At 64.5% G+C, this 56,566-nt stretch carries 54 protein-coding genes, 1 tRNA gene and 2 other RNA genes (2 of these 57 running past the window's edge); 18 read left to right on the forward strand and 39 right to left on the reverse strand.

Annotation, left to right across the window (positions count from 1 at the left end):
• The 4 genes from SCLO_RS06320 to ssrA all read right to left on the reverse strand — a co-directional run.
• A protein-coding gene (locus tag SCLO_RS06320) for a TonB-dependent receptor domain-containing protein (protein ID WP_066515605.1) crosses the window boundary here: on the reverse strand, positions 1-2,637 show its 5' portion. It extends 54 nt beyond the left edge of the window; 2,637 of the gene's 2,691 nt are visible here — the first part of the coding sequence; its start codon is at positions 2,635-2,637; its stop codon lies off the left edge, out of view.
• A gap of 89 nt (positions 2,638-2,726) precedes the next feature.
• A complete protein-coding gene (locus SCLO_RS06325; protein WP_066515602.1) occupies positions 2,727-4,328 on the reverse strand; it encodes a hypothetical protein in 1,602 nt (533 codons plus the stop codon).
• A 409-nt stretch (positions 4,329-4,737) separates the two neighbouring features.
• Positions 4,738-5,121, reverse strand: coding sequence for a hypothetical protein (locus SCLO_RS06330; protein ID WP_066515599.1), 384 nt, complete (start codon positions 5,119-5,121; stop codon positions 4,738-4,740).
• Between the two features lie 296 nt (positions 5,122-5,417).
• Positions 5,418-5,761, reverse strand: a transfer-messenger RNA (tmRNA) gene (gene ssrA / locus SCLO_RS06335).
• A gap of 25 nt (positions 5,762-5,786) precedes the next feature.
• On the opposite strand from ssrA, the gene SCLO_RS06340 reads away from it, so the two are divergent.
• The 6 genes from SCLO_RS06340 to SCLO_RS06365 all read left to right on the forward strand — a co-directional run bounded on the left by SCLO_RS06340 (position 5,787) and on the right by SCLO_RS06365 (position 10,771).
• Positions 5,787-6,551, forward strand: a complete 765-nt coding sequence (locus tag SCLO_RS06340; protein ID WP_066515593.1) for an NRDE family protein — start codon at positions 5,787-5,789, stop codon at positions 6,549-6,551.
• A 105-nt stretch (positions 6,552-6,656) separates the two neighbouring features.
• Positions 6,657-7,247 (forward strand): anthranilate synthase component II, encoded by a 591-nt coding sequence (locus SCLO_RS06345; protein ID WP_066515589.1) that lies wholly within the window; start codon positions 6,657-6,659, stop codon positions 7,245-7,247.
• Between the two features lie 92 nt (positions 7,248-7,339).
• Positions 7,340-8,332 (forward strand): anthranilate phosphoribosyltransferase, encoded by a 993-nt coding sequence (gene trpD, locus SCLO_RS06350; RefSeq protein ID WP_066515587.1) that lies wholly within the window; start codon positions 7,340-7,342, stop codon positions 8,330-8,332.
• Positions 8,329-9,120: an indole-3-glycerol phosphate synthase TrpC gene (gene trpC, locus SCLO_RS06355; RefSeq protein ID WP_066515585.1), complete on the forward strand. Its 792-nt coding sequence runs from the start codon at positions 8,329-8,331 to the stop codon at positions 9,118-9,120. Before trpD ends, trpC begins: the two co-directional genes overlap by 4 nt.
• Positions 9,117-9,590: a cyclic pyranopterin monophosphate synthase MoaC gene (moaC, locus tag SCLO_RS06360; protein ID WP_066515584.1), complete on the forward strand. Its 474-nt coding sequence runs from the start codon at positions 9,117-9,119 to the stop codon at positions 9,588-9,590. Before trpC ends, moaC begins: the two co-directional genes overlap by 4 nt.
• The gene (locus SCLO_RS06365; RefSeq protein WP_066515583.1) at positions 9,587-10,771 is read left to right on the forward strand and encodes a molybdopterin molybdotransferase MoeA; all 1,185 of its coding nucleotides are present in this window, start codon (positions 9,587-9,589) and stop codon (positions 10,769-10,771) included. The genes moaC and SCLO_RS06365 overlap by 4 nt, the downstream gene beginning before the upstream one ends.
• A 45-nt stretch (positions 10,772-10,816) precedes the next feature.
• On the opposite strand, the gene SCLO_RS23275 is transcribed toward SCLO_RS06365, so the two are convergent.
• Complete coding sequence (locus SCLO_RS23275) at positions 10,817-10,954, reverse strand: hypothetical protein (protein WP_169800546.1); 138 nt, start codon at positions 10,952-10,954, stop codon at positions 10,817-10,819.
• Positions 10,955-11,106: 152 nt separating this feature from the next.
• On the opposite strand from SCLO_RS23275, the gene lexA reads away from it, so the two are divergent.
• On the forward strand, positions 11,107-11,778 hold the full coding sequence (gene lexA / locus SCLO_RS06370) for a transcriptional repressor LexA (protein WP_066515581.1): 672 nt from the start codon (positions 11,107-11,109) through the stop codon (positions 11,776-11,778).
• On the opposite strand, the gene SCLO_RS06375 is transcribed toward lexA, so the two are convergent.
• On the reverse strand, positions 11,775-13,868 hold the full coding sequence (locus SCLO_RS06375; protein WP_066515579.1) for a ComEC/Rec2 family competence protein: 2,094 nt from the start codon (positions 13,866-13,868) through the stop codon (positions 11,775-11,777). The genes lexA and SCLO_RS06375 overlap by 4 nt on opposite strands.
• Before the next feature lie 141 nt (positions 13,869-14,009).
• On the opposite strand from SCLO_RS06375, the gene gltX reads away from it, so the two are divergent.
• Positions 14,010-15,431, forward strand: coding sequence for a glutamate--tRNA ligase (gene gltX, locus SCLO_RS06380; protein WP_066515577.1), 1,422 nt, complete (start codon positions 14,010-14,012; stop codon positions 15,429-15,431).
• 18 nt (positions 15,432-15,449) lie between these two features.
• Positions 15,450-16,736, forward strand: coding sequence for a citrate synthase (locus SCLO_RS06385; RefSeq protein ID WP_066515576.1), 1,287 nt, complete (start codon positions 15,450-15,452; stop codon positions 16,734-16,736).
• A gap of 227 nt (positions 16,737-16,963) precedes the next feature.
• On the opposite strand, the gene SCLO_RS06390 is transcribed toward SCLO_RS06385, so the two are convergent.
• The 4 genes from SCLO_RS06390 to SCLO_RS06405 form a co-directional block, all read right to left on the reverse strand.
• Positions 16,964-18,385: a sensor histidine kinase gene (locus SCLO_RS06390; RefSeq protein ID WP_066515575.1), complete on the reverse strand. Its 1,422-nt coding sequence runs from the start codon at positions 18,383-18,385 to the stop codon at positions 16,964-16,966.
• Entirely contained in the window at positions 18,382-19,467 is a 1,086-nt protein-coding gene (locus SCLO_RS06395) for a hypothetical protein (RefSeq protein WP_066515574.1), read from the reverse strand. The genes SCLO_RS06390 and SCLO_RS06395 overlap by 4 nt, the downstream gene beginning before the upstream one ends.
• Before the next feature lie 58 nt (positions 19,468-19,525).
• Complete coding sequence (locus SCLO_RS06400; RefSeq protein ID WP_066515572.1) at positions 19,526-20,695, reverse strand: hypothetical protein; 1,170 nt, start codon at positions 20,693-20,695, stop codon at positions 19,526-19,528.
• Between the two features lie 85 nt (positions 20,696-20,780).
• Complete coding sequence (locus SCLO_RS06405; RefSeq protein ID WP_066515570.1) at positions 20,781-21,083, reverse strand: hypothetical protein; 303 nt, start codon at positions 21,081-21,083, stop codon at positions 20,781-20,783.
• A 79-nt stretch (positions 21,084-21,162) separates the two neighbouring features.
• Here SCLO_RS06405 and SCLO_RS06410 point away from each other — a divergent pair, with 79 nt between their 5' ends.
• Positions 21,163-23,835: a hypothetical protein gene (locus SCLO_RS06410; protein ID WP_066515569.1), complete on the forward strand. Its 2,673-nt coding sequence runs from the start codon at positions 21,163-21,165 to the stop codon at positions 23,833-23,835.
• Between the two features lie 41 nt (positions 23,836-23,876).
• Here SCLO_RS06410 and SCLO_RS06415 read toward each other — a convergent pair whose 3' ends face one another.
• The 23 genes from SCLO_RS06415 to thiE form a co-directional block, all read right to left on the reverse strand.
• Positions 23,877-24,146 (reverse strand): DUF1467 family protein, encoded by a 270-nt coding sequence (locus SCLO_RS06415; protein ID WP_066515568.1) that lies wholly within the window; start codon positions 24,144-24,146, stop codon positions 23,877-23,879.
• A gap of 11 nt (positions 24,147-24,157) precedes the next feature.
• Positions 24,158-25,795 (reverse strand): ribonuclease J, encoded by a 1,638-nt coding sequence (locus SCLO_RS06420; RefSeq protein WP_066515567.1) that lies wholly within the window; start codon positions 25,793-25,795, stop codon positions 24,158-24,160.
• Positions 25,795-26,574: a type III pantothenate kinase gene (locus tag SCLO_RS06425; RefSeq protein WP_066515563.1), complete on the reverse strand. Its 780-nt coding sequence runs from the start codon at positions 26,572-26,574 to the stop codon at positions 25,795-25,797. The genes SCLO_RS06420 and SCLO_RS06425 overlap by 1 nt, the downstream gene beginning before the upstream one ends.
• Positions 26,575-26,589: 15 nt before the next feature.
• Positions 26,590-27,249 (reverse strand): biotin--[acetyl-CoA-carboxylase] ligase, encoded by a 660-nt coding sequence (locus tag SCLO_RS06430; RefSeq protein ID WP_066515558.1) that lies wholly within the window; start codon positions 27,247-27,249, stop codon positions 26,590-26,592.
• Positions 27,250-27,293: 44 nt separating this feature from the next.
• On the reverse strand, positions 27,294-28,730 hold the full coding sequence (gene nuoN / locus SCLO_RS06435; protein WP_066515555.1) for an NADH-quinone oxidoreductase subunit NuoN: 1,437 nt from the start codon (positions 28,728-28,730) through the stop codon (positions 27,294-27,296).
• Positions 28,730-30,283 (reverse strand): NADH-quinone oxidoreductase subunit M, encoded by a 1,554-nt coding sequence (locus tag SCLO_RS06440; RefSeq protein WP_066515553.1) that lies wholly within the window; start codon positions 30,281-30,283, stop codon positions 28,730-28,732. The genes nuoN and SCLO_RS06440 overlap by 1 nt, the downstream gene beginning before the upstream one ends.
• Positions 30,283-32,346, reverse strand: a complete 2,064-nt coding sequence (gene nuoL / locus SCLO_RS06445) for an NADH-quinone oxidoreductase subunit L (RefSeq protein WP_066515548.1) — start codon at positions 32,344-32,346, stop codon at positions 30,283-30,285. Before nuoL ends, SCLO_RS06440 begins: the two co-directional genes overlap by 1 nt.
• Positions 32,347-32,355: 9 nt before the next feature.
• Complete coding sequence (gene nuoK, locus SCLO_RS06450) at positions 32,356-32,640, reverse strand: NADH-quinone oxidoreductase subunit NuoK (protein ID WP_019053664.1); 285 nt, start codon at positions 32,638-32,640, stop codon at positions 32,356-32,358.
• A gap of 17 nt (positions 32,641-32,657) precedes the next feature.
• Positions 32,658-33,269: an NADH-quinone oxidoreductase subunit J gene (locus SCLO_RS06455; RefSeq protein WP_066515546.1), complete on the reverse strand. Its 612-nt coding sequence runs from the start codon at positions 33,267-33,269 to the stop codon at positions 32,658-32,660.
• A gap of 30 nt (positions 33,270-33,299) precedes the next feature.
• Positions 33,300-33,785 carry an NADH-quinone oxidoreductase subunit NuoI gene (nuoI, locus tag SCLO_RS06460; protein WP_066515544.1) on the reverse strand — a complete coding sequence of 162 codons (486 nt, stop codon included), beginning with the start codon at positions 33,783-33,785 and terminating at the stop codon, positions 33,300-33,302.
• Positions 33,782-34,831 (reverse strand): NADH-quinone oxidoreductase subunit NuoH, encoded by a 1,050-nt coding sequence (gene nuoH / locus SCLO_RS06465; protein WP_066515540.1) that lies wholly within the window; start codon positions 34,829-34,831, stop codon positions 33,782-33,784. The genes nuoI and nuoH overlap by 4 nt, the downstream gene beginning before the upstream one ends.
• The gene (gene nuoG / locus SCLO_RS06470; protein ID WP_066515538.1) at positions 34,828-36,834 is read right to left on the reverse strand and encodes an NADH-quinone oxidoreductase subunit NuoG; all 2,007 of its coding nucleotides are present in this window, start codon (positions 36,832-36,834) and stop codon (positions 34,828-34,830) included. Before nuoG ends, nuoH begins: the two co-directional genes overlap by 4 nt.
• Positions 36,835-36,836: 2 nt before the next feature.
• Positions 36,837-38,153, reverse strand: coding sequence for an NADH-quinone oxidoreductase subunit NuoF (nuoF, locus tag SCLO_RS06475; RefSeq protein WP_066515535.1), 1,317 nt, complete (start codon positions 38,151-38,153; stop codon positions 36,837-36,839).
• Complete coding sequence (gene nuoE / locus SCLO_RS06480; RefSeq protein WP_066515534.1) at positions 38,150-38,818, reverse strand: NADH-quinone oxidoreductase subunit NuoE; 669 nt, start codon at positions 38,816-38,818, stop codon at positions 38,150-38,152. The genes nuoF and nuoE overlap by 4 nt, the downstream gene beginning before the upstream one ends.
• Positions 38,818-40,056: an NADH-quinone oxidoreductase subunit D gene (locus SCLO_RS06485; protein WP_407695326.1), complete on the reverse strand. Its 1,239-nt coding sequence runs from the start codon at positions 40,054-40,056 to the stop codon at positions 38,818-38,820. Before SCLO_RS06485 ends, nuoE begins: the two co-directional genes overlap by 1 nt.
• On the reverse strand, positions 40,053-40,889 hold the full coding sequence (locus SCLO_RS06490) for an NADH-quinone oxidoreductase subunit C (RefSeq protein WP_066515715.1): 837 nt from the start codon (positions 40,887-40,889) through the stop codon (positions 40,053-40,055). The genes SCLO_RS06485 and SCLO_RS06490 overlap by 4 nt, the downstream gene beginning before the upstream one ends.
• Before the next feature lie 2 nt (positions 40,890-40,891).
• The gene (locus tag SCLO_RS06495) at positions 40,892-41,446 is read right to left on the reverse strand and encodes a NuoB/complex I 20 kDa subunit family protein (RefSeq protein WP_407695315.1); all 555 of its coding nucleotides are present in this window, start codon (positions 41,444-41,446) and stop codon (positions 40,892-40,894) included.
• Complete coding sequence (locus SCLO_RS06500) at positions 41,437-41,811, reverse strand: NADH-quinone oxidoreductase subunit A (protein ID WP_066515530.1); 375 nt, start codon at positions 41,809-41,811, stop codon at positions 41,437-41,439. The genes SCLO_RS06495 and SCLO_RS06500 overlap by 10 nt, the downstream gene beginning before the upstream one ends.
• 128 nt (positions 41,812-41,939) lie before the next feature.
• On the reverse strand, positions 41,940-42,755 hold the full coding sequence (locus tag SCLO_RS06505; protein WP_066515528.1) for an inositol monophosphatase family protein: 816 nt from the start codon (positions 42,753-42,755) through the stop codon (positions 41,940-41,942).
• Between the two features lie 128 nt (positions 42,756-42,883).
• Positions 42,884-43,447, reverse strand: a complete 564-nt coding sequence (efp, locus tag SCLO_RS06510; RefSeq protein WP_066515524.1) for an elongation factor P — start codon at positions 43,445-43,447, stop codon at positions 42,884-42,886.
• A 101-nt stretch (positions 43,448-43,548) separates the two neighbouring features.
• A complete protein-coding gene (locus SCLO_RS06515) occupies positions 43,549-44,127 on the reverse strand; it encodes a M23 family metallopeptidase (protein ID WP_066515521.1) in 579 nt (192 codons plus the stop codon).
• The gene (locus tag SCLO_RS06520) at positions 44,124-45,200 is read right to left on the reverse strand and encodes a L,D-transpeptidase family protein (protein WP_066515518.1); all 1,077 of its coding nucleotides are present in this window, start codon (positions 45,198-45,200) and stop codon (positions 44,124-44,126) included. The genes SCLO_RS06515 and SCLO_RS06520 overlap by 4 nt, the downstream gene beginning before the upstream one ends.
• A 51-nt stretch (positions 45,201-45,251) precedes the next feature.
• Entirely contained in the window at positions 45,252-45,947 is a 696-nt protein-coding gene (gene thiE, locus SCLO_RS06525) for a thiamine phosphate synthase (protein WP_066515515.1), read from the reverse strand.
• Positions 45,948-46,019: 72 nt separating this feature from the next.
• Between thiE and SCLO_RS06530 the strand changes: the two genes are divergently transcribed.
• Complete coding sequence (locus SCLO_RS06530; protein ID WP_066515513.1) at positions 46,020-46,751, forward strand: DUF72 domain-containing protein; 732 nt, start codon at positions 46,020-46,022, stop codon at positions 46,749-46,751.
• Positions 46,752-46,778: 27 nt separating this feature from the next.
• Here the strand turns inward: SCLO_RS06530 and SCLO_RS06535 are convergent, their stop codons facing one another.
• The 4 genes from SCLO_RS06535 to tkt form a co-directional block, all read right to left on the reverse strand.
• Positions 46,779-47,684, reverse strand: a complete 906-nt coding sequence (locus SCLO_RS06535; protein ID WP_066515512.1) for a fructose bisphosphate aldolase — start codon at positions 47,682-47,684, stop codon at positions 46,779-46,781.
• Between the two features lie 94 nt (positions 47,685-47,778).
• A complete protein-coding gene (locus tag SCLO_RS06540) occupies positions 47,779-48,951 on the reverse strand; it encodes a phosphoglycerate kinase (RefSeq protein ID WP_066515711.1) in 1,173 nt (390 codons plus the stop codon).
• 89 nt (positions 48,952-49,040) lie between these two features.
• Positions 49,041-50,051: a type I glyceraldehyde-3-phosphate dehydrogenase gene (gap, locus tag SCLO_RS06545; protein ID WP_066515511.1), complete on the reverse strand. Its 1,011-nt coding sequence runs from the start codon at positions 50,049-50,051 to the stop codon at positions 49,041-49,043.
• A gap of 37 nt (positions 50,052-50,088) precedes the next feature.
• Positions 50,089-52,047, reverse strand: a complete 1,959-nt coding sequence (gene tkt / locus SCLO_RS06550; RefSeq protein WP_066515510.1) for a transketolase — start codon at positions 52,045-52,047, stop codon at positions 50,089-50,091.
• 173 nt (positions 52,048-52,220) lie between these two features.
• On the opposite strand from tkt, the gene SCLO_RS06555 reads away from it, so the two are divergent.
• The 6 genes from SCLO_RS06555 to aqpZ all read left to right on the forward strand — a co-directional run bounded on the left by SCLO_RS06555 (position 52,221) and on the right by aqpZ (position 54,753).
• The gene (locus SCLO_RS06555; RefSeq protein WP_231923366.1) at positions 52,221-52,415 is read left to right on the forward strand and encodes a hypothetical protein; all 195 of its coding nucleotides are present in this window, start codon (positions 52,221-52,223) and stop codon (positions 52,413-52,415) included.
• Complete coding sequence (locus tag SCLO_RS06560; RefSeq protein WP_066515508.1) at positions 52,408-52,743, forward strand: cell division protein ZapA; 336 nt, start codon at positions 52,408-52,410, stop codon at positions 52,741-52,743. The genes SCLO_RS06555 and SCLO_RS06560 overlap by 8 nt, the downstream gene beginning before the upstream one ends.
• Before the next feature lie 12 nt (positions 52,744-52,755).
• A non-coding RNA gene (gene ssrS, locus SCLO_RS24505) (6S RNA) lies at positions 52,756-52,912 on the forward strand.
• A 42-nt stretch (positions 52,913-52,954) separates the two neighbouring features.
• Positions 52,955-53,545: a 5-formyltetrahydrofolate cyclo-ligase gene (locus SCLO_RS06565; protein ID WP_066515505.1), complete on the forward strand. Its 591-nt coding sequence runs from the start codon at positions 52,955-52,957 to the stop codon at positions 53,543-53,545.
• Positions 53,542-53,769, forward strand: coding sequence for a DUF2842 domain-containing protein (locus tag SCLO_RS06570; protein WP_255210217.1), 228 nt, complete (start codon positions 53,542-53,544; stop codon positions 53,767-53,769). Before SCLO_RS06565 ends, SCLO_RS06570 begins: the two co-directional genes overlap by 4 nt.
• Positions 53,770-54,024: 255 nt before the next feature.
• The gene (aqpZ, locus tag SCLO_RS06575) at positions 54,025-54,753 is read left to right on the forward strand and encodes an aquaporin Z (RefSeq protein ID WP_066515706.1); all 729 of its coding nucleotides are present in this window, start codon (positions 54,025-54,027) and stop codon (positions 54,751-54,753) included.
• 98 nt (positions 54,754-54,851) lie between these two features.
• Here the strand turns inward: aqpZ and SCLO_RS06580 are convergent.
• Positions 54,852-54,928: transfer RNA gene (locus tag SCLO_RS06580), tRNA-Asp, on the reverse strand.
• Positions 54,929-54,969: 41 nt separating this feature from the next.
• Entirely contained in the window at positions 54,970-56,124 is a 1,155-nt protein-coding gene (locus SCLO_RS06585; protein ID WP_066515502.1) for an AI-2E family transporter, read from the reverse strand.
• 172 nt (positions 56,125-56,296) lie between these two features.
• On the opposite strand from SCLO_RS06585, the gene SCLO_RS06590 reads away from it, so the two are divergent.
• Positions 56,297-56,566 carry the 5' portion of a hypothetical protein gene (locus tag SCLO_RS06590; protein WP_066515705.1) on the forward strand. It continues 198 nt past the right edge of the window, so the window shows 270 of its 468 coding nt (coding positions 1-270); its start codon is at positions 56,297-56,299; its stop codon lies off the right edge, out of view.

A 56,566-nucleotide genomic window follows, 5' to 3' on the forward strand; every position in this document is an offset into this window, starting at 1 on the left:
ATAGAACACCTTGTTGCCGCCCAGTTGCTGGACTTCCTGATATTTCCGGCCGGTGATGTTGCGCGCCTCAAGCTTGAACTCGCTGTTGATCGCGTTGAACAGCTTCACGCCCTGCCGCGCCACGAAATCGAGAGTGAGACCCGGCTTTTCCTTGATGTCGGGTTGCAGGTTCGGACCGCGACTGGTGACACGCGGGCTGGCATAGGTCAGCATCAGCGTCTGCTGCGACAGCCTGTCCGTATCCTCCAGCCCCAGTTGCAGGTTCACCAGATGATCCGACTGTCCCGTCATCGGCGCGCCGTCCCGGAAATAATCCGACGCGGCGGGCAACGGCCCGGTCGTATAGCTATAGGGGATGGTCGTGTCGTCCGCGCCCACCTTCAGCTTCGACTGGGTATAGGTGTAGTTGCCGATCAGCACGACGCGGCGGCTCTGGAAGAAGGGCGAATCCCATCCGTCGAGCGGCAGATATTTCTGCGCTTCCACCTCGGCGCCGTAGAGCGTCGCTTCCGGCGCATTGGCGAAGCTGGTCGTGACGTCATATTTGTCGTTGATCGTGGTGTAGGTTTCGATCGGATTGTCGATCTTCTTGTAGAAAGCCGCCACCGTCAGCCGCTCGTCACGCCCCATATACCATTCGGCGCGAATGTCGGCGTTCCACAACTCGCTGTCCCGCAGGAACGGGTTGCCGCGATAGAAGCGGTTGGCGTCCGTATCAACGAAGGGCTGCGCGATCAGCTCGCGGAACTGCGGCCGGGCGATGGTCTTGGAACCGCTGAGACGGAATTGCAGGCCCTCTCCCGCCTCGAACGTGATGGTGGCAGCGGGCAGCCAATAGCTTTTGTTGATGCGGTTCACCGGCTCGGAGCCGGTATTGTAGACATCCACGCCGGTGACCGACTGCTTGCCCTTTTCATAGCGGGCACCTGCGTCGATCGACAGGCCCGGCAGGATTTCCGCCCGCACCTGACCATAGCCCGCATGAACCGTAAGCGCGGCGTCATAGACCGGATAATTGCCGGAAAAGTCCAGCAGTGTCAGGTCATAAAGCTGGATCGTCGCATCCGACAGCAGATAGTCGGGCCTCAATTGCTGCACCGGGATCGGCAGGTTGGTCGCGTCGAAATGCAGTTCATAGCGCGAAGAGGTGCGCTTCGTATCGCTGAAGGCATAGCCGGCGGTCAGCGTCAGCGCGGGCGAAACCTTGTAGCTGAGGTCCGCGCCTGCCGACCATAGGTCTTCGTTCAGGTCGCTGAAGGTGATCGACGCATCGCCACGCTGCCGGTTGAGCGCATTGACGAAGCGGTTGCCCACCGGATCGACGGATAGGTCGCGATTGGTCCGCACATAGACGAACTCACGCTCATAGGGCGCTTCCCGCTGCGAATTGGCATAGCCGCCGCGCAGGTCGAGGCTGAGGGCATCGCCCAGCTTGAACTCGCCGACAAGCTGCGTGTCGATCAACTGCCGCTCATACCAGGCCGTGTTCTGTTGCATATAGTCCGCACCCGCGATCGCGCCATCATTCTGGCCGACCGACAGGGCCCCGCGCTTGAGCGTGTCGCGGATATAGAGGTTGGTCCAGCGGATCTTCTGCTCGCCCAGTTCCAGCCCGACGCCCAGCAGGCCGTTCAGCGTCACCTCATTGTCGGTGGTGATCTGCTGATAATTCTTGCCCGCAGGCTGCGTCAGGTCGATGGAAGCCTGCTGCAAAGCGTCGCGCGTCCGCCATTTGTTGCTGTAGGAAAGCGTGGCGATGACGCCCAGCCGCCCGTCGCTGCCTACATCGACGGCCGTGCCGCCGTTGATCGACCCGGAGAAGTTGAACGGCAGGCTGTTCGTCCGCTGCAAGACCGACGTCTTGGCATTCAGGAACTGCATGGAAATGGCCTGGAGGTCGCCGCGTTCCATGTCCGCGAAGGGCACGCCGCCCTTGAACGCCTGCTTGAGCAGCGGCGGCACGTCGCGCGAACTGTCGTCGAAGCCGGTCCAGTCCGACTTCGCGCCATAATAGGTATAGCCCATCTGGCCGGACGTTTCGGTATTGGCGGAGCTGCCCACGCCGATTTCCAGATAGCTTTCGCTCGGGATCGCCTTGGTCGTCAGGTTGATGACGCCGCCGCCGAACTCGCCCGGGAAGTTGGGAGAGAAGCTCTTCTGCACCAGGGTCGAGGCAATGACACTGGTCGGGAAAATGTCGAGAGGAACCACGCGCTTGAGCGGTTCCGGGCTGGGCAGCGGGGAACCGTTCAGCAGCGCCAGCGAATAACGGTCGCCAAGGCCGCGCACATAGACATAGCCGCCAGACACGACCGAAAGACCGGTGACGCGCTGGAGCGATCCGGCGATGTCGCCTTCGCCCGTGCGCTTGATGTCGGCAGCCGACAGCACGTTCACCACCTGCGGCGCGGCTTGCGAAATATTGCTGGTGCGACGGCCGGTGACGATGATGTCCGATCCGGGAATGGACACATCCACCCGGCCCTCCCCGGCGTCGGAGCGTTCGCGAGCGGTGGGCGTGCCCGGCCCGGCGCTGGGCGGAGCATCGGGCGCTGAACCGGTCTGGGCCATCGCCATCGGGGTGGCCAGCGCGGTGGAAATCAGGAGCAGGCGGGCCAGAGTGAGCGGCTTCGACATGCGTTTATCCCCCTTTGGGAAAAATCTCTGCAAAGAGGGCGGGGAAGCGCCTGAACGCGCTCCCCCGCCCCTGTTGTTGCGTGGTCGGATCAGGTGGTCGGGATGGCGGTGCAGGCACCGCTGGTCGAACCGAAGTTCGCGCTGACCGAGTTACAGGTCCAGCCCGCATACCAGGTATCGTTGCTGTCCTTGACCGCGCCGATATAGTTGGTGGTGGTGAAGTTGGAGTCGATCGTCTTGGGATCGATCGCCTTCACGGCGGTTTCGGTCGCGCCGTTGATGAACAGGTTCGTCAGCGATGGCGTATAGCTGAAGCTGCTGTTCGCGCCCGCCGTGAAGATCGACTGGACCAAAGCGTCAGTGACGCCCGTGCCCGTGCCCTTGAACGGCGTCGAGTTGCACTGCATCACGACCGACAGGTAACGCGGCTTGCCTGCATCCTCCAGCGCGCTGTCAGCATCGCGAACCGCCGCTGCGCCGTTGATGCGCAGGCAGCTCTGGTTCGGGCTGACGATGATGCCGTTGATCAGCGCCAGGTCGGCGCCGCCGCGCAGCAGCATCGATGCACCGTCATCGCCGGTATTCGACCGCTGGATGTGGGTGAAGTTGGCGACCTTCAGATATTGGCGGGGCAGCGCATCCTCGCTGGCGTTGCTAGCAGTGGTCGAACCGTTGGAATCGGTTTCGAGGAAGGTGTCGCCGATATTGGCGTCGGCCCGCTGGGCGGAGATGATGAACTGCGCCGTGCCGCGGAAGCCGACGTCGGTGTCCAGATTGTCATCCTCATTGCCGGTGAAGACCAGATATTTGAGGTGCGCCGACCCGCCGAAGATTTCGATTCCGTCGTCGGAACTGTTGTGGACCTGGATATGGTCGAGCTGCGTGCCGGTGCCGATACCCGATGGCGTCAGGCCCTGCAATTCCTTGCCGTCCGAAAGGACGAAGCCGGAATAGCGAATCTGGACATAGCTCATATGTCCGGAATTGTCGGCATCGTTTGCGCCGCCATAGATGGCGCCGCTGGTGCCTTCTGTGTCGCGCTCGCAGGCCACCGTGCCGGGAGCCGCGCCGCCTGCGCCGCAATCGGTGATCTTGGCGCGGCCGAGCAGAACGATGCCGCCCCACTGGCCAGAGGATTGATCCGTCGCGTTGCCCAGCACATTTTCACGGCTCGTGAAGACGATGGGCTGCGTCGCCGTCCCGACCGCGTTGATGCGGTTGCCGCGATTGACCGCCAGGAAGGCGTTGCCGGTGTTGGCGAAGACGACCACGCCCGGATCAATCGAGAGTGTCACGTCCAGATTTTTGCTCGAAGCGCCCTGATCGGTGCCGACATCGACACGACCGGGCAGCGAGTAGATCACGCCGGCAACCTTGGGAATGGTGACGGATGAGCGGAAGCGCGTGGGGAAGGAGCAATTAAGCCACGTGTTCCCGTTCTTGTCGGAAATCTGGCCGGTCTTGGTGAACTGGTCCGAGCCGGTCAGCGTCGGGCAGTCCGAAGCGGGCGTCACGCCGGTCGGCGTGGGTGTGGGCGTCGGAGTCGGCGTGGGGGTCGGCGTCGGCGTGGGAGTCGGGATGATGATCCCGCCCTCGCCCGGCGAGGCGATATCGTCAGCGCCGCAGGCGGCCAGCGCCGTGCACGCGCAGGTCGCCATCAGGATGGTGTGGATACGGTTGATCTTGGCCATGTCGTCTCCGCTCCGGCGTCTGCCGGTTTATGTTGCAATGCGGAGCGCAGGGGATTTTCGACTCGGACAACGCCCCCTGTCGCCCTCGAAGCCGGCAGCTAGGCGCGTCGAATGACAGGAGCATTTTGATTTGGTGACGGAATGGAGACTTTTAAATGACAGTTTGATGAATCGGACGGTGCCGAGGCGGACACGGAGGTCACGCTTTACGAGCGCGTTCAGGCGATCGATATAAATGCCCGTTCGCCCCAGTACGGAATGACAAGAGACAGGGGACGCTCACGATTCGCCCCCGCGATCATGCCCGTGGGGCGCATCGGTTCCATAGGATGAATGCCATGACCACCACATGAAAATGGGAGCCGCCCCGAGGAAACGACTCCCATTTTCCAGCATCCTTTGGCCGAGCTCAGCGCATGGCGTAGTTCGTCGCCAGCTTGCCCATGGCCCGGCGCGCGATGTCGCGGGAGGATTCCTCCTTGCCGTTCGCCAGGACCAGCAGCGTTTCGGGCGCGAAGCGCGCAGCCTTATAGGCGTCGCGCGCATCGGCCATGCGGCCCAGGCCGGCATAGGCATTACCCAGGTTGATGAGCCGTGCAGGATCGTTCGCGCCGTCAGGCACCGGAGACTTCAATTTGTTCGCGGCCTTGCCGAAATCCCCCGACATCAAAGCGTTGGCAGCCAATCCGCCATCGGGCACACCCACGACCAACACCTCATCAGGTGCCGCGAGCGCAATCCCCGGCGCCGTGGCGGCCAGCGCGAGTCCGATTACCGCAGCGACCTTCAGCATCTCAATTTCTCCTAAAAAAACTTTCTACAATAGCCGTAATTATTTCACCTTCATGACATTCCGGCAATAGCTGCCGGGAAGCAGAAAAAGCATTTTTATTTCTTTTATTACAGTATGTTAAAATATTTTCTTCAATGTGTCATAAAACTGTAATTGGATAAGATCCCCGTCCCGACCCGATTCGAATCGGAATAGAAACGCGCGAAGCCGCGCCCGGACGGACGCCCGGCGGAAACGATGTGAGGACAAGAGGGATGGTCCGGAGGGTTCTGTTGCCCGGCCCCTCCGGCGGCCGCTGAATTCCCTTCTGTTGCCCGGTGGGTTCAACCGCGTTCTTTTTGGGTAATGTCAGGCCGTGAGGCCATCAATTACGCAGCAAGAGCAAGAGCCTCGTTATCGTTGGCACTTGTGAGTTTTGAACCTTTTTACGGCGTACTCAGGCCGGGTGAAGGCACCGCTTTTCAACACACGTCGATCCTAGTTCGGCCCCGTCAGACATCCCGGACAAGCGGGATATGTGGTGGAGCCGCCGGGTACCGCCCCCGGGTCCGCTGTGCCTATTGCACGACACGATTTATCACCATAGCCGGGCGAACCCGGCATGACCTATATGGAGAGGCTCGGCCGGTTTATCAAGCGGGCGTAGCGGCGGGAGACGAAGCAGCATGTGCATCATGGCAATGGCGTGGCACGCGCATCCGCGCTGGCGGTTGCTGCTGATCGGCAACCGGGACGAACTGCACGCCCGCCCCGCCGCGCCGCTGGACCGATGGAAGGTGCCGCCCCACCTGATCGCCGGCCGCGATCTGCAATCGGGCGGCACATGGCTGGGCGTATCGGAAGAGGGGCGCTGCGCCATCGTCACCAATCGAGGTCTCGGCCGGCCCGACCCCAGCAAGGCGTCACGCGGAGAACTGGTGACGGACCTGCTGCGCGGAAGCGGGCGCCATGCCGACATCGAAACCGCTGCGCCCGACGCATTCAATCCGTTCAACCTCATCCTGATCGAGCATGACAAGGCGCATTTCCTCACCAACCGTCCCCATCCCATTCGCACGACGCTGACACACGGCATTTACGGCCTGTCCAACGGCGCGCTGGATGATCCGTGGCCCAAGACGCTGGCGCTCAAGGCCGCGCTTCTCGACTGGATGGCGGCCGAAGCCGACGATCCCGCCGCCTTGCTGGATGCGTTACGGCAGGAAATCCTGCCCGACGCGGGGATCGCGCCGGAAATCCCGGCCGACGCACCCGGGGAAGCAGCGATATCGCCCATCTTCATCCGCAACCCCATTTACGGAACGCGATGCAGCACTGTCGTCGCGATCGACAGGCAGGGCCGGGGAAGCATCGTCGAACGCCGTTTCGATGCGGACGGGGCATCGACGGGGGAAAGCCGCTTCGCCTTCACATGGCGCGTCCCTGCCTGACGTCGACGCCCTCGCGATGCGGTGACGCCGGCGCTTCAGAAAATCTATCATGGACGACGGCCCGTCCTTCCCCCGGCGGGCGTCCCGCGCTAAAGCCCTTGTCCCATGATCCTCGTCATCGACAATTATGACAGCTTCACCTGGAATCTGGTCCATTACCTCATGGAACTGGGCGCGGAGGTGGAGGTCGTCCGCAACGACGCCATTTCGGCGGGACAGGCGCTTTCGACCGGAGCGCGCGCCTTCCTGTTATCGCCCGGCCCCTGCACGCCCAATGAAGCGGGGGTGAGCCTCGATCTCGTCGCCGCCTGCGCCGATGCGGGCGCGCCTTTGCTGGGCGTTTGCCTCGGTCATCAGGCGATCGGCCAGCATTTCGGCGGCAAGGTGGTGCGCGGCGGACTGATGCATGGCAAGACCTCGCCTGTCCGTCATGACGGTACGGGATTGTTCGCGGGCATCCCCTCGCCCTTTACCGCGACCCGTTATCATTCGCTGATCGTGGAGGACATCCCCGACAGCCTCATCGTCAACGCGACGAGCGAGGACGGCTCGGTCATGGCCTTCCGCCATGCCACACTGCCCATCCATTCGGTCCAGTTCCATCCGGAAAGCATCGCCACCGAATATGGGCATGAGATGCTGGCGAACTTCCTGCGGATCGCCGGACTGCCGGTGAAGGAACGCGAGAAGGCCTGACCCCGAACAGCCGGAGCCCTTCGGCCGTCATACGACATTAACCCGCAACATGCCCTCGACTCGCGCCCCATCGGGCGATTAAGGCAGCGGCGATGATGCACCTGCCCGATCCCACGACACCCCTTGATGCGCAAGAGGCCGCGCGCGCCTTCGCGCTGTTGCTCGACGCCGATCTGCCTGAAGCGGAGATCGCCTCCTTCCTCATTCGCATGGCCGAACGCGGGGAGACCGCCACGGAGATCGCCGCGGCCGCCCGCGCGATGCGCGCACGAATGATTTCCATCGAAGCGCCCGCTGGCGCCGTCGACGTTTGCGGCACGGGGGGCGACGGGCACCACACCCTCAATGTGTCCACCGCCGTCAGCCTCGTCGTCGCGGCGGCGGGCGTCCCCGTCGCGAAGCATGGCAACCGCGCCGCCTCTTCCAAGGCGGGGGCCGCCGACACGCTCGAAGCGCTCGGTCTCGACCTCGATCGGATCGCCGAGAGCGCGGAGGCGACACTGGCGGACCTCGGCATCTGCTTCCTCTTCGCGCAGAAGCATCACCCGGTCCTCAAGCGCCTGGGTCCCATTCGCAAGTCCATCGGCCGCCGCACCATCTTCAACCTGATGGGACCATTGGCAAATCCCGCCAATGTCCGCCGTCAACTGGTCGGCATCGCGCGCCCCGCCTATGTCCCCATCTACGCCGAAGCCTTGGCGCAGCTCGGCGTCGACCGCGCCATGATCGTATCGGGCGACGAGGGACTGGACGAGCTTTCGCTTGCCGGAGGGAATGACGTGGCCGAAGTCACCGGCAACGGCATCGTCGCCATGCGCCGCCTGTCCGCCGCCGATGCGGGCCTGCCCAGTCATCCCGTCGACGCGATCCGGGGCGGCTCGCCCGAACATAATGCCGCCGCCCTGCGCGCGCTGCTTCAGGGCGAAACGGGTGCCTATCGGGACGCGGTGCTGCTGAACGCCGCCGCCGCCCTTGTCGTGGCGGGAGCCGCCGACGATGTGAGGGAGGGGGTGGAGGAAGCCGCCGAAACGATCGACCGGGGCCTTGCCAACGCGCTCCTCAATTGCTGGATAGCCTATCGATGACCAACAAGCTGATCGAGATCTGCGAGACGAAGCGGCAGGAAGTCGCCGCCCGCAAGGCCGCGACGACCGTCGCCTCGCTCCATGCCCGCGCCGCCGAGCAGACGCCGCCGCGCGGCTTCCGCAAGGCGCTGGACGACGCGGCCCGCTCCGGCTTCGGCCTGATCGCGGAGATCAAGAAGGCGAGCCCCTCCAAGGGCCTGATCCGCGCCGATTTCGATCCGCCCGCCCATGCGCAGGCTTATGCGGCGGGTGGTGCGGCCTGCCTCTCCGTCCTGACCGACGCACCCTATTTCCAGGGCCATGAAGACTATTTGATGGCCGCGCGATCGGCCTGCGCGCTGCCGGTCCTGCGCAAGGATTTCATGGTCGATCCGTGGCAGGTGCTCGAAAGCCGCTCCATCGGCGCGGACGCCATCCTCATCATCGCCGCCGCCCTCGACGATCATCAGATGGCGGAGATCGAGGATGCCGCCCTCGGCCTCGGCATGGACGCCCTGATCGAGGTCCACGACGCCCATGAACTCGAACGCGCGATGAAACTCCGCTCCCGGCTCATCGGCGTCAACAATCGCGACCTTCGCGACTTCACCGTGGATTTCGCCCGCACCTATGAACTGGTGGACAAGGCGCCGGACGATTGCACTTTCGTCGCGGAAAGCGGCCTTGGCAGCCATGCGGACCTCCTTGCCATGGCGGAACATGGCGTGCGCTGCTTCCTTGTCGGGGAATCGCTGATGCGGCAGGCCGATGTGGAAGCGGCCACGCACGACCTGCTGTTCGGCCGATGACCGGCGGCCTTACCCATCTGGACGCGCATGGCTCCGCGCGCATGGTCGACGTGTCAGGCAAGGCCGTCACCGCCCGCGAAGCCGTCGCCACCGGCCGCATCACCATGAGCCGCGAAGCCGCCGCCGCAATCGCCGCTGGAACCGTGAAGAAGGGCGATGTCCTCGCCGTCGCCCGCGTCGCCGGGATCATGGCGGCCAAGCGGACATCCGATCTCATCCCGCTTTGCCACCCCCTGCCGCTCAGTTCCGTGACGGTCGACCTCGCCCCCGATGAGGAAGGCGTCACCGTCACGGTCACCGCCTGCACCGCCGGCCAGACCGGTGTGGAAATGGAGGCCCTGACCGGGGTTTCCGCCGCGCTGCTCACCATCTACGACATGGCGAAGGCGATCGATAAGGCGATGGTCATCGGCCATGTTCGCCTGCTCGCCAAAACAGGCGGCAAGTCGGGCGACTGGCGCGCTCCATGAGCCTCCTGCCCGTCCCGGAGGCGCAGGCACGGCTGCTCGCCCTTGCCGGGCCGCTTTCGGTGGAGGAAATCGCGGCCGCTGCCTGCGCCGGGCGCTGGCTTGCGCTGAATGTGACGTCCCGCCGCGATCAGCCCTGGGCGGACCTGTCCTCGATGGACGGCTATGCGGTACGCGCCGCCGAATGGCCCGGACCCTGGCGCGTGACCGATATCAGCAGCGCGGGCGGCGCCCTGCCTGCCCCGCTTGCCAGGGGGACCGCCTGTCGCATCTTCACCGGCGCGCCGGTGCCCGTCGGGGCCGACGCCATCCTCATTCAGGAGCATGCCGCGCTGACCGGGGATACCCTGCGCGGCGAGGACAAGCCGCTGACACAGGGCCAGCATGTCCGTCCCGCAGCATCGGATTTTCGCGCTGGCGAAACATTGCTGGCCGCCGGCTCGCAATTGAACGCCGCCAGGATCGCCCTCGCCGTCCTGGCCGGCCATGGGGTCCTGCCGGTCAGGAGGCGCCCGATCGTCGCCCTGCTTTCGACGGGCAATGAGCTTGTCGCCCCTGGCGCGCCCACGCCTCCGGGCCGCTTGCCTTCCTCCAACGCGCCTATGCTCGCGGCGATGCTCGCCGCCGTGCCTTGCGACATCATCGACCTGGGCATCGTGCCCGACGATCTGCCGGCCCTGACGCAGGCATTCATCAAGGCGGGCGAAGCTGACATCATCGTGTCGACGGGCGGGGCCTCGGTCGGCGATCACGATCTGGTGCGCGCGGCCTTCACCGAAGCGGGCGGTTCGCTGGATTTCTGGAAGATCCGGATGCGGCCCGGCAAGCCGCTGATGGCAGGAAAGCTCGGTGATTCAGTCTTTCTCGGTCTTCCGGGCAATCCGGTTTCGGCCCATGTCACCGCCATGCTTTTCCTGTTGCCGTTGGTCCGTCATATGGGCGGCGCGGCTTCTCCTCTTCCCGCGATCACCAATGCCCAGCTCGCTATTCCCCTGCCCGGCACGGGAGAACGGGACGATTATCTGCGCGCCTTTCACGGGGAGGATGGAATCGTTTCCGTCACGTCGCAGGACAGCGCGGCCGTGGCGGCGATGGCGCAAGCCGATTGCCTGATATGGCGCCCCGCGCATTCCGGTGCGGCGGGCGCAGGCGACATCGTCAAGATCCTGCCCTTTCCCCTATAGAAAAAGGGGCCGCGCAGCGACCCCCTTTCCCGTCTTCGGCTTGCTTCAGCGCTGCTGCTTGCCAGGATTGGAATCCTTGCGGCGTTCCTCACCCATCTGGCCCTGCTTGTTTTCCTGCTGCTGCTGGCGGCCGTCCTGCTGGTCGCGGCGCTGTTGCTTGTCCTGATCGTTCTGGTTGGGCATGTCACTCTCCTCGCCTCTTCACTTGAGAGGCAGGGCTTCAACGACCCGCATCGCCCGCCGTTCCACTCCATTGCGACCAACGGTTAGACGCTTGACTTACCCCTTTCCGTTTCCTATGCGTTCTCCATCCGTTCCACAGAAGGATCGCAGGCATGTTGACGCCCAAACAGCAACAGTTGCTCAGCTTCATCCAGACCCGCCTGGAAGGGCGGGGCGTATCCCCTTCTTTCGAGGAAATGAAGGATGCGCTCGACCTGCGATCCAAATCGGGTATCCACCGCCTGATCAACGCGCTGGAGGAACGCGGCTTCATCCGGCGCCTGCCGAACCGCGCGCGCGCGCTGGAAGTGTTGAAGCTGCCCGAAGCCATGCACCGTTTGCCCAAGGACGCCCCCACCGCCAAGCCGCGAGCGCCTGCCAGCCTGCCCATCGCCGCCAACGACATCGTTGAAATCCCGTTGCATGGCAGGATCGCGGCGGGCGTCCCCATCGAAGCGCTGGAGGGGCATAACATGCTGTCCGTTCCGGCGGCGTTGCTGGGCGCAGGCGATCATTATGCGCTGGAAGTGGCGGGCGATTCCATGGTCGACGCAGGGATTCTGGACGGCGATTTCGCGCTGATCCAGAAAACGGATGTGGCGCGGGAGGGACAGATCGTGGTCGCCCTCATCGACGATAGCGAAGCCACGCTCAAATATTTCCGGCGAGACGGCCAGAGAGTGAGGCTGGACCCCGCCAACAGCGCCTATGAGCCGCAATTATATGATCCCCATCAGGTCCGCATCCAGGGCAAGCTGGCAGGATTGCTGCGCCGATATAATTAAGGCGCGGCATCCGAACCGGAAGCCTTGGATGGGGCGTGGCCACCCCGGCCGGGTCCGGTTCGACGCGGCATCCATGGATGAGCGTCATCCGGGCGATGGACGGTCCGGACCGTGCCCTTCTCCAGATTGATGGAGAGCCCACCTGTCATCGCCAGCAGGGGCCGATCCGCTTTCAGCCATGCCGGCTGACACCATCGCGGCAAGCGGCGATCGCTGATCACGATGTCGGCCCATCGGCAGTCGCGCCTGAAAGCGCCCCTCTCGACCAGCATGTCGCTACGGGTCACGAGCAACCGCCAGCGACGGCCTCCCCGGTCCAGTTGAACGGAGCAAAGATCGTCCGAGCAACGCGCCTGCGGCAAGTCCGCCAGCGCTTCCAGCACGCCGCCATATCCCGCGCTTTCGGCCATCGCGTCGCGCACATAATCGCCGGCCCGATCCCGCAGCAGGGCCATGCCTTGATCCGTGCGCAAGGCGACGTGGCGGCCATCTCCCGTGACCAATATATCGGGTGCGGGATTGAGAAGGATGGCGACGAACCCGATCGTCGCCGGGACAAGTCCCAGCCAGCGCCATCCACTCCGCCAGAGCAGGCACCACAACCCGCCCATCACCATCATCCCGAAGATCCAGCCCGGCAGCGCGGGTCCCAAAGCCACCGCCATCGGACTTGAACCGACGCCATGGGCAATGAACAGCAACAGGTCCAACGCCTTCCCGGTCGCCCACCATGCCGGTGCCCCCAGGCCCGCCAGATCGAGCAGCAGCGCCAGCGCTTCCAACGGCATGACCACGAAGGTAGTCAGCGGGATCGCGATGATATTGGCGAATGCGCCCAACATGCCCGCCTTGTGGAAATGGAAGAAAGCGATCGGCGCCAGCACCAGTTCGACCGCGAAGCCCGTGAGCAGCAGGACGGTCACGGCCCGCCCGGTCTTTCGCCACGGATTTTCATCGCGCGCCGCGGCGAAAGCGCGAAAGCGCGGATGCTCGGACAGGGCGATGATCGCGACCACCGCGGCGAAGCTCATCTGGAAACTCGGCCCGATCAAGGCTTCGGGCCACAGGCACAGGACGATCAACGCCCCCGTCGCCACCAGACGCAATGTGATCGCGTCCCGCCCCAATGCCAGCCCGCCCAGCACCAGCAACGCGGCGACGCAGGACCGCACGGTGGGAACTTCCGCTCCGGTCAGCAGCGTATAGCCGATCCCCGCCAATGCGCCGCCTCCCGCGGCAATCAGCATCAAGGGCCAGTCCAGCGCCGCCCGGCGACTGAGCGCCATCACCCGCATGAGCAGGAAGATGACCGCGCCGATCAGGGCTGTGACATGCAGCCCGCTGATGGAAAGCAGGTGAGCGAGGCCGCTCCGCCGCATGGCTTCCGCGTCGTCTTCGGTGATGGCGCCCTGGTCCCCGGTGGCGAGCGCCGCTGCAATGCCGCCCGCCGACCCCTCCAGCCGGGCCAATATATGCGCGAACAGCCGATTGCGCAGATCGGGTCCAGCGGTCGCGGGCCTGATCACGGCGATGGGCGGCAAGGCGCGCCCCGTCGCGCCTATCCCCATGAAATAGGCCCGCGCCGCAAAGTCATAGCCGCCCGGCAGGCTGGGCGGCGCCGGCGGCATCAGCCGCGCCCGGAACCGCACGATCGCGCCCCGTCCGATAGCGGGGGACATGTCCGGTTGGCGCAGGTTCACGCGGAGCATGGGCGGCAGTTCCGGTGCATCCATCGGTCGCACGAGCAGCCGAACCATGGCCTTGGAGGGAACGGGATTGACCGCCCGGACCTCGCCCGTGACGATCGCGAAGGTGGCCCGCTGCAAGGGCGGCGTTCCCACCAGCACGGCCTTGCCCCAGATGAGCAGGCAGCCAAGGCAGGCCAATATCCCTGCCGAAACCGCGATTTTCCTCCCCCGCCCGCCAGCCGGCAGAAGGGCGGCTCCACAGGCCAGCGCCAAGGCGGCACAGCAGAAACCAAGCCACGCCCAACGATGGGGGAGGACGAACCAGGCCGCGATCCCGATTCCCAGTCCCACCGGAACCCAGAGCGGTATCCGCTCCCTTTCGTGTTCCAGCCATTGTTCCATGGCTGCGGGAAAGGCCTGACGCCACGCCTTCGCCTTCCCCCGAACGGAAGTTTGTGGAGACTCAAAAGCCATGCTAGGGGGCGTCGCGTTCATGAATGGGCAAGGTGAATGTCGGGGAATATGACGGTGAGTGCAACGGGAATGAACAAGCAGGTGGTGACCCGTTTCGCCCCATCCCCCACCGGCTTTCTGCACATAGGCGGCGCGCGCACGGCGCTGTTCAACTGGCTGTTCGCGCGGCACCATGGCGGCAGGTTCCTGCTCCGCATCGAGGACACGGACCGCGCCCGGTCGACGGAAGCAGCGGTGGCCGCGATTTTCGACGGGCTGGAATGGCTGGGCCTCGGCGGGGACGAGCCTGCGGTCTTCCAGTTCGAACGCTCCGCCCGACACGCGGAAGTCGCCAATCAGATGCTGGCGAACGGCCATGCTTATCGCTGCTATGCCACGCCGGAGGAATTGGCGGAACTGCGCGAACGGCAGCGCGCCGAACGACAGCCCATGCGCTATGACGGCCGCTGGCGGGATCGCGACCCGTCCGAAGCGCCCGAAGGCGCGCCCTTCGTCATCCGCCTGAAAGCGCCGCAGACCGGCGAAAGCGTGATCGAGGACGCCGTCCAGGGCCGCGTCGTGGTCCAGAATGCGGAGCTGGACGACATGATCCTGCTCCGTTCCGACGGCACGCCCACCTATATGCTGGCGGTCGTCGTGGACGATCATGACATGGGCGTCACGCATGTCATTCGCGGCGACGATCACCTGAACAATGCCTTCCGGCAGTTGGGCATCATCAAGGCGATGGGCTGGGAAGAGCCGGTGTACGGCCACATTCCCCTGATCCACGGGTCGGATGGGGCCAAACTCTCCAAGCGTCACGGCGCGCTGGGCGTCGATGCCTATCGCGACGAGATGGGGATGCTGCCCGAAGCGGTGCTCAACTATCTGCTGCGGCTGGGCTGGGGCCATGGCGACGAGGAGATCATCTCCGTCGAACGGGCCATCAAACTGTTCGACATTTCCGGCGTGGGCCGCTCCCCTTCGCGCTTCGACATCAAGAAGCTGGAAAATCTGAACGGCCATTATCTGCGCGAAGCCGACGATGCCCGGCTGGCGGCTCTCGTTACTCCCCGCGTAGCGGCCCGGCTGGGCAAGCCCCTGCCCGCCGACGCGGACTCCCTGTTGACGCAGGCCATGCCTTCGCTGAAACCGCGCGCGAAGACACTTAACGAAATTGCGGAGGGTGCGGAATTTCTGTTCAAAAGTTGCCCGCTGGATTTTGACGAGAAGGCATCCGCTCTGCTAGACGACTCCGCGCGCGCGTTGCTGGCGAGCACAGCCGATGCTCTGTCGACCGTTCCAGGCTGGACGGTCGAAGCAATCGAAGAAGTCATACGCCGCGTGGCAGAGGATGCGGGTTTAGCTCTCGGCAAGGTAGCGCAGCCATTAAGGGCCGCGCTCACCGGCCGGACGGTTTCGCCCGGAATTTTCGATGTCCTTTTCCTTCTGGGAAAAGAAGAAAGCTTGGGTCGGCTGACCGATGCAGGACACGCATCGGCCGGCTGATAGTTGAGGAGAACGTGAATGTCGGATAAAAATGCCACTTTGACCATCGACGGGGAGACGAAGGACTACGCCATTCTGGATGGCACCGTCGGCCCGCAGGTCATCGACGTGCGCAAGCTCTACGCCAATACCGGCATGTTCACCTACGATCCCGGCTTCACCTCGACCGCGAGTTGCGAATCGGGCCTGACCTATATCGACGGCGACGAAGGCGTGCTGCTCCACCGCGGCTACCCCATCGGCCAGCTTGCCGAACAGTCCAGCTTCATGGAAGTCAGCTATCTGCTGTTGAACGGCGAACTGCCGACGCAGGCGCAACTGGACGAATTCACCAACACCATCACGCGCCACACGATGCTGCATGAGCAGCTTTCGACTTTCTTCCGCGGTTTCCGGCGCGACGCGCACCCGATGGCGATCATGTGCGGCGTTGTCGGCGCCTTGTCGGCCTTTTACCATGACTCGACCGACATCAACGATCCGGTGCAGCGCAAGATCGCCAGCCACCGCCTGATCGCCAAGATGCCGACCATCGCGGCGATGGCCTATAAATATTCGGCGGGCCAGCCCTTCGTCTATCCGCGCAACGATCTGAGCTACACCGCCAATTTCCTGCGCATGACCTTCTCGGTCCCGGCGGAAGAATATATCCCCGATCCGGTCATCGTCGACGCGATGGACAAGATCTTCATTCTCCACGCCGATCATGAGCAGAATGCGTCGACCTCGACTGTGCGCCTGGCCGGTTCGTCGGGGGCCAATCCCTTCGCCTGCATCGCGGCGGGCATCGCCTGCCTGTGGGGCCCGGCGCATGGCGGCGCGAACGAGGCGGCGCTCAACATGCTGCGCGAGATCGGCACCGTCGACCGCATCCCTGAATATATCGCCCGCGCCAAGAACAAGGACGACCCGTTCCGCCTGATGGGCTTTGGCCATCGCGTCTACAAGAATTACGATCCGCGCGCGACCGTCATGCAGAAGACCGCGAAGGACGTTCTGGACAAGCTGGGCGTCGACGATCCGATCTTCGACGTGGCCAAGGAACTGGAACAGATCGCGCTCAACGATCCTTATTTCATCGAAAAGAAGCTTTACCCCAATGTGGACTTCTATTCGGGCGTGATCCTGTCGGCGATCGGCTTCCCGACCGAGATGTTCACCGTGCTGTTCGCTCTCGCCCGCACCGTGGGCTGGGTCGCGCAGTGGAACGAAATGATCTCCGACCCCGCGCAGAAGATCGGTCGCCCGCGCCAGCTCTACACCGGCCCGACTCAGCGCGACTACGTCCCGGTCGGCAAGCGCTGATCGAAGGCGGGAGCGAAGAAAGGCGGCGCCCCGTTTGGGCGCCGTTTTTTTTGCGGCGGACTCGCGGAAGCGGTCGCTTATCCAAGGGGCATATCGAAAGGTCGATGCAGCGCGAACCCTTCGATACGGCGCTCAGGCAAACTCCGCCCTGCTCGGCGCGCGAGGATGGGACGGGAACGCAGACAGTCTGCCATTCGCCCGACCGGATCACCCCTTTTCGCAGTCCATCAATCCAAAAGCTGATCGCTCACCAGACCAATCTGTCCGCTTGTCTCGTCCGCCGGCAATGTCAGGATGAAACAGGCCCCCTGTCCCGCATCGCCTTCGATACGAATGTCGCCTCCCATGGCACGGGCGAGCTTACGCGAAATATAGAGGCCAAGGCCACTGCCGCCCTGATCGTCGCGGCCCAGACGTTCGAATTTCTCGAAGATGCGTTCGCGGTCCTCCGGCAAGACACCGGAACCTTCATCCGTAACCGCAATGCGCGGCCGGCCATCTTCCAGTCCGATCTCCAGCCGCACCTCCGATCCTTCCGGGCCATAGCGGATGGCGTTGCCGATCAGGTTGACCAATATCTGCAACACGCGCCGGAACTCGCCCCGCGCGGGCACCGCCTCTCCCGTTTCCGGGGGCAGGACATTGATCTGCCTGTCCAGCGCCTTCACGCCCAGCAGGCCAGCAGCGCGGCGGCCGATATCCGCCAGATCGACCGACTCCGAAGCGACCGTGAAATCGGGCCGGTCTATCGCCTGCAAATCCGCCAGATCGTCCACCAGAGCCATCAGATGCCGGCCCGCCGATGCGATGTCGAGCGCATAGCCCATATAATCGGAACGCAGAGGCCCTTCCAACTGGGCGCTGATGGTATCCGCATTGGCGATGATCCGGCCCAGAGGCTGACGAAGCGAGCGATCGAGCCGCTTGCCAAAAGCGAGGGAATCGACTGCGGCGGGCGGCGCGATCTCCGGAACCGGAACCGCCAGATCGAGCGCAAAGGCCTTGCCACGATAGCCCAATAGCTGCCCGGCCAGGTCGAACAGCGGAAAACCGGAAAGGTGGAACCGCCTAGCCGGATCGCTGGTCAGGCAAGCCAATTGATCGCGAAACGCCCGGCGCTGCGTGAAGCCGCGCAGGATCGCCATGTCGCCGTCCTCATCGGCCTGCAACTGGAAATAGCTGGAAAAGGGACTTCCCGGCACGGGCGGCTGCATGGGCAGGACGCCGTCCGGATCGCCCCCCTCCAACACCATCTGAAACCGCAATTGCGTGTCCACCTGCCAGCTCCAGCCGTCCGACACGGCGGCAAGATCGGCTTCCAGCGGACCGCTTTGATTGTTGCGCACCGTGGAAATGGATCGCTCCTGCCAGTCGATCACAGACAGATGAACCGCCTTCCCCTCCGGCCTCGCCCGCACCCACATGTCGATATCGCATCTCTCCGACGCCGCCGCCACCGGGCGCGACACGATGATGCCCAAACGGGCCGCCAGCCGCGCGACGGCAGCCAGTTGAGGGATGGCAAGCCGTTCCCCCAGATCCGCCCCTGCCTCACGCTGGAGCGCCAGCAGCGGTTCGTCGGCGCTCAGCAACAGGCCGTCGGCCGATATCGACGCCTCGACAATGGCGGGAAGCGTCGGCATGGTCATCCCGCCGTAACCCGGCGCAGATGATCGAGCTTGGCGCGAAAGGCGGCGGGCGTCCGGAGCGCGCTGACGGTCGCATCGGCCTGCAACGCCGGAAGCGATTGATAATGCTCCGCCTGCACGACGATCACCGCGTCGGAAAGCGATGGCCGAACCGGACGCAGCGCCAGCAGGAGATGGACATGATCCGAATCCGATCCGCCCAGCGCCCGGCTCAGGGCCGCGACCTGCTCCAGCGGGGCGAACAGCAATATGTCGGCAACCTGCGCGCTCTCCATCCGCAACCGCCGTGCCGCCAGCGCGGTGAAGAGCAGGAAGCGGCGCTGCGTCAGGACGGAAGCCAGCAATTCCGGCGCATCGGCGCGCTCGCCCAATTGCCGCACGACCACCTCGGCGATGGACAGGGGGTTGGCCGCTTCGTCATGACGCCGCAGCAGCGCTTCTCCGGCCCGCTCGAACGCGGCCATCACGGCGTCGTCCGTACCTGAAGCGCGCTGAACGACCGCCGCCAGGCAGGCCGCCGCCGTCCAGACCAGCTCGGCGAAATATTCCGCCGGCACGTCCGGCCGCAAAGGCTGATCCTCTCCCCCCGCCATCAGCCATCGCCCCTCCGCCAGCGCAAGGGCCGAAAGCGCATCGCCGATCGTCGGATCGTCGGCGGGCAGCGCCGAATCGGCCTCCTCCGCCACAACGCTTTCGCTATCGGGACAGCCGGCCTGCCGCAGCAGCAGGCTGATGCCCGCGCGCATCTGCATATGGGCCAGTAGAGGTGGCCCCAACATGGTGGGCTGCGCGCGCACGGTCGGCCAGCAAAGCGGATCGGGCCATGCATCCAGAGCCTCCGCAATGGCGGCTTCATCCTGCAAGGCGGTGCGAAAAGCGATCTCTATCGCGGTCAGGCAGCCGCCCAGATGCCGCCGCGTCTCCGCGATCAGCGCATCGTTGCGCTCCCGCCCGTCCAGGGGAAAGAGAAACGCCAGATCAATGGCGTGACCGATCGGCACGGCGGACAGCCCGGCCATGACCCGCGTCATCGGCCAGCAGTCCGCCAGGATCGATCCAGCAAGGGTCGGATAGGCGCTCATGCCGATACCCTAATCACACGTCGTTAAAATGCACTAAACCTTGCCGGGAAAATATCTGTCAGCCACGCTTCAGCAGGATGATCGCGCCCATCGAACCGATCGCGCAGATCATCGCTATATCCAGCATCCACGACATTCCTTCCCCCAACAGCATGGCCAGCAGGAGCAACAGCAACGCGGTGCCCGGCGTGAAAATCATCCATGCCCGCGCCCCTCCCGTCCGGCGCCATCTGTCGGCCAGCAGCAGGATCGCCAGCATCAGCGCCAGATATGTGGCTGTTATGGAACCGCTCGCAATCGCCAGTCCCAGCAGGGCGAAGAAAGGCGTGATGAAGGCGATCCAGCCCGACGGCGGGGTGCGCAAGGCGAGTTCATCCAGACGGTCGCTGACCTCCGAAAGCAGCAATGCGAACAGCAGCAGGCAAAAGCCGATGATCGGCCAGTCCAGTTCGATGGGCACCAGCGCGATCGCCCCGATCATCATGGAGGCGATTCGCACCTGCAAGGCGGGCACCTGGCTGCGCATCAGGGCCGGTCCCAGAAGGCGGGCGACCGGGCCGAAGAGATAATGTTCGACCCCGCCCCGCGTCCGGCCCGACCGCGATGTCATCGACAGGACGGATTGCGCCACCAGATCGGCCTGCGGCTGCCCTTCGACCAGCGCAACACGCCCTTCCAGCAGATCGTCCTGCGGAACGGTGGTCCGGCGGACGCCCTGCTGGACTGCCCCGCGCACCAGCGTCAGGGCCAGGTCCCAGTCGCCGATCATATCCAGCGTGCCGAACAAAAGATCGGGACTGACGCGCGCCAGCCCGGCCCAGCGTTGTCCCGCGTCGATCCGTTCGAACGGCGCGCTCGCGCGGCTGTCGTCCGTGACCAGCAAGGCATCGCCCTCGGCCCCGGCAAGGGCATCGAAATGGGATTGGGAGATGATGGCTCCGTCCGCTACCAGCAGGCTGTCCGCGTCGCGCGGCATGTCACGCACCAGCGCCACCATGTCACGCACCAGCGCCACGGCGATTCCGTCCGCGCCCAGCCGGTCGACGGCCTGCGAAATGGCGGGCGTGATGACGTTGACGAGGATGAAGATGCGATCCGCCCCGGCGCGCGCCGCCTGACGCGCCTGATATTCCACCAGCGTCTGCCCGGCGAAGTGCAAGGTGGCGCGCAGGCCCGCGGGCGAATCGCCCGATGCCCGGCTGGCGCTCAAAATGGCGGCGAAAGTCATAGTGCGAAAAGCAGGCCCGTTCTTGTGCAGCCGCCTTTTCGCAAGGCCGGAGCGATCACGCAAGCGACGCCTTGACCTAAAAGCGTCAGCCCTGTTCGAGATTCGCCAGCGCGGCGCGCAACTGCCTCAGAATCCGGGGATCGCCGGGCGCCGATCGCACCGCTTCCTCCGCCAGCGCCATCAGGCCCGTCAGCCCGAAACTGGCCGCCAGCCCCTTCAGCCGCCAGGCCGCCAGTTCCCAGTTCGCGTCGCACCGGGCCCGCTCCAGCAGGTCGACCTGACGCAGGGCGCTTTCCATGAACGCCACATGCAGGTCGGCGATCAACGCCGAATCGTCACCAACAGCCGCCGCCAGAGCGGTATTCAGGGCGCCAGGATCATAAGACATGGGCCAGACGCTATCTGGCTTGCGTTAAGTTTTGGTAACAGGGCATTTTCGTGACGGGAAAAGATGCTACACTGCGGGCATGACCGGGGGCAGCACAATCGTCGAATTCTGGCGCGACCATGAAAAATCCGCGAACGATGCGTCGCGCGAGGAGGATGTTTCGCCAGAGGATCAAAGCCTTTTCGATATGGAAGAGGATGAAGCCGCGCCGACCCGCGCGGATCGGGCGCTGCGGCGGGCGCGGCTGGCCTTCTCGATCCTGGGCGCAGTCTGGCTCGCCTTCGCGATCTGGGCCGGCCTATCATCGGGTCAGTGGCGAGCCGGGCCGGCGGCATGGCCCGCCATGGTCGCCACGGCGCTCATCCCGCTCATCCTGCTGGGCGTCTGCTACATATTGCTCATCCGGAACAGCCGGACGGAAAGCAGGCGTTATCTCCATACGGCGCAGGCCCTTCGCACCGAAGCCGACCTGCTGGAACTGAGGCTGGGCCGTATCGCCAACCAGTTGGAGACGGCGCGCCAGACCATGCAGGATCAGGCCGAATTGCTCGACAGCTATGGCGCAGCGGCGAGCAGCAACATGGAAGCTTCGGCCGAACTGATCGCCAGCCGCGCGCAAAGCACGGTGCGCGACGCCGAATCGGCCGAGAAGGCGAGCGAGGCGCTGGTGACGCGCCTGACCGCGCTGATCGACGCGATGCCGGATCTGGAAGACCGGGCCGGGCGCATGGCCGCCCGGATCGTCGATGACGGTCATGCCCTGTCGGAACGCATCGACGCGCTGGAAGCCCGGCTTCAGGCGCTGGGCGAATTGTCGGACGACGCGCGCGCCCGAACCTTGTCCGCGACCAAGAGCCTGTCGAGCCAGCTTTTGCAGGTGCAGGAAGCCACCCGATCGGCAAGCGAGGAGATGACCGGCATCGCGGACATCGCCTCGGCCCGTCTGGATGCGACCATGCACAGCGCCCGCGCGGCCACCGACGAGAACCGGCAGGCCATCGAGCAACAGGCCGCGGCTATGGAGTCGCTCATCCAGAATGTGCGGCAGGGCATCGTGACGGTTTCCCAAACGACCCGCGCCTCCTTCGCGGAGGAGATGGAGGCGACGACAACCGACCTGCAACAAAGGATCGGCCAGACGCTCGGCCATCTCCAGCATGTCATGGCTTCGGCGAGCGAAGGGCTCGACAGCCAGAAATCGTCCCTCGAAGACCTGCTCGACCGTTCCCGGATCGGCATCGCGGCCACGGGCCAGGCCGCGCTGGTGACCATGAGCAACAGCATCAGCGCCATCGAAGCCGACCTGCGGCAACGGATGGAAGCCACGCAGGCGCAGATCCAGGCCACCCTGACGGAGTGCGACGCGCGCCTGTCCGATCAGGCGGCAACGCTGGATTCGCTCGTCACGCAATCGCGCACCAGCATCGAATCGATTGGCGGCGAAACGGTCTCCGCCCTGACCGATAATATGAGCGAGATCGAAAACCGCCTGCATCAGATCAACGGCCTGGTGGAAGACCAGCGCACCTTGATGACCAACCTGCACGGTCAATTGGGCGATACGCTGGCGGCGGCCGAGGAGCGCTTCGGCGCGCTGGAGCAATCCTCCATCGCCCGGACGGAGCGGCTGACCGGCGCGCTGTCCAGCCTGACGGCCGAAACGCAGCGGATCGACAATGCGCTGGCAAGCGGCGGGGTGACGGCGGAAAAGCTGATCGCCTGCGCGGAAACCCTGCTCGTCGCGCTGGATTCCAGCGTCCGGGAACTGGACGAGACCTATCCGGCGGCGCTGGAACGGTTCGAAGGGCGCATGGAACGCAGTCGCGCGGTCATGGAAAGCACGACGCCGGAACTGGAACGGCTGGAAGCTATTTCCGAAGCCTTGCTCGGCCGCACGCAGGAAGCGGAAGAATTGCTGCGCGGCCAGGGCAGCCGCCTGACCGAATGGCTGGAAAGCACGCAGGGCGGACTGGAATCCAACCGCGAACTGGTCAACCGGCTGCGGCTGGCGCTCGACGGAGCGCATCAGGACGCCACCCGCATCACCGAAGGCGCTGGCCCGCTGCTGGTCACGGCCCTGTTGCGCGTGAAGGACACCGCCGACCAAGCCGCCGAACGGGCGCGTCAGGCGCTGGGCCGCGCCATTCCGGACGCCGCCCAGGCCCTTGCCGAGGCCAGCGAGGAAGCGATGGAGCGCGTCGTCGGCGACCGGGTCACCGCGCAGATCCAACAATTGTCGCGGGTAGCCGAAGAAGCGGTCAAGGCCGCCCATCAGGCATCCGAACGGCTGATGCGTCAGTTGCTGACCATTGCCGACACCAGCGCCAATGTCGAACAGCGGATCGAGCACGCCGAACGCGCCGCCGAAGAACGGGATCGGGACCATTTCGCCCGCCGTTCCGCCCTGCTGATCGAATCGCTCAACAGCACGGCGATCGACGTTGCGAAGATATTGTCGAACGACGTGACCGATTCGGCCTGGTCATCCTATCTGAAAGGCGACCGCGGCGTCTTCACGCGCCGCGCCGTGAAGCTGCTGGATGCCGGAGAGTCGCGGGAAATCGCGCTCCATTATGACGAGGATGCCGAATTCCGGGATCATGTGAACCGCTACATTCACGATTTCGAATCGATGCTCCGGATCATCTTGTCGGCGCGGGACGGCAATGCGCTGGGCGTCGCGATCCTGTCTTCCGACATGGGCAAGCTCTATGTGGCGCTCGCACAAGCGATCGAACGGCTTCGGCAATAGGATATGGAGGGGCCGGCCAGCCGCACGAAACGGCCGCTCTGTCAATAAGAGCGGCTGTATCCCGGCAGTTGTTCCAGCGTCAGCCAGCCCTCGACATAATTTGCGTAATAAAGGCCGAACAACACCGCCGACAGGATCGTCGCCCGCAACGCCACCACGCCCGGCCTGAAATTGCTGGGGGCGCTGTCCGCCTGCCCCTCCCGCAACACTTCCCCGGTTTCGTCGGGCGTTCGGATGCCGAAGGGCAGGACAATGAAGGCGCTGATCACCCAGAACAGCGCGTAGATGGCGAAAATGGCATACCAGTTCATGGGTAACCGGATTAGGCGCGAATGAGGAGAACGTCCACCACCGGCTTCTTGCCCGTCCAGCGCGTCGCCGTCCGGCGCACGGCAAGACGGACGCGTTCCCGCAGCGCCTCTTCCTCCTGCGATCCCTTGGCGACCGCTTCGGCCGCCTCCGCAGCGGCTTCCTCCAGAAACGCCGCCTTGTCCTCCTCGACAGGCACGCCCTGAGTCCGAAGCGCCGGCACGCCGAGCACCCGGCCCTTCGCGTCCAATGCCACCGCGACGCTGATCTGGCCATGCAGGGCGATCTTCCGCCGCTCGTTCATGGTCGCGCCATCGGCGGGCAGGATGACATCGCCATCCAGGACCAGCCTGCCGCTCGTCCCATGACCGATGATTTCCGGCCCATCAGGCGCCAATCGCAGCACATCGCCATTGGATTGCACCACGGCACGGGGCACGCCCGTCTCCAGCCCGAGCCGGGCCTGTTCCGCCATATGGCGGCGCTCGCCATGAACCGGCAGCAATATCTGCGGCCTTATCCAGCGATACATGGCTTCCAGTTCCGGCCGGCCGGGATGGCCGGACACATGGACTTCGGCCTGCCGGTCCGTGATCATCAGCACGCCGCTCGCCGCCAGCGCATTCTGGATGCGGCCGATGGCGATTTCATTGCCCGGTATCTGCTTGGAGGAAAAGACCACCAAGTCGCCCTCATCCAGCTTGATCGGGTGGGAATCGAACGCGATGCGGGACAGCGCCGCGCGTGCCTCCCCCTGCCCGCCGGTCGCGATGATCATCACTTCATGGCGGGGCAGCGCCATCGCGGCGTCCCAGTCGATGGTCGGCGGAAAATCCTTGAGATAACCCGCATTGCGCGCCGTAGCGATGATCCGGTCGAGCGACCGCCCCGCCACGCACAGGCGGCGGCCGGTGGCCTGCGCCACCTCGCCCAGCGTCTGCAAACGCGCGGCATTGGAGGCGAATGTCGTGACCAGCACCCGCCCCTTCGCTCCGGCGATGGTCTCCATCAATCCTTCGCGCACGTCGCCTTCGGACCCGCTGGCCTCGGCATTGAACACATTCGTGCTGTCGCATACCAGCGCCAGCACGCCTTCGTCGCCGATGGCGGTCAACTCCTCCGGGGTGGAGGGAGCCCCCAGCAGGGGCTTCTCATCCAGCTTCCAGTCGCCCGTATGGAAAATGCGGCCATGGGGCGTGTCGATCAGCACCGCATTGCCTTCGGGGATCGAATGGGCCAGCGGGACATAGCGGAAACCGAAGGGGCCGAGGGCAAAGCTGCCCTCATTGTCGATGACGTTGAGTTCCACCTCGTCCGTCAGCTTCTCCTCTTCCAGCTTCAGCCGGATAAGGCCCGCCGTGAACGGCGTCGCATAGAGCGGAACGCCAAGGTCGGCCGCCAGATAGGGAATGGCGCCGATATGGTCCTCATGCCCGTGGGTGAGGACGATGCCGAGCAGATCCTTGCGCCGGTCCTCGATAAAGGACAGGTCCGGCAGGATCAGTTCCACGCCGGGATAGGCCGGATCGGCGAAGGTGAGACCCAGGTCCACCATCACCCACTTCCCCTGGCAACCGTAAAGATTGACGTTCATGCCGATCTCTCCCGAACCGCCTAGGGCCAGGAAGAGCAGCTCGTCTTTAGGTGTCATTATGTCTTCAAACTCCGTTCGTGCAGCAGCGCCAGCCCCTGAATGGTAAGGTCGGGCGCGATGGCATCGAAAATATCGCTATTCTCATCGAAGAGGACCGCAAGGCCCCCCGTCGAAATCACTTTGGTCGGGCGGCCGATTTCGGCGCGCATCCGGGCGACCAGCCCCTCCATCATCGCCACATAGCCCCAGAAGACGCCGATATGCATCTGCGCTTCGGTGGTGCGGCCGATCACCGATCGGTTTTCCGGCGGCACGATCGCGATCTTGGGCAGTTTCGCCGCCGCCGCGACCAGAGCATCCAGCGAGAGGTTGATGCCCGGCGCGATGACGCCACCCTTATAAGCGCCGGTATAGTCGATCATATCGAATGTGGTCGCGGTGCCGAAATCGATGACGATCAGGTCGCCTTCGTAAAGATGGTGCGCGGCAATGGCGTTTACAACCCGGTCCGCGCCCACCGAAGAGGGTTGCTCCACGTCCAGTTCGACACCCCACTCCACCGGAGGCTGTCCCGCGACGAGCGGCGGCACACGGAAATATTTCTCGGCCAGGACCTGAAGATTATGGAGCGCGCGCGGCACCACGGTGGCGATGATGACGGCATCGACATCATTGATGGCATAGCCCTCCAGCGCCAGAAGCTGGTTGAGCCAGACCGCATATTCGTCCGCGGTCCGCCGGGGGTCGGTGGCGATGCGCCAGCGCGCGCGGATTTCCCCCTCGCTCAGAAGGGCGAAAACGACATTGGTATTGCCCGCGTCGATCGCGAGAAGCATAGCCGGCCCCCGATATCAGATGAGAAGGATGTCACCCGCATGAATGGCATGCATGTCGCCATTCGCCAAGCGCAGGATCAGCATGCCGTCCCGATCCAATGTTTCAAAACGGCCTTCCAGAACCTGCCCGTCCGGCTGGTTCACCCGCATGGAAGCGCCCGCCGGATGCGCGTTGAGCAGCCAATGCGTACGCACCGGTTCCAGCCCCTGCGCGCGCCAGATCGCCAGCCAATGCGCGAACAACGCCGCCAGCCTTTCCAGCAGCGCGCCGGCCTCTGCTTCCCCAGCGCCCTGCACGGCCAGGCTGGTGACGGGCCGGTCCAGATCGCGCGGATGATCCTTCACATTCACGCCTATGCCGACCACCACCGTATCTCCCACCCGTTCCAGCAGGATGCCCGCGATCTTCGCGCCGTCGACCAACACGTCATTGGGCCATTTGATACGCGCCTGCCCCTCGGCCAAGGGCGCGACCAGCGCGTGAACGGCATTGGCGGCCACCAATGCCAATGTATGGGGTGGAGGGTCGCCATCGCGAAGTCGCACCACGGTCGATCCATAGAGATTGCCCGACGGGCTTTCCCACGACCGGCCCATGCGGCCCCGGCCACCCGTCTGGCGTCCGGCGCGGAGCCACGATCCTTCGGGAACGCCCTGCTCCGCCCATGCCATCATGTCGGCATTGGTGGAGCCGGTCTCCTCGACGAAACGGATTTCGCTCAGAACAGCGACGCCGCGGCAGCCGCGCTGGCCTTGTCCAGCACGGGATTGAGCAGATAGCCGAGCACGATCACCACCGCGCATGCGGTCAGGATCACATTCTCGACCGCCCCGCCACGCGCTTCATAGGCAGCGGCCGGCTCGTCGAAATAGATCGTCTTGATGATCTTCAGATAATAATAGGCGCCGATCACCGAAGCCGCGATGCCGATCGCCGCAAGCGTCGCCAGATTGGCCGCCACCGCCGCGTCGAACACCAGGAACTTGGCCCAGAAACCGAAGAGCGGAGGGATGCCCGCCATCGAGAACATGAAGATCGCGAAGGCCGCCGCCAATCCCTTGCGCGACTGGGACAGGCCCGCAAGGCTGGCGATGGTTTCGACCGGCTTGCCTTCCGCGTCGCGCATCTGGAGAATACAGGCGAAGCTGCCGATGGTCATCAGCACATAGATCGCCATATAGCTCATCGTCGCGGCCACGCCCGCCGGCGTTCCGGCGGCCAGGCCGATCAGCGCAAAGCCGACATTGTTGATCGACGAATAGGCCATCAGGCGCTTGATGTTGGTCTGGCCGATGGCCGCGACCGCGCCAAAGATGATCGAAGCGAGCGCCACGAAGATCACGATCTGCTGCCAATCGAGACCCGCCGGGCCCAGCGCCTCGATCGCGACGCGTACCGTCAGCGCGACCGCCGCCACCTTGGGCGCGCTCGCGAAGAAAGTGGTGACCGGCGTCGGCGCGCCTTCATAGACGTCCGGCGTCCACATATGGAAAGGCACCGCGCTGATCTTGAACGCCAATCCCGCCAATACGAAGACCAGCCCGAACAACTCGCCCTTCGACACCCCGTCCGCCAGCGCCAGCGAGATGCCGTCAAAGCTCGTGCTGCCGGTGAAGCCATAAAGCAAGGCGGTGCCGTAAAGGAGGATGCCGCTCGCCAGCGAACCCAGCACGAAATATTTGAGCCCCGCTTCGGACGAGCGCTCATCCTGCCGCATGAAGCTCGCCAGCACATAGGAAGCGAGGCTGTTCATCTCCAGCCCGACATAGAGCGTCAGCATGTCGCCCGCCGACACCATCATGCCCATGCCGACCGCGGCGAACAGGATGAGGACCGGATATTCCGGCCGGATCGCCTGTCCCACGGCAAAGAAACGCGGAGCCAGCAGGATCGCCGCCGCCGCCGCGCCATAGATCAGCGCCTTGGCAAAGACCGAGAATGCGTCCGCGCGCACCAGCCCGTCAAAAGCATCCGGCCCATGCTCCAGCGAGCAGCAGAGAGCCAGCCCCGCCACGATCAGTGCGATCACCGCGAGCCAGTTCACCACGCGGGCGATGCCCTCGCGGCCAAAAGCGGAGGCCAGCAGCAATGCCAGCCCGCCCGCCGTCAGGATCAGTTCCGGCAGGACCGCCAGAAGGGAAGCCGTCTCAATCATCAGTGCGCCTCCCCGTGCGCGGCAGTTTCATGGGCAGCGCCGTGTCCCGCAGGCTTGGGCGCGCCCATTTCGATCTTGGAATCGCCCGCCGGAGCGGCGGAGGCGAGGCCCGCTTCCAGCGCGTGAATGGCGGGACGCATGGGCGCCAGGAAACTTTCCGGATAGACGCCCATCCACAGCACCACGGCCGCGATGGGCGCGAGCAGCCACATTTCCCGCATAGACAGGTCGGGCATGGCGGCGGCATCCGCATTTTTCTGTTCGCCATAACAGATGCGGCGATAGAGATAGAGCATATAGGCCGCGCCCAGAATGATGCCCGACGTTCCGACCAGCGCCGCCCAGGTCGAAACCTGATACACGCCCATCAGCGACAGGAACTCGCCGACGAAATTGCTGGTGCCCGGCAGGCCCACGGCCGCCATGGTGAACAGCAGGAACAGCACCGCATATTTGGGCATGTTGATCGCCAGCCCGCCATAACGCGCGATCTCCCGCGTATGCAGGCGGTCGTAGATGACGCCGACGCACAGGAACAGCGCCCCCGACACGAGGCCGTGGCCCAGCATCACCATCATCGAACCTTCCAGGCCCGCCTGGTTGAAAGCGAACAGGCCCAGCGTCACGATGGCCATATGGGCGACAGACGAATAGGCGATCAGCTTCTTCATGTCGGTCTGCACCAGCGCGACGAGGCTGGTATAGACCACCGCCACCATCGACAGGCCCCAGACCAGCGGCGCCAACTGCGCCGAAGCTTCCGGGAACATGGGCAGCGAGAAGCGGATGAAGCCATAGCCGCCCATCTTCAGCAGCACGCCCGCCAGAATGACCGACCCGGCGGTCGGTGCCTGGACGTGGGCGTCGGGCAACCATGTGTGGACCGGCCACATCGGCATCTTGACGGCGAAACTCGCGAAGAAAGCCAGCCACAGCCAGATCTGGACATGCGGGTCGAAATTATAGGCCATCAGCGCGGGGATTTCGGTCGTGCCCGCTTCATGCACCATCCACATCATCGCGATCAGCATCAGCACCGATCCGAGCAGCGTGTAGAGGAAGAATTTATAGGACGCGTAGATGCGGTCCGCCCCGCCCCATATGCCGATGATCAGATACATCGGGATCAGGCCCGCTTCGAACATGATGTAGAAGAGGTAGAGATCCTGCGCCGCGAAGACGCCGATCATCAGCACCTCCATGAACAGGAAGGCCGCCATATATTCGCCGACGCGCTTCTCGATCGCCTGCCAGCTCGCGCCGATGCAGATCGGCATCAGGAACACGGTGAGCGCGATCAGCATCAGCGCGATGCCGTCAATCCCCAGAGCCCAGGCGAAACGGCCGAAGATCGGCAGATATTCCTGGAACTGCCACTGCGGCGCGCTGCCCGACTGGTCGAAACCGATCCAGAGGATGATGCCCAGCACCAGATCGGCCAGTGTCGCCAGCAGCGCGATCCAGCGCGCCTGCTGCGCACCCGCGAACAGACAGGCGATGGCCCCCGCCATCGGCACTGCCATCATCAGGGATAGGATGGGGAAGCCGTCCATTATCGTGTCATCGCCCAGGTTGCGGCCGCGGCGAGGCCAATCAGCATCACCAGCGCGTAAGTGTAGAGATAGCCGGATTGAAGCCGACGGGTGATCTTATTGCCCTGCACGACCAATGCGGACAGGCCGTTGGGGCCGAAACGGTCGATGAAGCCGATGTCCCCGAACTTCCAGAAGAAGCGGCCGATGGCAAAGGCAGGCTTGACGAAGAGCAGATTGTACAGCTCGTCGAAATACCATTTGTTGAGCAGGAACCGGTAGAGAACACCGAACTGCGCGACGAAGCGCCGCGGCCAGTCGGTGTGCCGGATATAGCTGAGCCACGCGATCAGCAGGCCGGTCAGCATGACCGCGAACGGCGCGAACTTGACCCAGGTCGGCACTTCATGCGCGGCATGCATCAGATGGCTGTCGAAGAAGAGCGAGCCCTTCCAGAATTCGACGCCGCCTTCGGAACCGATGAACTGATCGTGGAATACAAGGCCCGCGAACACCGCGCCGAGCGCCAGCACCACCAGCGGGACCAGCATCACCCATGGACTTTCATGCGGATGATAGCCGCCCGTTCCAGTCGCCGGAGCATGGTTGTGATGATCGTCATGGCCATGGGCGGCATGGCCTGCGTCCTCGTCCGACGGATGATCGTCATGATGGCCATGCGCGTCGTGCAGGGCATGCTGGATATGCTCCGAAGCGGCCCAGCGGGCTTTTCCGAAGAAGGTCAGGAAAACGAGACGCCAGCTATAGAAGCTGGTGAGCAGCGCCGCGAACACACCGACAAGGAATGCGCCGACGCCCGCCCCTCCCGAAGCATAGGCCGCTTCGAGAATGCCGTCCTTCGAATAAAAGCCCGCGAACCCGATGCCCGCCAGCGGCAGGCCGACGCCGGTGATGGCAAGCGTGCCCAGCGTCATCGTCCAGAAGGTGACCGGGATCTCCTTCCGCAGCGCGCCATAATAACGCATGTCCTGTTCATGGTGCATCGCATGGATGACCGATCCGGCGCCTAGGAACAGCAATGCCTTGAAGAAGGCATGGGTGAAGAGGTGGAACATCGCCGCGCCATAAGCGCCGACGCCCGCCGCGAAGAACATGTAGCCCAATTGCGAACAGGTCGAATAGGCGATGACGCGCTTGATGTCGTTCTGCACCGTGCCGACCGTCGCCGCGAACAGGCAGGTCGCAGCCCCGATGAAGGTCACAAAGCCCAAAGCGGTCGGACTGGTTTCGAACATCGGCGACAGGCGGCACACCATGAACACGCCCGCCGTCACCATGGTCGCCGCGTGGATCAGCGCCGACACGGGGGTCGGGCCTTCCATCGCGTCGGGCAACCATGTGTGAAGCCCCAACTGCGCCGACTTGCCCATCGCGCCGATGAACAGCAGCAGGCAGAGCACGGTCATCGTATCGAAACGATGGCCCAGGAACCCGATGGTCGAACCGGCCATGGACGGCGCGGCTTCCAGGATTTCGGGGATCGAAATGGTGTTGAACACCAGATAGGTGCCGAAAATGCCCATCATGAAGCCAAGGTCGCCCACGCGGTTGACGACGAACGCCTTGATCGCGGCGGCATTGGCGGAGGGCTTGCGGAACCAGAAACCGATGAGGAGGTATGACGCGAGGCCCACGCCTTCCCAGCCGAAGAACATCTGGAGCAGGTTGTTCGCCGTCACCAGCATCAGCATCGCGAAGGTGAAGAGCGACAGATAGGCAAAGAAGCGCGGCTGGTCCGGCTCTTCGTCCATATAGCCCCAGCTATAGAGGTGGACGAGGCTCGACACGCTGGTGACGACGACCAGCATGACCGCCGTCATGGTATCGACCCGCAGCGCCCATTGGGCATCGAAGCTGCCCGATTGAATCCAGGTGAAGAGCGGCGCGACATAGGGCTCGGCGCTGCCGGTCAGGAAGCTGATGAAGATCGGCCAACTCAGCGCGCAACTGATGAACAGCGCGCCGGTGGTGACGATCTTCGCGGGCAGCTTGCCCAGCGCCTTGTTGCCAAGGCCCGCAATGGCAGCAGCAATGAGCGGGAGAAGGACGATAAGCTGGATCATGTCGAGGCTTTAGCCCTTCATCCGGTTGACATCGTCGACGGCGATGGTGCCGCGACCACGGAAATAGATGACGAGGATGGCAAGGCCGATGGCCGCCTCACCCGCCGCGACGGTCAGCACGAACATGCTGAACACCTGCCCCACCAGATCGCCCAGGAAGGCGCTGAAGGCGACGAGGTTGATGTTGACGCTGAGGAGGATCAGCTCGATCGCCATCAGGATGATGATGACATTCTTGCGGTTGATGAAGATGCCGAGCACGCCCATCACGAAGAGGATCGCGCTGACCACCATATAATGCTGAAGGCCGATCACAGCTCCACCCCCTGCCCGACGGGCTGATTGACGTTGCGGATCGCCTCTTCCGGGCGGCGCCGGTTCTGTCGGGCGATGTTCTGGCCGCGCACGCCGCCACGGGCGCGATGGGTCAGCACGATGGCCCCGATCATCGCGACCAGCAGGATGATGCCCGCCGCTTCGAACAGGAAGATGTAGCGCGTGTAGAGCAGCCCGCCGATCGCCTGGATATTGCTGAGTTCCGGGTTCACCGGCGCCGCGCGCTGCGCCAGCTCAATCGGTCCCGCGCTCCAGATGCCGATGCCCAGCACGATCTCCGCCAGCAGCACCAGCGCGATCAGCATGCCGAAGGGCAGGTAATCGACGAAACCGGCGCGCAATTCCGCGAAGTCGATGTCGAGCATCATGACGACGAACAGGAACAGCACGGCGACCGCGCCCACATAGACGATGACCAGCAGCATCGCGATGAACTCGGCACCCAGCAGGACCATCAGGCCCGCCGCGTTGAAGAACGCCAGGATCAGCCACAGTACCGAATGAACCGGGTTGCGCGACAGGATCGTCAGCGCGCCGCTGCACACCACGATCGCGGCGAACAGGTAAAAGGCAAGCACGTGAATCACAGGACCATGTTCCCCTTCGGCGGCTGCGGCTTAACGGTAAGGCGCGTCGGCGGCAAGGTTCGCGGCAATGGCCCGCTCCCACTTGTCCCCGTTTTCAAGGAGCTTGGCCTTGTCATAGATCAACTCCTCGCGCGTTTCCGTGGCGAATTCGAAATTGGGCCCTTCGACCACGGCGTCCACCGGGCAGGCTTCCTGGCAGAAGCCGCAATAGATGCACTTGGTCATGTCGATATCGTAGCGCGTCGTGCGGCGGCTGCCGTCCTCGCGCGGCTGCGCCTCGATGGTGATCGCCTGCGCGGGGCAGATCGCCTCGCACAACTTGCACGCGATGCAGCGCTCTTCCCCGTTGGGATAACGGCGCAGCGCATGCTCCCCCCGGAACCGCGGCGAAATGGGGTTCTTCTCATAGGGATAGTTGATGGTCGCCTTGGGCTTGAAGAAATATTTCAAGGTCAGGGCGTGCGCCTTCACGAACTCCCAGAGGGTGAAGCTCTTGACGTAGTAACCGAGGCTCATTGTGCGCCTCCATAGCGCGTCAGCATGAGGAAGCCCGAAACCAGGAACACGAACAGCAGCGAGACCGGCAGGAAAATCTTCCAGCCCAACCGCATCAACTGGTCGTAACGGTAACGGGGCACCGTCGCCTTCACCCAGGAGAAGACGAAGAAGAAGAAGAAAGTCTTGGCGAACAGCCAGATGATGCCGGGCACATAATAAAGCGGCGCCCAGTCCAGCGGCGGCAGATAGCCGCCCCAGAACAGGATGGCGTTCAATGCGCACATCAGGATGACGTTCGCATATTCGCCCAGCCAGTAGAGCGCGAAGGCCATGGACGAATATTCGGTCTGATAGCCCGCGACCAGTTCGGATTCCGCTTCGGTGAGGTCGAAGGGCGCGCGCGCCGTTTCCGCCATGGCCGAGATCAGGAACATGATCGCCATCGGGAAAAGCAGCGGATTGAAGCCGTTGCCGTTCAGGAAGCCATAATAGCCCCGCTGGCTTTCGACGATGGTCGAGATGTTGAAGCTGCCCGCCCACAGCACGACCGTCACCAGGATGAAACCGATGGAGACTTCATAGGAGATCATCTGCGCGCTGGCGCGGATCGCGGAATAGAAGGGATATTTGGAGTTGGACGACCAGCCCGCCAGCACCACGCCATAGACGCCGAGCGACGACACGGCGAGGATGTAGAGCAGCCCGACATTGATGTCGGCCAGTACCACGCCCCACTGGAACGGGATCACCGCCCAGGCGATCAGCGCCACGGTGAAGGTGATGATCGGCGCGATCAGGAACAGCGCGCGGTTGGCGGCCGAAGGGATGATCGTTTCCTGAAGGAACACCTTGGCCCCGTCCGCGAAGGACTGGAGCAGGCCGAAGGGGCCGACCACGTTGGGGCCGCGCCGCAGCGCCATCGCCGCCCAGATCTTGCGGTCGGCATAGATGATCATCGCCACCGCCAGCATCAGCGGCAGGGCGATCAGCAATATGCCGATGACCGTCGAAAGCAGCCACGCGCCCTCATAGGGCAGACCCAGATTTTGGAAGAAAGCGGTCACTCTGCGGCCTCCGCGAAGCTCTCACCATGGATCAACTCCGCCGAGCATTGCTGCATCGTCGGGCTGGCGCGGCAGATGGCGTTGGTCAGGTAGAAATCCTTGATCGGCGAACCGAATTCGCCGCTTGCGCCAGTCGGCAGCTTGGGCATGGACCAGCCATAATCGGCAAGGCCCAGTTGACCCAGCGCAGGAACAGCCTTCTCCATCTCCGCGCGCAGGGCATCGAAGCTGTCGAAGGGCAGCGTCGCGCCCATCACTTCGGACAGGGCGCGCAGGATCGACCAGTCCTCGCGGGCGTCACCCGGCGCGAACACGGCCTTCTCGCCGCGCTGCACCCGGCCTTCCAGATTGACATAGGTGCCCGCCTTCTCGGCATAGCTCGCGCCCGGCAGGATCACATCCGCCGCATGAGCGCCCTTGTCGCCATGGTGGCCGACATAGACCTTGAAACTGTCCTCGAACGCCGAATAATCGGCCTCGTCCGCACCCAGCGAAAAAAGCAGCCTGGGCTTGGCAGCCGCGATCGCCTTGATCCCGCCGTCCACCGCATAGCCGAGCATCAGCCCGCCCATGCGCGCCGCCGCGAAGTGCAGGACGTTATAGCCGTTCCAGCCCTCTTTAATCAGGCCCAGCGTCTCGGCCAGCGCCAGCGTGTCGCCATGCGCGCCATCCTTCGCCAGCACGCCGCCGCCCACGATCATCGCGGGCCGCTCCGCCTTGCCGAACGCCTCGGCCACCGCTTCCGGCAGCTTGGCGAGCAGCGAAGCATCATTGCCCAGCCATTCGACCTTGTAGGTGAGGTCCACTTCCGGGCCGATGCCGAAAACCTTCGCGCCCTTCTTGATCGCCTTGCGGATGCGGGTGTTCACCAGCGGCGCTTCCCAGCGCAGATTGGTGCCGACCAGCAGGATCACGTCCGCCGTCTCGATTCCCGCCAGCGTCGTGTTGAAATTCACCGCCGACAGGCTCGACACATCATAGGCAAGGCCGGTCTGACGCCCTTCCAGCATCGTGCCGCCCAGCTTCTCGACCAGCGCCTTGCCCGCGAACATCGTCTCGCAGTCGAGCAGGTCGCCCGCGACCGCCGCCACGCTGCCGCCATGCTGGACCGCCGCGATGGCCGCGAAAGCCTCGTTCCAGGTCGCCGGAACCAGCTTGCCATCCTTGCGGACATAGGGCTTGTCGAGCCGCTTGCGGACCAGGCCGTCGACATTGTGCCGGGTCTTGTCGCTCGCCCATTCCTCGTTCACGTCGTCATTGATGCGCGGCACGGCGCGCAGCACCTGACGGCCCCGGCTGTCGAGGCGGATATTGGTGCCTACTGCATCCATCACGTCGATGGCATGGGTTTTCTTCAGTTCCCAGGGCCGCGCCTCGAACGCATAGGGCTTGGCCGTCAGCGCGCCGACCGGGCAAAGGTCCACCACATTGCCCGAAAGCTCGCTCTTGGCGGCATGTTCGAGATAGGTGGTGATCTGCATATTCTCGCCGCGATAGATGGCGCCGATTTCCGGCACGCCCGCGACTTCCTCGGCAAAGCGCACGCAACGGGTGCACTGGATGCAGCGGGTCATGACCGTCTTGACGATCGGACCCATATATTTCTCGGTGACGGCGCGCTTATTCTCTTCGAAGCGGCTCTTGCCCCGGCCATAGGCGACGGATTGGTCCTGAAGGTCGCATTCGCCGCCCTGATCGCAGATCGGGCAGTCGAGCGGGTGGTTGATGAGCAGGAACTCCATCACCCCTTCGCGCGCCTTCTTCACCATCTCGCTGTCGGTGCGGATTTCCTGTCCGTCCGCCGCCGGCAGCGCGCAGCTTGCCTGCGGCTTGGGCGGTCCGGGCTTCACCTCAACCAGGCACATGCGGCAATTGCCCGCGATGGAAAGGCGCTCATGATAGCAGAAACGGGGGATTTCCTTCCCCGCCAGCTCGCAAGCCTGGAGGACCGTCGCGCCCGCCGGGACTTCGAGTTCTACGCCGTCTACTGTGACCTTGGGCATGGTTACTCCGCTGCCTCCATGACGGGGGCGCTACCCTTGTTCTCGTTGATCCGGCGCTCGATTTCCGGGCGGAAGTGCCGGATCAGGCCCTGGATCGGCCAGGCCGCCGCGTCGCCCAGCGCGCAGATGGTGTGGCCTTCGACCTGCTTCGTCACCTGCTGGAGCATGTCGATTTCCTCGATCTCCGCGTCGCCGGTGCGCAGCCGCTCCATCACGCGCCACATCCAGCCGGTGCCTTCGCGGCAGGGCGTGCACTGGCCGCAGCTTTCATGCTTGTAGAAGTAGCTGAGGCGGCTGATCGCGCGAACGATGTCGGTCGACTTGTCCATGACGATGACCGCCGCCGTGCCAAGGCCGGAACCCAGCGCCTTCAGCCCGTCGAAATCCATCGGCGCGTCCATGATCTCCTTGGCCGGAACCAGCGGGACCGATGAACCGCCGGGGATCACCGCCAGCAGATTGTCCCAGCCGCCGCGAATGCCGCCGCAATGCCGGTCGATCAGTTCCTTGAAGCTGATGCCCATCGATTCCTCGACGACGCAGGGCTTGTTCACATGACCGCTGATCTGGAAGAGCTTGGTGCCCTTGTTATTCTCCCGCCCGAAGCTGGCGAACCATTCGGGGCTGCGGCGCAGGATCGTCGGCCCCACGGCAATGCTCTCGACATTGTTCACCGTGGTCGGGCAGCCATAAAGGCCCGCGCCTGCCGGGAAAGGCGGCTTCAGGCGCGGCTGGCCCTTCTTGCCTTCCAGGCTTTCGATCTGCGCGGTTTCCTCGCCGCAGATATAAGCGCCCGCGCCGCGATGGACGAACACGTCGAAATCATAGCCCGACCCGCAGGCGTTCTTGCCGAGAAAGCCCTTTTCATAAGCCTGCTCGACGGCGGCGAAGAGCACCTTCGCCTCATAGATGAACTCGCCGCGGATGTAGATGTAGGCGGCCCGCGCCCGCATCGCGAAACCGGCGACCAGCGCGCCTTCGATCAGCTTGTGCGGATCGTGGCGGATGATCTCGCGGTCCTTGCAGGAGCCGGGCTCGGATTCGTCGGCGTTGATGACGAGGAAGCTCGGACGGCCGTCCTTGCTTTCCTTGGGCATGAAGCTCCACTTCATGCCGGTCGGGAAGCCAGCGCCGCCGCGCCCGCGCAGGCCGGACGCCTTGATCCGCTCGATGATCTGGTCCTGGCCGATCTCCAGCAGCGCCTTGGTATTGTCCCAGTCGCCGCGCTTCATCGCCGCGTCGATGCCCCAGTCCTGGAAGCCATAGACGTTGGTGAAGATGCGATCCTTGTCGCTGAGAGGTGCAATCACGTCGCTCATGACCACTGCCCCCTGTAATCGTGATTTTCGGTGACCATTTCCTTGAGCGTGGTCGGCCCGCCTTCCGGCGCGCTGGTCTGACGCTCGATCTGCGGCCCGATCTTGGGCTGCTTGCCAGCGGCGAGATCGTCGAGGATCGCGCCCATGCTGTCATAGGTCAGGTCTTCATAATTATCGTCGTTGATCTGGACCATCGGCGCGTTGGCGCAGGCGCCGAGACACTCGACTTCGGTCAGCGTGAACAGCCCGTCCGGCGTCGTGCCGCCCTTCACCAGCCCCTTGTTCTTGCAGGCCGCGAGCACATCGTCGGAGCCGCGCAGCATGCAGGGCGTCGTGCCGCACACCTGCACATGATAGCGGCCCACCGGCGCGAGATTGTACATGGTGTAGAAGGTCGCGACCTCGTAAACGCGCATGTACGGCATATCGAGCTGGTCGGCGATATATTCCATCACCGGCACCGGCAGCCAGCCCTGGGTCTGCGTTTCCGCGCCCACCTGACGCTGGGCGAGATCGAGCAGCGGCATCACCGCCGACTGCTGACGACCGGCGGGATAGCGGGCGATGACCTTCTTCGCCTGTTCGGCATTTTCCGCCGTCCACGCAAAAGCGCCCCAGCGCGCGCGGGTTTCGGCCTCGTCCGGGATATGAACTGCGTCAGCCATTAGCGGTCACATTCTCCAAACACGATGTCCATCGCGCCCAGCACGGCGGTGGTGTCGGCCAGCATGTGGCCCTTCAACATGAAATCCATCGCCTGCAGGTGCGAGAAGGCGGTCGGGCGGATCTTGCAGCGGTAAGGCTTGTTGCTGCCGTCCGCGACCAGATAGACGCCGAACTCGCCCTTGGGGCTTTCCGTCGCCACATAGACTTCGCCCGCGGGTACGTGGAAGCCTTCGGTATAGAGCTTGAAATGGTGGATCAGCGCCTCCATCGACTGCTTCATCTCGCCGCGCTTGGGCGGGGAAACCTTGCGGTCGAAGCTGGCGATCGGCCCTTCGGGCATCTCGTTGAGGCACTGCTTCATGATCCGCGCGGACTGGCGGACCTCCTCGACGCGGACCATGAAGCGGTCGTAGCAGTCGAAATTGGTGCCCACCGGCACGTCGAACTCCATCCGGTCGTAGACGTCATAGGGCTGCGACTTGCGGATGTCCCAGGGAATGCCGGAGCCACGGATCATCGGCCCGGAGAAGCCCCATTTCAGCGCGTCCTCCTTGCTGACCACGGCGATGTCGACATTGCGCTGCTTGAAGATGCGGTTGTCCGCGACAAGGCTGATCGCGTCCTCGAACAGACGCGGCAGGCGCGTGTCGAGCCAGTCAGCGATGTCGGTCAGCAGCTTCAGGGGCACATCCTGATGCACGCCGCCCGGCCGGAACCAGGCCGAGTGCATCCGCGCGCCCGAAGCCCGCTCGAAGAAGTTGAGGCAGTCCTCGCGAATCTCGAACAGCCACAGGTTGGGCGTCATCGCGCCCACGTCCATGACGTGCGAACCGAGGTTCAGCATGTGATTGCAGATGCGCGTCAGCTCCGCGAAGAACACGCGCAGATATTGCGCGCGCAGCGGCACTTCCAGGTTCAGCAGCTTCTCGATCGCCAGCACATAGCTATGCTCCATGCCGAGCGGCGAGCAATAATCCAGCCGGTCGAAATAGGGCAGCGCCTGCAAATAGGTCTTATATTCGATCAGTTTTTCGGTGCCGCGATGGAGCAGGCCGACATGCGGGTCGCACCGCTCCACGATCTCGCCGTCCAGTTCCATGACGAGGCGCAGCACGCCGTGCGCCGCCGGATGCTGCGGACCGAAGTTGATCGTGTAGTTCTGAATCTCCGTGTCGCCCAGCGTCGGGTCCGCCGCGTCGGTGACATGATCCAGTTCTTCCAGATAAGTGGACATCAGGCCTTGTCCTCCGGTTTGGCGGCACCCTTGCCTTCGTCGCTATGCGCTTCCGGTTTCGCCGGCGCGCCGGCCGATTTTTCGTTCGCCTTGCTGTCGACGGGTTCGCCCGCGCCGCTCTGGCCCGGCTTGTCGGTCGTCTTGGGCGTGTCGCCCTTCGGCTCGCCCTTGGGCGCGGCGGACGGCGGCGGCGGAGCAGGCGCGGGCGATGGAGCGCCGGGGGCCTGCGGAGCCTTCTCATCGCCCGGCAGCACATATTGCGCGCCTTCCCACGGGCTCATGAAGTCGAAGCTGCGGAAATCCTGCGCCAGTTTCACCGGCTCATAGACGACGCGCTTGTCCTCCTCGGAATAGCGCAGTTCGACATAGCCGGTCAGCGGGAAGTCCTTGCGCTGCGGATGCCCCTTGAAGCCATAGTCGGTCAGGATGCGGCGCAGGTCCGTATTGCCGGAGAAGACCACGCCATACATGTCGAACACCTCGCGCTCCAGCCAGCCCGCGACGGGCCAGATATGCGTGACGGTGGGGACCGGGATATTCTCGTCGGTCGAAACCTTGACGCGGATGCGGTGGTTCCGCGTGACGCTAAGTAGGTGATAGCAGACCTCGAACCGCTCGGCGCGGTCGGGATAATCGACGCCCGCCACTTCCATGAGCTGCTGATAGTGCGCGCGGGCGCGCAGCACTTCCATCGCGTCGGCCAGCTTTTCGCGGACCACGGTGAAGCTCAGTTCGTCGGCATGGTCGACGGTTTCGACCAGCATGTCGCCCAGCAGCCCGGCAATCTCTTCCGCGATGCCGGGGATGGCCGCGATCTTCGGAGCGGAATGTCCCATCATCAACGCTCAAATGTCCCAATGCGGCGGATCTTCCGCTGCAACTGCATCACGCCATAGAGCAGCGCCTCGGCGGTCGGCGGGCAACCGGGGACGTAGATGTCCACCGGCACAATCCGGTCGCAGCCGCGCACCACCGAATAGCTATAGTGATAATAGCCGCCGCCGTTCGCGCAGGAGCCCATGGAAATCACATATTTCGGTTCCGACATCTGGTCGTAAACCTTCCGCAACGCGGGAGCCATCTTGTTGCAGAGCGTGCCCGCGACGATCATCACGTCCGACTGGCGCGGGGACGCGCGCGGGGCCGCGCCGAAACGCTCCATGTCGTAGCGCGGCATGTTGACGTGGATCATCTCCACTGCGCAGCAGGCGAGGCCGAAGGTCATCCACCAGAGCGAGCCGGTGCGCGCCCAGGTGAACAGTTCCTCCGTGGAGGTGACGAGGAAACCCTTGTCGCTGACTTCTGCGTTCAGCGCGTTGAAGAAATCCCGGTCAGGCTGTGTTCCCACCGGCGGCATGGTGCCGGGGATGGGACGGTCAAGTTCTACTCCCAATCGAGGGCTCCCTTCTTCCATGCATAGACGAGGCCGAGCACCAGTTCGCCGATGAACACCATCATCGTCGCCCATCCGGTCCAGCCGATCTGGTCGAGGCTGACCGCCCAGGGATAGAGGAACGCCGCTTCCAGATCGAAGATGATGAACAGGATCGCGACGAGGTAGAAGCGCACGTCGAACTGGCTGCGCGGTTCCTCGAACGCCGGAAAGCCGCATTCATATTCGGACAGCTTGGCCGGATCGGGCTTGTGCGCGCCCGTCAGGCGGCCCACCAGCATCGGCAGGAAGACGAAGGCGCTGGAGAGCAGCAGGGCGATCCCCAAAAAGATCAGGATCGGCAGATATTGAGCGAGATCGACCAACGGAATCCCCTGGGCGAAAATGATTATGGGCGCGCTTTAGGACTGCTGCATATGCGAAGCAAGGGGGCAGAACCCTGAGAATGAATCGCAAAAAGCCCGGATAGGCGCGCCGGCCGGCAATATCGGCGTCAGCGCAACGCTCCGGCCACCAGCTTATGCAACTTGCTATGGACCGCATCGTTCCCCGCGATGATCTCGCGCCGCTCGATGGGCTGGTCCCCGCCGCGGAAATCGGTGACGAAGCCGCCCGCCTCGCGCACCATCAGGATACCGGCGGCCACGTCCCATGGCTGGAGGCCGCTTTCCCAGAAGCCGTCATAGCGCCCGGCGGCGACATGGGCGAGGTCCAGCGAGGCTGCGCCGAACCGGCGGATGCCCGCGACCGACGGAGCCACCGCGCCGAAGATGCGCGTCCACTGGGCGAAATCGCCATGTCCCATGAAAGGGATGCCCGTTGCGATCAGGCACTCCCCCATGTCGCGGCGCGCCGACACCCGCAGGCGCTGGTCATGGCGCCATGCGCCCCGGTTCTTTTCGGCCCAATAGCTTTCGTCGGTGACCGGCTGATAGATGAGGCCGCTCGTCACTTCCCGCTTCGCGCCGCCGAACAGGGGTTCCTCCACCGCGATGGCGATGGCGAAGTGAGGAATGCCGTGGAGGAAGTTGCTGGTTCCGTCCAGCGGATCGATGATCCAGCGCGGCTTGGCCGGATCGCCGGGGATCTCGCCCCCCTCTTCCAGCAGGAAACCCCAGTCGGGCCGTGCTTTCTGCAATTCCTCGACCAGGGTCTTTTCCGCCTGCTGGTCGGCCTTCGACACGAAGTCCGCCGGTCCCTTGCGGGACACCTGGAGATGTTCCACCTCGCCGAAATCGCGGCGCAGCTTGGAGCCGGCCTTGCGGGCGGCGCGTTCCATGACGGTGAGAAGGCCGGAGTGCGATACCATGTTCTTGTCTCCTCCCTCCCCTATCCGGAGGGATATTGTGTCCCGGAAAAGGAAAGGGCGGAAGGCTCGCTTTCGCTCGCCATCCACCCCCCGAACCCCTCCCGCCAGCGGGAGGGGCGATGCCGTCATCAGTCCGCGCGCTTCACATATTCGCGTTCATAGACATCGACGATGATGCGCGTGCCGGTGACGATGTGCGGCGGCACCATGACGCGCACGCCATTGTCGAGGATCGCGGGCTTGTAGCTGGCCGAAGCGGTCTGGCCCTTCACCACGGCGTCCGCTTCCACCACGGTCGCCTCGACCGTTTCGGGAAGCTGCACGGAAATCGGGCGCTCCTCATACATTTCCAGCATGACCATCATGCCGTCCTGAAGGAAAGCCGACGCATCGCCCACCAGATCCTGCGGCAGGTTGATCTGCTCATAGGTTTCGGTGTCCATGAAGACCAGCATGTCGCCTTCGGCATAGAGATACTGGAAATCCTTGGTATCGAGCCGGATGCGCTCGACCGTTTCGGCGGAACGGAAACGCACGTTGTTCTTGCGCCCGTCGATCAGGTTCTTGAGTTCCACCTGCATATAGGCGCCGCCCTTGCCGGGCTGGGTGTGCTGGATCTTGACGGCGCGCCACAGGCTTCCGTCATATTCGATATTGTTGCCGGGACGAATCTCGACGCCGCTGATCTTCATGGGAAGAGCCTGCCTATATGTCTGAAGGTGAAAAGAGCCGGGCCTTTGGAAAGGCTGGGCGCGCCTCTACATCCTGACGCGCCGAAGGGCAAGAGGGACGCTCATCGCTCTCCGGCGAGCAGGGGATAGGGATTGATCGCCCGTCCGCCATGCCATGGCTCGTCCCGGTCCATGACATGCACCGCGAAATGCAGGTGCGGAGCGGACGGATCGGCATTGCCGGTGCTGCCCACGGTGGCGATGCGATCGCCGCGCCGCACCGCCTGCCCTTCGCGCAGGCCGGGCGCATAGCCGTCCAGATGCGCGTAATAATAGATGCGCCGTCCGTCCGGCGATCGTTCGTAGACGGTGCGCCCGCCATCCTCGCTCCAGAACAGCTTTTCGATATGCCCATCGGCGGCCGCAAGGACCGCCCTGCCCCGCGCCGCCATGATGTCGATGGCGTCATGCGGACGCGCGCCGCTCGCGCGGGCCTGCGTGAAAGTGTCGGTCAGCGCCGAGGAAGGCACGCCTTCCACCGGGATCAGCAACGCGCCCCCCTCCTCCCGCGCCGCCTGGCGAGCGGCGACGGGCGGCGCTGGCGCATCGGCAGGCACGATCCGCACGCAGAAGGAAAGGAACAGCGCGCAGGGCAGGACCGCAAGCGCAACCCCCGCCCAGCCCCGCGCGCCGACCCTCATGACTGGAAATGCGCCTTCACGCCCGCCTTCACCATCTGCGCCAGGCGTGCCGCATCCCAGTTGGTGAGGCGGATGCAGCCATGGCTCTCCGTTCGTCCGATATTCTGCGGCTCGGGCGTGCCGTGGATGCCGTAATGCGGCTTGGACAGGTCGATCCACACGACGCCGACCGGGCCGTTGGGACCGGGCTTCAGCAGCGCCTTGCCATCCGACTTGTCCGCGTCCCAGAACAAAGCCGGATTATAGTGGAAATCGGGATTGCGGCTGATGCCCTTGATCGTCCAGTCGCCGATGGGCAGCGGATCATGCCCCGACCCCATGGTCGCCGGGAATTGGGCGATCAGCCTGTCCTCGCCATCATAGACCTTCAGCAGGCCTTCGGATTTGTCGACGACGATATGGTCGGCCTGCGGCTGGTCGGCGGCGACGGCAAGGCTGGCGAGCGTTTCGCCCCAGCCGCGCTCGTCCCCTTCGATCCGGGCGACCGGCTGGTTGGCGATGGCGGGCACGCGGATCACCGCGCCGGGGCCGACCTTCGTGTTCGGCGGGTTCAGCGCCAGCAGGGCTTCGGGCCGCGTGTGGAAGCGTTCGGCCAGCTTTTCCAGCAGGTTGCGATAACCCAGCGTGGGCAGCTTGGCCTGTTCGTTCAAATCCTTGGGAATGGCGAAGAACGGCCCCTTCGCGAAACCGTCGGGAATGCGGACGAGCCATGTGGCGGGCTGGGGATCGGTCCCCAGCAGCGCCTTGGCGGTGGCCTCGTCATATTGGCCGGTTTCCGGCAATCCCTTCGCCTTCTGGAAACCGCGCAGCGCGTCGGTGAAGGACATGCCCTCCTTCCCGTCCAGCACGCCGGGCGAAAAGCCCGCCCGGTCGAGCGCCACCTGCGCCTGAAGGATCGAATCCGCCCGCTGCGGCTGGCCCGCCGGTTCGGGCTGGATCGCGAAGGTATAGGGATCGGCCTGGGCTGCGGGCCGCTGCTGCTCCTCTCCTCCTTGTGGGGCTGGCGCGCCGGTCTGGCTGTTACAGGCGGTCGCGCACAGGGCGATAAGCGAGGAAAGAAGGAAAGGACGCACGGCATTCTCCTGATTTTCCAGAAGAAACGCCAGAAGCCTGCAAAAGATGCGTCAGCCTTTACCCGCCAGCACTGGCGAAAAGGCCGCAACGCCCGCGCGCGGCCCGTCCGCATGGTTCCACACCGCCCCGCTCACCGCCAGGAAATCCGCGCCCGCCGCCACCAGCGGGGCCGCATTGGCCGCCGTGATGCCGCCGATGGCGACGCAGGGCAGTTCGAACAGCGTCGTCCACCAGCCCAGGATCGAAGGCTCCGGCCGATGGAGCGTTTCCTTGGTCGTCGTGGGATAGAAAGCGCCGAACGCCACATAATCCGCCCCCGCCTCCCCCGCTTCCATGGCAAGGTGGCGGCTGTCATGGCAGGTGACGCCGATCTGCACCGCAGGGCCCAGGATACGGCGGGCTTCGCGCGGGTCGCCGTCCGACTGCCCCAGATGCACGCCATCCGCACCGATCCGCTTGGCCAGCGCGATGCTGTCGTTGACGATGAACGCGACCTCGCGATCCGCACAGAGCCTTTGCAGCGGTTCGGCCGCTTGGGCGATAGCGTGGTCGTCCATCCCCTTGAGACGAAGCTGGAAAGCCGCGACCTTTCCGCCGTCGAAAGCGGCGGCAAGGCTGTCGGCGAAAGCCGCATCGATGGCAGGCGGCGAAATCAGGTAGAGCTGGCAAGGCGGACGAAAGCCCCGCTCGAACTGATCGGCGAATTTCGGGTCGAGAGCCAGTTCTTCTTCGGTGAAGTCAGTCATAACCCGGCCTTAGCCGTTTTTGCCCGCAATGGGGAAGGGGGAGCCGTTGGCGCGCCGCCGCGTTTCTGCTCCATGATCCGCATCGGCTGCTCGGGATGGAATTACCGCGACTGGCGCGGCCTTTTCTATCCGGAAAAGCTGGCGGCGAAGAACTGGTTCGCCTTTTACGCCGAACATTTCGACACGGTGGAGATCAACAACAGCTTCTATCGCCTGCCCGGTCCCGAACTGGTGGACCGCTGGCGGGAACAGGCCCCGCCGGGCTTCTGCTATGCGGTGAAGGCGAACCGCTACCTGACGCAGCAGAAAAGGCTCAAGGATTGCGAGGGGCCGATGGAAAGGATGATGGAGTCGTTCCGCCACTTTTCCTCCACGCTGGGCCCGGTACTCTATCAATTGCCGCCGAGCCTGCGCCTCGATCTTCCAAGGCTGGAAAATTTCCTCCGCATCGTGCCGCGCGATCCCGTGCCCATCTTCGAATTTCGGCATGAAAGCTGGTATGTGGACGAAGTCTGCACATTGCTGGAACGCCACGGCGCCGCTCTGTGCGTGCACGACATGCCCGGCTCGGCAAGCCCGCGCCTGGGCATCGGATCGACCGCCTATGTCCGCTTCCACGGCACCAAAGGCAAATATCGGGGCAGCTATGGAGAGGAAGGGCTGGCCAACTGGGCGGAATGGATGGTCGCGCAGGAGAGCGAAGGCCGAACCGTCTGGGCCTATTTCAATAACGACTATGACGCGCTGGCCATCGCGGACGCGCGGATATTGAGGGATATGACGGGCGGCAGGGCCGGGCGCTGAGAAAAGCGCCCGGCCCTGCCTGTCAGGTCAGGCCGCGACCGGCGTCTTGGCGGTCGAGGCGTTGTAGATCTCATCGATAGCGCCGCCCAGCGAGGCGTTGAATTGCTCGTCGCTCATCTGATGGCGCAGGTCTTCCAGCAACGCGCGCGAGAAGCTGGCGATGATGCCGCGATTCTTGGCGAGCTCGACGCAGGCTTCCGGCCGCTTGAAACCGCCCGACAGCGCCACCACGCGCAGCACGCGGGGATGGTCGACCAGCGGATCGAACAGGCCGGACCGGGCAGGCAAGGAGAGCTTCAGCATCACCTTGTCGTCGCCCGGCAGCGCGTCCAGATTCTTGAGGATTTCCTCCAGCAATATCTGGTCTGCTTCGGCGCGTTCGGGCGACTTGATGTTCACTTCCGGCTCGATGATCGGCATGAGGCCAGCGGCGAGCACCTGCTGCCCCACCTCGAACTGCTGCTTGACGATGGCGGCGATGCCCTCGCGATTGGCGAGGTTGATGACCGAGCGTTCCTTGGTGCCGTAGACGCCCAGCGCCTTGGCGCGCTTCAGCAGCGCGTCCAGTTCCGGCATCGGCTTCATCAACTGGACGCCGTTCGCCTCGTCCTCAAGCCCCTTGTCGATCTTGATGAAGGGGACGACGCCGCGCTCGACCAGCGCCTGCGGCACGGGCTTGCCGCCCGCCTGCCCGTCCATGGTGCGCTCGAACAGGATCGCGCCCAGCACCTTGTCGCCGGTGAAGGCGGGCGAGGTGATGATGCGGCTGCGCATGTCATGGATCAGGCCGAACATCTCCTCTTCCGTCGTCCACGCATCTTCCTCGACGCCATAGCCCTTGAGCGCCTTGGGCGTGGAGCCGCCGCTCTGGTCCAGCGCGGCGATGAAGCCGTTGCCGTCCGCGATCTTCTTGGTCATTTCCTGATCCAGCATCTGCACATACCTTCTCGATGAGCCGCCCCTCCGGCGGCGCGTTCATAGGGAAAGCCGCCCTCTCCGACGGCATGGAATAGCGGCGCGCGGCCTTTCAGGCCATCAGCGCCTTGACGCCCGGCAATTCCTTGCCTTCCATCCATTCCAGGAAGGCGCCGCCTGCGGTAGAGACGAAGCTGAAGTCGCCCGCAACCCCCGCATGGTTAAGCGCTGCGACAGTATCACCTCCGCCTGCGACGGACGTCAACTGGCCCTCCTTGGTGAGCGCGGCGGCGGTCTTCGCCAGCGCCACGGTGGCCTTGTCGAAGGGCGCGATCTCGAATGCGCCGAGCGGGCCGTTCCACACCAGCGTGCGGCAATTCTTGATCGCATCGCCCAGCGCCTCGACAGCGGCCGGGCCAATGTCCAGGATCATCTCGTCCGCCGCGACCTCATGGACGTTGCAGGTGCGGACGGAGGGCGGATTGGCCGCGAACTCCTTCGCCACCACCACGTCGTAAGGCAGGTGGATGGTGCAGCCCGCCTTGTCGGCGGCTTCGAAAATGGCTTCGGCGGTGTCCGCCAGGTCCTTCTCGCACAGCGACTTGCCGACATCGACGCCGCGCGCGTGGAGGAAGGTGTTGGCCATGCCGCCGCCGATGATGAGGTGATCGACCTTGGCGACGAGATTGTTGAGCACGTCGAGCTTGGTCGAAACCTTCGCTCCGCCGACGACCGCCGCCACCGGCTTCACCGGCTCACCGAGCGCGGCCTGGAGCGCATCCAGTTCCTTCTCCATCGAACGGCCCGCGAAAGCAGGCAGCTTGTGCGCCAGCCCCTCGGTGGACGCATGGGCGCGGTGCGCGGCGGAAAAGGCGTCGTTCACATAAAGGTCGCCGATGGCGGCCATCGCCTCGGCCAGCGCCGGATCGTTCTTTTCCTCGCCGGGATGGAAGCGGGTGTTTTCCAGGATGGCGATGTCGCCGGGGCGCATCACGGCGATGCCGTCGACCGCCCCCTGCCCCGCGCAATCTGGGATGAACTGCACTTCGCGGCCCAGCACGGCGGACAGCGGACGCGTGATCTTGCTGAGGGAGAATTCAGGGTTCTTCTGCCCCTTGGGACGGCCGAAATGGGCGAGGATGAGCACCTTCGCGCCCCGGTCCGCCAGCTCGAGGATGGTCGGCATCGCGGCGCGCAGGCGAGTGTCGTCGCTGACCGAACCGTCCTGCATCGGCACGTTCAGATCCTCGCGCACCAGCACGGCCTTGCCGTGGATGTCGCCCATGTCGTCAAGCGTCTTGAAGGGCTTCACGCCGCACTCCCCTGCTGCAATGGAAACCGCCGCCGATCACGGGACCGGCGGCGGCAAGGATATCAAAGGAACTTCGCGACCACGCCGGTCGTGTCGATCATGCGGTTCGAGAAACCCCATTCATTGTCGTACCAGCTCAGCACGCGCACCAGCTTGCCGTCGATGACCGCCGTTTCCAGGCTGTCGACGGTCGAGCTGCGCGGATCGCCATTATAGTCGATCGACACCAGCGGCTCGTCCGAATAGCCCAGGATGCCCTTGAGCGGACCGGATTCCGACGCGGCCTTCAGCAGGCTGTTCACTTCCTCGACGGTCGTGTCGCGCTTGGCGATGACCTTCAGGTCCACGACCGAGACGTTCGGCGTCGGCACGCGCACCGAAGATCCGTCCAGCTTGCCCTTGAGTTCCGGCAGGACCTCACCCACCGCGCGGGCGGCGCCCGTGGTGGTCGGGATCATCGACAAAGCGGCGGCGCGGGCGCGGCGCATGTCCTTGTGCAACTGGTCCAGCGTGTTCTGGTCGTTGGTGTAGCTGTGGATCGTCGTCATGAAGCCGCTCTCGATGCCGATGGCGTCGTTCAACACCTTGGCGAGTGGGGCGAGGCAGTTGGTGGTGCAGCTCGCGTTGGAGATGACGACATCGTCGGCGCTCAGCGAGTCATGGTTGACGCCATAGACCACCGTCTTGTCCACGCCCGTCGCCGGGGCGGAGATGACGACGCGCTTGGCGCCCGCCTTCAGATGCGCGCTCGCCTTCGCCTTGTCGGCGAAGATGCCGGTGCATTCGAGGGCGATGTCCACGCCCTGCGCGGCGTGGGGCAGGTTGGCGGGGTCGCGCTCGGCGGTCACGGCGATGCGCTTGCCGTTGATGACGAGGGCGTCGCCGTCGACGGTCACGTCGCCAGCCCAGTTGCCGTGGACGCTGTCGCGCTTGAACAGCAGGGCGTTGGACTTCGCGTCGCCCAGATCGTTGATGCTGACCAGTTCCAGGTCATGATCGGTGCGCGAAAGAATGGCGCGCGCCACGAGGCGGCCGATGCGTCCGAAACCGTTGATTGCTACCTTGGTTGCCACTGCAATGTTCTCCCGATTTTGCGTGTTGGCTTAAAGCTCAGGCGAGCGCGGCCGCGATCTGCGGCGCGATCTTCGCGGCGGTGAGGCCGAAATGGTCGTAGAGCACCTCGGCCGGAGCCGACGCGCCATAGCTGTCGATACCGAAACGCAGCGAGGCATGGCGTTCCCAGCCGAAGGTCGTGCCCGCCTCGATGGAGGCGCGCAGGATGCCCTGCGGCAGGATGTCGTCCCTGTACGACTGCGGCTGCGCCTCGAAATGCGCCCAGCTCGGCATGGATACCACGTCCGCGCCGATGCCCTGCGCTTCCAGCGCCTCGGCGGTGGCGACGGCGATCTCGACTTCGGAGCCGGTGGCGATCAGCACGACCTTGCGCTCCGCCTTGGCGGCGCGCAGGCGGTATGCGCCCCTGGCGCACAGATTTTCGTCCGCCTTTTCGGTGCGGAGTTGCGGCAGGTTCTGGCGGGTCAGCGCCAACACCGACGGGCCGGTCGCGTCCTTCAGCGCCAGTTCCCAGCATTCCGCCGTCTCGACCACATCGGCGGGGCGATAGACGTCGAGATTGGGGATCATGCGCAGCGACATGACCTGCTCGATCGGCTGGTGCGTCGGGCCGTCTTCGCCAAGACCGATGGAATCATGCGTCAGAACGTGGATCACCCGCTGCTGCTGGAGCGCGGCAAGGCGGATGCCCGCGCGCATATAATCGGAGAAGACGAGGAATGTGCCGCCATAGGGAATGACGCCACCGTGCAGCGCCATGCCGTTCATCGCGCAAGCCATGCCGAATTCGCGTATGCCGTAATAGACATAGCGACCCGCATAATCGTCGCGGGTCAGCGGCCCGGTCGACCTGGTCTTGGTGTTGTTGGAGCCGGTGAGGTCCGCCGATCCGCCCACCGTTTCGGGCAGCAGGTCGTTGATCGCGCCCAGCGCCAGTTCGCTCGCCTTGCGGGTCGCGACCTTCTGCGGCGCGGCGATCAGGCCGTCGATATAGGTGTCGAGCGAGAAACCGGCGGGCAGTTCACCTGCCATGCGACGCTCAAATTCCGCCTTTTGTCCGTGGCTTGCAAGGCGGCTTTCCCATTCGGCGCGAACGAGAGCGCCCTTTGCGCCGATCTCCCGCCACGCGGCGGCAATGTCTTCGGGAATGATGAACGGTTCGGCGCTCCAGCCGAGAAATTCGCGCGCGGCGGCGACTTCCGCCTCGCCCAGCGCGGAGCCGTGGACGCCCGACGTGCCCGCCTTGTTGGGCGATCCATAGCCGATCTTGGTGGAGCAGGCGACCAGCGAGGGGCGCGGATCGGCCACCGCCTCGTCCAGGGCGCGGCGCACGTCCGCCGGATCATGGCCGTCGCACGACACCACATGCCAGCCGGTCGCGGCATAGCGGGCGCGCACATCCTCGTTGGAGGACAGGTCCACCGCGCCGTCGATGGTGATCTTGTTGTCGTCCCACAGCACGATCAGGCGGCCAAGGTTCAGATGACCCGCCAGCCCGATGGCCTCATGATTGATGCCCTCCATCAGGCAGCCGTCGCCCGCGATCACCCAGGTCCGGTGATCGACCAGATCGTCGCCGAAGGTCGCGTTGAGGTGCCGCTCCGCAATCGCCATGCCCACGGCGGTGGCAAGCCCCGACCCCAGCGGCCCGGTGGTCGCCTCGACCCCGGCAAGCTCGAAATTCTCCGGATGGCCCGCGCAAGGGCTGCCCAACTGGCGGAAGTGGCGGATATCCTCAATGGTCGGACGCGCATAGCCGGTCAGGTGCAGCAGCGAATAGATCAGCATCGACCCATGTCCCGCCGACAGGACGAAACGGTCGCGGTCGGCCCATTTGGGGTTTGTCGGATCGAATTTCAGATAATCGGAAAAGAGCACCGTGGCGACATCGGCCATGCCCATCGGCATCCCCGGATGCCCGCTATTGGCAGCCTGAACCGCATCCATGGAGAGGGCGCGAATGGCGTTGGCGAGCGTCTTTTCGGAAACGGTCATCGGGAGCGGGCGTCTTTCCTGTCTGGCGAGGCGCCCGCGTCATGCAGGCGAGTCGAAATCGGGCATCCTTTGTCGCCTCAGGTCCCATGCGTCAACCATGGGCGGGTCCGCCTTCGCGCCCGGCCGTGCGATCCCGTCTTTTTCCGGCCCGCAAGTTTCGCTATGCCAGCATCATGGCAAGCGACCGCATGAAGCAGGCGATCGACGCGCTGGAGCGCGCAATCGATCGTCTGGAGCAGAATCTGGACGGGCTGGACCTGTCCGCTTCCCCTTCCTCATCCTCCGGCGTCGATGCGGCCGCGGCCCGCGCGGCCCTCAGGTCGCTGGACGCCCTGATCGGCGAGTTGAAGGAGAGCGCGCATGGCTGAAACCACGCTCCACATCGCCGGGCGGCAATATGACCTGCGCTGCCGGGACGGCGAGGAAGCCCATCTCTCCCATCTCGCGGGCCTGATCGAGCGCAAGGCCCGGCTGGCGCAGCAGGCGACTCCGGGGCTGACGGAGGTGCGGACATTGCTGTTCGCGGCGCTGTTCCTGGCCGACGAACTCAACGACATGAAGCGGGAAGTCGCGGGGCGGCAGGAAGCGCTGCCCCTCGACGGAAGCGAAGATGTGGCGGTGCGGGCGATAGAAGTGCTGACCGCGCGGCTCGAAAAGCTCAGCGACAGGCTTGCCGGCCCGGTCGCGGACGCCTAGATAGGGACCCGACGGGCACTGCCTGGTACGAGCTTTAGCGAACATCCCTGAGGCGATAATCACATCCACGGGGGCTGTCCCTGGGCGGGCCCTGGCCCGATCTACATGGTCCCCACCTGACGTTGAGGCGTCAGAGGATTTTCCAGCAAACGGCCGAGGCGGTCCCGTCACCCCTTCCCTTCGCCCGCGCCCTGACGCAAAGGGCTTTGCCATGAGCGACGATCCCCGCGACATATCGGACAAGGCCGCCCTGCGTATCCTCGCGCGGCAGCGGCGGCGCGCCTTCATGGCGGGGCTGGACCCGCTGGCGCACCGGCTGGCGTTCAAGGCGCTGCCTTCCCCGCTGGCAAAGCGGCTGGAAAGTGCGCGGACGGTGGCTCTTTATATCGGGATCGAGGATGAAGCGCCCGCCCAGCGCCTCGCCGCGAAACTGATCGACATGGGCAAGGCCGTCGCCCTCCCCCGCGTCATCGACCGGCTGGGAAGCATGGAGTTCCTGCTCTGGCATCCCGACGCGCCGCTGCTTCCCGGCCCCTTCCGCACCCGCCATCCCGAACGGGGCGAAGGTCCGGTCAGCCCCGACGCCATCGTAGCGCCGCTGCTGGGCTTCGACCGGGCGATGAACCGGCTGGGGCAGGGCGGCGGCTATTATGACCGCGCCTTCGCGCGCCATCCGGACGCGCTGCGTGTGGGGCTGGCATGGTCGGCGCAGGAGCAGGAGACGATCCCGGCCGATCCGTGGGACCTGCCGCTGCACATGATATTGACCGAAGTCGAACTGATCGAGGGGACTGAGCCGTGAAGCCCTATGAACCGAGCTGGCGCAAGCCCGCGGGCATGTTCATCATCCTGGGCCTCATCCTGCTCTGGGCGGTGCTGGTGGCCAGCCTTTCAGGGCTGATCGGACGGCTGCCGATAATCGTTCAGGTCCCGGTCTATGTCTTCCTCGGCCTCATCTGGATCTGGGTGCTGCCCCTGAAGCGCCTGCTCGCCTGGATGGAGACCGGACGCTGGCGGCGCGGATAAGCCGTGACAGCGCTTCTTTTTCGGTTTATCTCCCAAGCCGTTAAGGGGGCGTAACGGACAGCCGTCAGAACGGATGCCGCGCTCCCGCATCGGGGGAGGAGAAGGCATGTCCAACTGCCCTTCATGGCCATCCGGCTGCGCCCATGACGGCGCGCCTTCTCTCCATGCGCCTTTCTCCCGTTTCTCCCGCTTTTCGGGCGGAGCCACCCCGCCGCGACAGATGATGACGGTGGCCTAGCGCAACAGGAGGACATGATGGTTCCCATGAGCAAGAGATTGTTTGCGGAGACGTTCGGCACGTTCTGGCTCGTTTTCGGCGGATGCGGCAGCGCGGTGCTGGCGGCGGCCTTTCCCGACGTGGGCATCGGCCTTTTGGGGGTCGCCCTCGCCTTCGGGCTGACGGTGCTGACCATGGCCTATTCCATCGGCCATATATCCGGATGCCACCTCAATCCCGCCGTGACCATCGGCCTGTGGGCGGGCGGACGCTTTCCCGTGCGGGACATCGCGCCCTATATCGTCGCGCAGCTGGTGGGCGCGGTGATCGCGGCCGCCCTGCTCCTCTACATCGCCAGCGGGGAACCCGACTTCGTGCTGATGGGCAACGGCCTTGCGGTGAACGGCTATGGCGCCAATTCGCCGGGCGGCTATGTGCTGTCGTCGGGCTTCGCGATCGAAGTGGTGCTGACCTTCGGCTTCCTGGCCGTCATATTGGGATCGACCGACCATCGCGCCCCGGCGGGCTTCGCGCCCATCGCCATCGGCCTTTCCCTGACGCTGATCCACCTCATCAGCATTCCCGTCACCAACACGTCGGTCAATCCGGCGCGCAGCACCGGGCCGGCGCTGCTGGTCGGCGGCCTTGCCCTGCAACAGCTCTGGCTGTTCTGGGTCGCGCCCATCATCGGCGCAGTGATCGCGGGCGGCGTCTATCGCTGGCTGGCGGAAGAGGAAAAAGCGCCGGTCGTCGGCGACAATCTGTAAGGAAACGCATCGGGCCGATGCCAAGGCGTCGGCCCATTTTTCTGTTGGCGATGAAGCGGGAAATCCGGTCGAAACCGGGGCCATCCTGCATGCAGGAATGGCGCGAGTGACGGGGCTCGAACCCGCGACCTCCGGCGTGACAGGCCGGCGCTCTAACCAACTGAGCTACACCCGCGTTCGGTGTGGGCGGGCATCTATGCGGGCGCGCTTCGCCTGTCAACCATCCGTAACGGGACTTTCTTCTTTCTCGTCATTTTCTTTGCGCGGGGACATGACCAGCGTTCCGCGCTCGAACAGGAAACCGGCTATATCCGGGGTTCCCGCCGCTGAAACGACGGTCTGGATGATGATGAGCAGCGGCACCGCCAGCAGCGCGCCGGGCGTCCCCCACACCCATCCCCAAAAGGCGAGCGACACCAGAATCAGCAGCGGGTTCATGGTCAGCCGCCGGCCCAGGATCATCGGCGTCACCGCATTGGCCTCGACCAGATGGAACCCGATCTGCAAGGCGGCGGGCAGCAGCGCCCACCACGGATCATCGAACACCATGAGGCCGCCCAGCGCCAGCAGCACCGCCGCCAGCATCGGCCCGAAATAGGGGATGAAGTTGAGCAGAGCGACGATGCCGCCCCACATCAGCGGCGAAGGCATGCCCACCAGCCACAGCGACAGCGCCACCGCCGCGCCCAGGCACAGGTTGATGGTCGCGATGGTCAGCACATAGGCCGATGTCGCGTCCACGACATTCTGGATGACGCGCGCCACCGCCATCGCGCCGTCGAAACTGTCCCGGCTGTTGATCGTGCGCCGCCGCAGCTTCGTCCAGCCCGCGAGGAAGAAATAGATGATGAGCAGCGCGAACACCATCTGGATGATCGCGGACGGGGCGGAAGTCGCCGCGAATTGCAGCAGCGACCGGGGCGCTTCCACCGCCGCGGTCTGCGCCGCCGCGACGGGGCCGCTCGCCAGCATCTGCACGGTTTCGTCCACGAACCGCTGCAACTGGGAATAATAGTCGATCAGCGGCGCGAGATTGGACTGAATCCGGGGCAGCCGCTGGGGCAATATGCTGAACCAGTCGGTCGCGGGCACCACGATCAGCACCAGCGCCGTGTTCGCCACCAGCAGGAAGGCGATCAGCGCGATCAGCGCCGCAAGGCCCGACGGGATCGCCCGCCGCTCCATCCATTCCAGAAACGGCACCAGCGCGATCGCGATCACCAGAGCGGCGGTCAGCGGCAGGAAGAACTCCGCCCCCGCGCTCAGGGCAAAGGGCAAGGCCAGCAGCAGCCCCAGCCCCGCGCTGAGCGCGATCGACGCCAACAGCCGGTCGCGGCGCCTGATGACCTCCTGTTCCTCCGCCGGTAGCATCGCGCCAGAATCCGTCCCTTGCGTCTTTTGCGACATGCTCTGCGCCTGTAGAGGGGGGCCGTCAATTTGGATTCGGGCCAGCGGCGGCGACCGGAAGGAAAACGCCGCCTTAACCGAATGTTCGCTTCTGCGCGGCATGCTCGGCGCCGGGGATGACGAAACGGGGCTTCGCATGAGGATCGCACGCTGGCTTTGCGCACTGGCCGCCTTTGGCGTGCCGGCGACCGCCGCCGCGCACCAGCCCGTGCGGCTCGACACCCGGATGTTCGTGGAGCGGGTGCAGACCGACATCAACGGGCGCGAACGCCGCGTCCTGGCCAGCGCGGACCGCATAGCGCCGGGCGATCAGCTGATCTTCGTGGTCCATTGGCGCCATGAAGGATCGACCCCCGCAAAAGCCGTCGCGATCACCAGAGCCGTGCCCCGCAACGCGCGGATCGAC

The sequence above is a fragment of the Sphingobium cloacae genome, assembly GCF_002355855.1.
In the GTDB taxonomy this organism is placed as follows: Bacteria; Pseudomonadota; Alphaproteobacteria; order Sphingomonadales; family Sphingomonadaceae; genus Sphingobium; species Sphingobium cloacae.

Excerpts from the sequence above, each read along its gene's own strand:
- SCLO_RS06565 (WP_066515505.1), top strand. The coding sequence starts at position 52,955 with ATGAGCGACGATCCCCGCGACATATCGGACAAGGCCGCCCTGCGTATC.
- SCLO_RS06340 (WP_066515593.1), top strand. The coding sequence starts at position 5,787 with ATGTGCATCATGGCAATGGCGTGGCACGCGCATCCGCGCTGGCGGTTG.
- nuoK (WP_019053664.1), bottom strand. The coding sequence starts at position 32,640 with ATGGTGGTCAGCGCGATCCTCTTCGTGATGGGCGTGCTCGGCATCTTC.
- SCLO_RS06325 (WP_066515602.1), bottom strand. The coding sequence starts at position 4,328 with ATGGCCAAGATCAACCGTATCCACACCATCCTGATGGCGACCTGCGCG.
- aqpZ (WP_066515706.1), top strand. The coding sequence starts at position 54,025 with ATGGTTCCCATGAGCAAGAGATTGTTTGCGGAGACGTTCGGCACGTTC.
- nuoN (WP_066515555.1), bottom strand. The coding sequence starts at position 28,730 with ATGATTGAGACGGCTTCCCTTCTGGCGGTCCTGCCGGAACTGATCCTG.
- gltX (WP_066515577.1), top strand. The coding sequence starts at position 14,010 with ATGAACAAGCAGGTGGTGACCCGTTTCGCCCCATCCCCCACCGGCTTT.
- moaC (WP_066515584.1), top strand. The coding sequence starts at position 9,117 with ATGACCGGCGGCCTTACCCATCTGGACGCGCATGGCTCCGCGCGCATG.
- SCLO_RS06440 (WP_066515553.1), bottom strand. The coding sequence starts at position 30,283 with ATGGACGGCTTCCCCATCCTATCCCTGATGATGGCAGTGCCGATGGCG.
- nuoE (WP_066515534.1), bottom strand. The coding sequence starts at position 38,818 with ATGGCTGACGCAGTTCATATCCCGGACGAGGCCGAAACCCGCGCGCGC.
- nuoG (WP_066515538.1), bottom strand. The coding sequence starts at position 36,834 with ATGCCCAAGGTCACAGTAGACGGCGTAGAACTCGAAGTCCCGGCGGGC.
- SCLO_RS06330 (WP_066515599.1), bottom strand. The coding sequence starts at position 5,121 with ATGCTGAAGGTCGCTGCGGTAATCGGACTCGCGCTGGCCGCCACGGCG.
- SCLO_RS06515 (WP_066515521.1), bottom strand. The coding sequence starts at position 44,127 with ATGAGGGTCGGCGCGCGGGGCTGGGCGGGGGTTGCGCTTGCGGTCCTG.
- SCLO_RS06390 (WP_066515575.1), bottom strand. The coding sequence starts at position 18,385 with ATGACCATGCCGACGCTTCCCGCCATTGTCGAGGCGTCGATATCGGCC.
- SCLO_RS06425 (WP_066515563.1), bottom strand. The coding sequence starts at position 26,574 with ATGCTTCTCGCGATCGACGCGGGCAATACCAATGTCGTTTTCGCCCTT.
- trpD (WP_066515587.1), top strand. The coding sequence starts at position 7,340 with ATGATGCACCTGCCCGATCCCACGACACCCCTTGATGCGCAAGAGGCC.
- SCLO_RS06415 (WP_066515568.1), bottom strand. The coding sequence starts at position 24,146 with ATGAACTGGTATGCCATTTTCGCCATCTACGCGCTGTTCTGGGTGATC.
- SCLO_RS06490 (WP_066515715.1), bottom strand. The coding sequence starts at position 40,889 with ATGGGACATTCCGCTCCGAAGATCGCGGCCATCCCCGGCATCGCGGAA.
- SCLO_RS06385 (WP_066515576.1), top strand. The coding sequence starts at position 15,450 with ATGTCGGATAAAAATGCCACTTTGACCATCGACGGGGAGACGAAGGAC.
- nuoI (WP_066515544.1), bottom strand. The coding sequence starts at position 33,785 with ATGAGCCTCGGTTACTACGTCAAGAGCTTCACCCTCTGGGAGTTCGTG.
- SCLO_RS06405 (WP_066515570.1), bottom strand. The coding sequence starts at position 21,083 with ATGTCTTATGATCCTGGCGCCCTGAATACCGCTCTGGCGGCGGCTGTT.
- nuoF (WP_066515535.1), bottom strand. The coding sequence starts at position 38,153 with ATGAGCGACGTGATTGCACCTCTCAGCGACAAGGATCGCATCTTCACC.
- SCLO_RS06395 (WP_066515574.1), bottom strand. The coding sequence starts at position 19,467 with ATGAGCGCCTATCCGACCCTTGCTGGATCGATCCTGGCGGACTGCTGG.
- SCLO_RS06375 (WP_066515579.1), bottom strand. The coding sequence starts at position 13,868 with ATGGAACAATGGCTGGAACACGAAAGGGAGCGGATACCGCTCTGGGTT.
- SCLO_RS06555 (WP_231923366.1), top strand. The coding sequence starts at position 52,221 with ATGGCAAGCGACCGCATGAAGCAGGCGATCGACGCGCTGGAGCGCGCA.
- thiE (WP_066515515.1), bottom strand. The coding sequence starts at position 45,947 with ATGACTGACTTCACCGAAGAAGAACTGGCTCTCGACCCGAAATTCGCC.
- SCLO_RS06400 (WP_066515572.1), bottom strand. The coding sequence starts at position 20,695 with ATGACTTTCGCCGCCATTTTGAGCGCCAGCCGGGCATCGGGCGATTCG.
- trpC (WP_066515585.1), top strand. The coding sequence starts at position 8,329 with ATGACCAACAAGCTGATCGAGATCTGCGAGACGAAGCGGCAGGAAGTC.
- SCLO_RS06345 (WP_066515589.1), top strand. The coding sequence starts at position 6,657 with ATGATCCTCGTCATCGACAATTATGACAGCTTCACCTGGAATCTGGTC.
- efp (WP_066515524.1), bottom strand. The coding sequence starts at position 43,447 with ATGAAGATCAGCGGCGTCGAGATTCGTCCCGGCAACAATATCGAATAT.
- tkt (WP_066515510.1), bottom strand. The coding sequence starts at position 52,047 with ATGACCGTTTCCGAAAAGACGCTCGCCAACGCCATTCGCGCCCTCTCC.
- SCLO_RS06530 (WP_066515513.1), top strand. The coding sequence starts at position 46,020 with ATGATCCGCATCGGCTGCTCGGGATGGAATTACCGCGACTGGCGCGGC.
- lexA (WP_066515581.1), top strand. The coding sequence starts at position 11,107 with ATGTTGACGCCCAAACAGCAACAGTTGCTCAGCTTCATCCAGACCCGC.
- SCLO_RS06585 (WP_066515502.1), bottom strand. The coding sequence starts at position 56,124 with ATGCTACCGGCGGAGGAACAGGAGGTCATCAGGCGCCGCGACCGGCTG.
- SCLO_RS06540 (WP_066515711.1), bottom strand. The coding sequence starts at position 48,951 with ATGGGCGACATCCACGGCAAGGCCGTGCTGGTGCGCGAGGATCTGAAC.
- SCLO_RS06535 (WP_066515512.1), bottom strand. The coding sequence starts at position 47,684 with ATGCTGGATCAGGAAATGACCAAGAAGATCGCGGACGGCAACGGCTTC.
- SCLO_RS06420 (WP_066515567.1), bottom strand. The coding sequence starts at position 25,795 with ATGACACCTAAAGACGAGCTGCTCTTCCTGGCCCTAGGCGGTTCGGGA.
- SCLO_RS06410 (WP_066515569.1), top strand. The coding sequence starts at position 21,163 with ATGACCGGGGGCAGCACAATCGTCGAATTCTGGCGCGACCATGAAAAA.
- SCLO_RS06430 (WP_066515558.1), bottom strand. The coding sequence starts at position 27,249 with ATGATGGCATGGGCGGAGCAGGGCGTTCCCGAAGGATCGTGGCTCCGC.
- SCLO_RS06365 (WP_066515583.1), top strand. The coding sequence starts at position 9,587 with ATGAGCCTCCTGCCCGTCCCGGAGGCGCAGGCACGGCTGCTCGCCCTT.
- SCLO_RS06560 (WP_066515508.1), top strand. The coding sequence starts at position 52,408 with ATGGCTGAAACCACGCTCCACATCGCCGGGCGGCAATATGACCTGCGC.
- SCLO_RS23275 (WP_169800546.1), bottom strand. The coding sequence starts at position 10,954 with ATGCCCAACCAGAACGATCAGGACAAGCAACAGCGCCGCGACCAGCAG.
- nuoL (WP_066515548.1), bottom strand. The coding sequence starts at position 32,346 with ATGATCCAGCTTATCGTCCTTCTCCCGCTCATTGCTGCTGCCATTGCG.
- SCLO_RS06505 (WP_066515528.1), bottom strand. The coding sequence starts at position 42,755 with ATGGTATCGCACTCCGGCCTTCTCACCGTCATGGAACGCGCCGCCCGC.